Annotated in this window: 52 protein-coding genes, 1 other RNA gene and 1 pseudogene (2 of these 54 running past the window's edge); 41 read left to right on the top strand and 13 right to left on the bottom strand. The window is 68.2% G+C overall.

Annotation, left to right across the window (positions count from 1 at the left end):
• On the top strand, positions 1 to 575 hold the 3' portion of the coding sequence (locus N5K27_RS07985) for a PQQ-dependent sugar dehydrogenase (protein ID WP_279815638.1). It extends 511 nt beyond the left edge of the window; only the last 575 of its 1,086 coding nucleotides appear in the window; the start codon falls outside the window, past its left edge; its stop codon occupies positions 573 to 575.
• Positions 576 to 652: 77 nt separating this feature from the next.
• Here the strand turns inward: N5K27_RS07985 and N5K27_RS07980 are convergent, their stop codons facing one another.
• A complete protein-coding gene (locus N5K27_RS07980; protein WP_087841749.1) occupies positions 653 to 1,024 on the bottom strand; it encodes an SWIB/MDM2 domain-containing protein in 372 nt (123 codons plus the stop codon).
• Between the two features lie 254 nt (positions 1,025 to 1,278).
• On the opposite strand from N5K27_RS07980, the gene N5K27_RS07975 reads away from it, so the two are divergent.
• From N5K27_RS07975 to N5K27_RS07945, 7 genes are all read left to right on the top strand, one after another.
• Entirely contained in the window at positions 1,279 to 2,118 is an 840-nt protein-coding gene (locus N5K27_RS07975) for a DUF3047 domain-containing protein (protein ID WP_165963321.1), read from the top strand.
• A 52-nt stretch (positions 2,119 to 2,170) separates the two neighbouring features.
• Positions 2,171 to 3,364, top strand: coding sequence for a M20 aminoacylase family protein (locus tag N5K27_RS07970; RefSeq protein ID WP_279815648.1), 1,194 nt, complete (start codon positions 2,171 to 2,173; stop codon positions 3,362 to 3,364).
• 93 nt (positions 3,365 to 3,457) lie between these two features.
• Positions 3,458 to 4,966, top strand: a complete 1,509-nt coding sequence (locus N5K27_RS07965; protein WP_279815635.1) for an amidohydrolase family protein — start codon at positions 3,458 to 3,460, stop codon at positions 4,964 to 4,966.
• A gap of 134 nt (positions 4,967 to 5,100) precedes the next feature.
• A complete protein-coding gene (gene pyrC, locus N5K27_RS07960) occupies positions 5,101 to 6,156 on the top strand; it encodes a dihydroorotase (RefSeq protein WP_087841747.1) in 1,056 nt (351 codons plus the stop codon).
• A complete protein-coding gene (locus N5K27_RS07955; RefSeq protein WP_132980535.1) occupies positions 6,138 to 6,968 on the top strand; it encodes a DUF3025 domain-containing protein in 831 nt (276 codons plus the stop codon). The genes pyrC and N5K27_RS07955 overlap by 19 nt, the downstream gene beginning before the upstream one ends.
• A gap of 11 nt (positions 6,969 to 6,979) precedes the next feature.
• Positions 6,980 to 7,391: RNase P RNA component class A (rnpB, locus tag N5K27_RS07950), an RNA gene on the top strand.
• Positions 7,392 to 7,444: 53 nt separating this feature from the next.
• Positions 7,445 to 8,002, top strand: coding sequence for a LuxR C-terminal-related transcriptional regulator (locus N5K27_RS07945; RefSeq protein ID WP_279815632.1), 558 nt, complete (start codon positions 7,445 to 7,447; stop codon positions 8,000 to 8,002).
• Positions 8,003 to 8,011: 9 nt separating this feature from the next.
• Here N5K27_RS07945 and N5K27_RS07940 read toward each other — a convergent pair whose 3' ends face one another.
• Genes N5K27_RS07940 through N5K27_RS07920 form a run of 5 tightly spaced genes read right to left on the bottom strand, consistent with a single transcriptional unit; the run spans position 8,012 to position 13,764 of the window.
• The gene (locus tag N5K27_RS07940; protein WP_087841745.1) at positions 8,012 to 8,989 is read right to left on the bottom strand and encodes a fumarylacetoacetate hydrolase family protein; all 978 of its coding nucleotides are present in this window, start codon (positions 8,987 to 8,989) and stop codon (positions 8,012 to 8,014) included.
• Positions 8,989 to 9,999 carry an MBL fold metallo-hydrolase gene (locus N5K27_RS07935; protein WP_087841744.1) on the bottom strand — a complete coding sequence of 337 codons (1,011 nt, stop codon included), beginning with the start codon at positions 9,997 to 9,999 and terminating at the stop codon, positions 8,989 to 8,991. The genes N5K27_RS07940 and N5K27_RS07935 overlap by 1 nt, the downstream gene beginning before the upstream one ends.
• Positions 10,000 to 10,050: 51 nt before the next feature.
• Positions 10,051 to 11,028: a tripartite tricarboxylate transporter substrate binding protein gene (locus N5K27_RS07930; protein WP_279815629.1), complete on the bottom strand. Its 978-nt coding sequence runs from the start codon at positions 11,026 to 11,028 to the stop codon at positions 10,051 to 10,053.
• The gene (locus N5K27_RS07925; RefSeq protein ID WP_279815627.1) at positions 11,025 to 12,584 is read right to left on the bottom strand and encodes an AMP-binding protein; all 1,560 of its coding nucleotides are present in this window, start codon (positions 12,582 to 12,584) and stop codon (positions 11,025 to 11,027) included. The genes N5K27_RS07930 and N5K27_RS07925 overlap by 4 nt, the downstream gene beginning before the upstream one ends.
• Before the next feature lie 10 nt (positions 12,585 to 12,594).
• A complete protein-coding gene (locus N5K27_RS07920) occupies positions 12,595 to 13,764 on the bottom strand; it encodes an acetyl-CoA acetyltransferase (RefSeq protein ID WP_087841741.1) in 1,170 nt (389 codons plus the stop codon).
• Between the two features lie 406 nt (positions 13,765 to 14,170).
• On the opposite strand from N5K27_RS07920, the gene mraZ reads away from it, so the two are divergent.
• The 16 genes from mraZ (at position 14,171) to lpxC (ending at position 33,460) form a co-directional block, all read left to right on the top strand.
• The gene (gene mraZ, locus N5K27_RS07915) at positions 14,171 to 14,599 is read left to right on the top strand and encodes a division/cell wall cluster transcriptional repressor MraZ (RefSeq protein WP_087841740.1); all 429 of its coding nucleotides are present in this window, start codon (positions 14,171 to 14,173) and stop codon (positions 14,597 to 14,599) included.
• 4 nt (positions 14,600 to 14,603) lie between these two features.
• The gene (gene rsmH, locus N5K27_RS07910) at positions 14,604 to 15,665 is read left to right on the top strand and encodes a 16S rRNA (cytosine(1402)-N(4))-methyltransferase RsmH (protein WP_279815623.1); all 1,062 of its coding nucleotides are present in this window, start codon (positions 14,604 to 14,606) and stop codon (positions 15,663 to 15,665) included.
• Between the two features lie 9 nt (positions 15,666 to 15,674).
• Positions 15,675 to 16,025 (top strand): cell division protein FtsL, encoded by a 351-nt coding sequence (gene ftsL / locus N5K27_RS07905; protein ID WP_087841738.1) that lies wholly within the window; start codon positions 15,675 to 15,677, stop codon positions 16,023 to 16,025.
• Positions 16,022 to 17,755, top strand: a complete 1,734-nt coding sequence (locus N5K27_RS07900; RefSeq protein ID WP_087841737.1) for a penicillin-binding protein 2 — start codon at positions 16,022 to 16,024, stop codon at positions 17,753 to 17,755. Before ftsL ends, N5K27_RS07900 begins: the two co-directional genes overlap by 4 nt.
• A gap of 2 nt (positions 17,756 to 17,757) precedes the next feature.
• Positions 17,758 to 20,721 (top strand): bifunctional UDP-N-acetylmuramoyl-L-alanyl-D-glutamate--2,6-diaminopimelate ligase MurE/UDP-N-acetylmuramoyl-tripeptide--D-alanyl-D-alanine ligase MurF, encoded by a 2,964-nt coding sequence (murF, locus tag N5K27_RS07895; protein WP_279815621.1) that lies wholly within the window; start codon positions 17,758 to 17,760, stop codon positions 20,719 to 20,721.
• Positions 20,711 to 21,880 (top strand): phospho-N-acetylmuramoyl-pentapeptide-transferase, encoded by a 1,170-nt coding sequence (mraY, locus tag N5K27_RS07890; protein WP_087841735.1) that lies wholly within the window; start codon positions 20,711 to 20,713, stop codon positions 21,878 to 21,880. Before murF ends, mraY begins: the two co-directional genes overlap by 11 nt.
• 24 nt (positions 21,881 to 21,904) lie before the next feature.
• On the top strand, positions 21,905 to 23,443 hold the full coding sequence (murD, locus tag N5K27_RS07885; protein ID WP_279815619.1) for a UDP-N-acetylmuramoyl-L-alanine--D-glutamate ligase: 1,539 nt from the start codon (positions 21,905 to 21,907) through the stop codon (positions 23,441 to 23,443).
• Between the two features lie 4 nt (positions 23,444 to 23,447).
• Positions 23,448 to 24,641 carry a putative lipid II flippase FtsW gene (gene ftsW, locus N5K27_RS07880; protein ID WP_087841734.1) on the top strand — a complete coding sequence of 398 codons (1,194 nt, stop codon included), beginning with the start codon at positions 23,448 to 23,450 and terminating at the stop codon, positions 24,639 to 24,641.
• Positions 24,638 to 25,705 carry an undecaprenyldiphospho-muramoylpentapeptide beta-N-acetylglucosaminyltransferase gene (gene murG, locus N5K27_RS07875; RefSeq protein ID WP_279815617.1) on the top strand — a complete coding sequence of 356 codons (1,068 nt, stop codon included), beginning with the start codon at positions 24,638 to 24,640 and terminating at the stop codon, positions 25,703 to 25,705. The genes ftsW and murG overlap by 4 nt, the downstream gene beginning before the upstream one ends.
• 6 nt (positions 25,706 to 25,711) lie before the next feature.
• On the top strand, positions 25,712 to 27,151 hold the full coding sequence (gene murC / locus N5K27_RS07870) for a UDP-N-acetylmuramate--L-alanine ligase (RefSeq protein WP_087841732.1): 1,440 nt from the start codon (positions 25,712 to 25,714) through the stop codon (positions 27,149 to 27,151).
• Positions 27,148 to 28,092: a D-alanine--D-alanine ligase gene (locus N5K27_RS07865; protein ID WP_087841731.1), complete on the top strand. Its 945-nt coding sequence runs from the start codon at positions 27,148 to 27,150 to the stop codon at positions 28,090 to 28,092. The genes murC and N5K27_RS07865 overlap by 4 nt, the downstream gene beginning before the upstream one ends.
• A 20-nt stretch (positions 28,093 to 28,112) precedes the next feature.
• Positions 28,113 to 28,928: a cell division protein FtsQ/DivIB gene (locus N5K27_RS07860; RefSeq protein WP_087841730.1), complete on the top strand. Its 816-nt coding sequence runs from the start codon at positions 28,113 to 28,115 to the stop codon at positions 28,926 to 28,928.
• Positions 28,925 to 30,157 carry a cell division protein FtsA gene (gene ftsA / locus N5K27_RS07855; protein WP_087841729.1) on the top strand — a complete coding sequence of 411 codons (1,233 nt, stop codon included), beginning with the start codon at positions 28,925 to 28,927 and terminating at the stop codon, positions 30,155 to 30,157. Before N5K27_RS07860 ends, ftsA begins: the two co-directional genes overlap by 4 nt.
• A gap of 278 nt (positions 30,158 to 30,435) precedes the next feature.
• A complete protein-coding gene (gene ftsZ, locus N5K27_RS07850) occupies positions 30,436 to 31,614 on the top strand; it encodes a cell division protein FtsZ (protein ID WP_132980572.1) in 1,179 nt (392 codons plus the stop codon).
• A 301-nt stretch (positions 31,615 to 31,915) separates the two neighbouring features.
• Positions 31,916 to 32,419 (top strand): peroxiredoxin, encoded by a 504-nt coding sequence (locus tag N5K27_RS07845; protein ID WP_087841728.1) that lies wholly within the window; start codon positions 31,916 to 31,918, stop codon positions 32,417 to 32,419.
• Positions 32,420 to 32,536: 117 nt separating this feature from the next.
• Positions 32,537 to 33,460 carry a UDP-3-O-acyl-N-acetylglucosamine deacetylase gene (gene lpxC / locus N5K27_RS07840; RefSeq protein ID WP_132980541.1) on the top strand — a complete coding sequence of 308 codons (924 nt, stop codon included), beginning with the start codon at positions 32,537 to 32,539 and terminating at the stop codon, positions 33,458 to 33,460.
• Positions 33,461 to 33,688: 228 nt separating this feature from the next.
• Here the strand turns inward: lpxC and N5K27_RS07835 are convergent, their stop codons facing one another.
• Positions 33,689 to 34,177, bottom strand: a complete 489-nt coding sequence (locus N5K27_RS07835; RefSeq protein WP_279815612.1) for a DciA family protein — start codon at positions 34,175 to 34,177, stop codon at positions 33,689 to 33,691.
• An 82-nt stretch (positions 34,178 to 34,259) separates the two neighbouring features.
• Here N5K27_RS07835 and N5K27_RS07830 point away from each other — a divergent pair, with 82 nt between their 5' ends.
• The gene (locus N5K27_RS07830; protein WP_087841726.1) at positions 34,260 to 35,216 is read left to right on the top strand and encodes a M23 family metallopeptidase; all 957 of its coding nucleotides are present in this window, start codon (positions 34,260 to 34,262) and stop codon (positions 35,214 to 35,216) included.
• Positions 35,217 to 35,276: 60 nt separating this feature from the next.
• On the opposite strand, the gene N5K27_RS07825 is transcribed toward N5K27_RS07830, so the two are convergent.
• Entirely contained in the window at positions 35,277 to 36,365 is a 1,089-nt protein-coding gene (locus tag N5K27_RS07825) for a LysR substrate-binding domain-containing protein (protein ID WP_279815609.1), read from the bottom strand.
• A 112-nt stretch (positions 36,366 to 36,477) separates the two neighbouring features.
• Between N5K27_RS07825 and N5K27_RS07820 the strand changes: the two genes are divergently transcribed.
• The 5 genes from N5K27_RS07820 to N5K27_RS07800 all read left to right on the top strand — a co-directional run bounded on the left by N5K27_RS07820 (position 36,478) and on the right by N5K27_RS07800 (position 43,263).
• Complete coding sequence (locus tag N5K27_RS07820; protein WP_087841724.1) at positions 36,478 to 37,362, top strand: amidohydrolase family protein; 885 nt, start codon at positions 36,478 to 36,480, stop codon at positions 37,360 to 37,362.
• Positions 37,362 to 38,243 (top strand): phosphate ABC transporter substrate-binding protein, encoded by an 882-nt coding sequence (locus N5K27_RS07815; RefSeq protein ID WP_279815607.1) that lies wholly within the window; start codon positions 37,362 to 37,364, stop codon positions 38,241 to 38,243. The genes N5K27_RS07820 and N5K27_RS07815 overlap by 1 nt, the downstream gene beginning before the upstream one ends.
• A 77-nt stretch (positions 38,244 to 38,320) precedes the next feature.
• Positions 38,321 to 39,283, top strand: a complete 963-nt coding sequence (locus N5K27_RS07810) for a tripartite tricarboxylate transporter substrate binding protein (RefSeq protein WP_132980545.1) — start codon at positions 38,321 to 38,323, stop codon at positions 39,281 to 39,283.
• A 198-nt stretch (positions 39,284 to 39,481) separates the two neighbouring features.
• Complete coding sequence (gene secA / locus N5K27_RS07805) at positions 39,482 to 42,226, top strand: preprotein translocase subunit SecA (RefSeq protein WP_279815605.1); 2,745 nt, start codon at positions 39,482 to 39,484, stop codon at positions 42,224 to 42,226.
• A gap of 116 nt (positions 42,227 to 42,342) precedes the next feature.
• Positions 42,343 to 43,263: a LysR substrate-binding domain-containing protein gene (locus tag N5K27_RS07800; protein WP_279815603.1), complete on the top strand. Its 921-nt coding sequence runs from the start codon at positions 42,343 to 42,345 to the stop codon at positions 43,261 to 43,263.
• Between the two features lie 50 nt (positions 43,264 to 43,313).
• Here N5K27_RS07800 and N5K27_RS07795 read toward each other — a convergent pair whose 3' ends face one another.
• The 3 genes from N5K27_RS07795 to N5K27_RS07785 all read right to left on the bottom strand — a co-directional run bounded on the left by N5K27_RS07795 (position 43,314) and on the right by N5K27_RS07785 (position 46,437).
• Complete coding sequence (locus tag N5K27_RS07795) at positions 43,314 to 44,282, bottom strand: tripartite tricarboxylate transporter substrate-binding protein (protein WP_279815602.1); 969 nt, start codon at positions 44,280 to 44,282, stop codon at positions 43,314 to 43,316.
• Positions 44,283 to 44,311: 29 nt separating this feature from the next.
• Complete coding sequence (gene argH, locus N5K27_RS07790) at positions 44,312 to 45,811, bottom strand: argininosuccinate lyase (RefSeq protein ID WP_279815600.1); 1,500 nt, start codon at positions 45,809 to 45,811, stop codon at positions 44,312 to 44,314.
• A gap of 155 nt (positions 45,812 to 45,966) precedes the next feature.
• Positions 45,967 to 46,437, bottom strand: a complete 471-nt coding sequence (locus tag N5K27_RS07785) for a RidA family protein (RefSeq protein ID WP_087841720.1) — start codon at positions 46,435 to 46,437, stop codon at positions 45,967 to 45,969.
• Positions 46,438 to 46,604: 167 nt separating this feature from the next.
• Here N5K27_RS07785 and N5K27_RS07780 point away from each other — a divergent pair, with 167 nt between their 5' ends.
• Positions 46,605 to 46,922 (top strand): YciI family protein, encoded by a 318-nt coding sequence (locus N5K27_RS07780; RefSeq protein ID WP_087841719.1) that lies wholly within the window; start codon positions 46,605 to 46,607, stop codon positions 46,920 to 46,922.
• A 6-nt stretch (positions 46,923 to 46,928) separates the two neighbouring features.
• Here the strand turns inward: N5K27_RS07780 and N5K27_RS07775 are convergent, their stop codons facing one another.
• Entirely contained in the window at positions 46,929 to 47,891 is a 963-nt protein-coding gene (locus N5K27_RS07775; RefSeq protein ID WP_176400856.1) for a LysR substrate-binding domain-containing protein, read from the bottom strand.
• Positions 47,892 to 48,024: 133 nt separating this feature from the next.
• Here N5K27_RS07775 and N5K27_RS07770 point away from each other — a divergent pair, with 133 nt between their 5' ends.
• Entirely contained in the window at positions 48,025 to 49,095 is a 1,071-nt protein-coding gene (locus N5K27_RS07770; protein WP_279815598.1) for an enolase C-terminal domain-like protein, read from the top strand.
• A 49-nt stretch (positions 49,096 to 49,144) separates the two neighbouring features.
• A complete protein-coding gene (locus tag N5K27_RS07765) occupies positions 49,145 to 50,119 on the top strand; it encodes a tripartite tricarboxylate transporter substrate binding protein (protein WP_176400854.1) in 975 nt (324 codons plus the stop codon).
• A 40-nt stretch (positions 50,120 to 50,159) separates the two neighbouring features.
• Here the strand turns inward: N5K27_RS07765 and N5K27_RS07760 are convergent, their stop codons facing one another.
• Positions 50,160 to 50,852 carry a FadR/GntR family transcriptional regulator gene (locus N5K27_RS07760; protein WP_279815596.1) on the bottom strand — a complete coding sequence of 231 codons (693 nt, stop codon included), beginning with the start codon at positions 50,850 to 50,852 and terminating at the stop codon, positions 50,160 to 50,162.
• A 364-nt stretch (positions 50,853 to 51,216) separates the two neighbouring features.
• Between N5K27_RS07760 and N5K27_RS07755 the strand changes: the two genes are divergently transcribed.
• The 8 genes and pseudogenes from N5K27_RS07755 to N5K27_RS07725 all read left to right on the top strand — a co-directional run.
• Positions 51,217 to 52,230 (top strand): protocatechuate 3,4-dioxygenase, encoded by a 1,014-nt coding sequence (locus N5K27_RS07755; protein WP_279815594.1) that lies wholly within the window; start codon positions 51,217 to 51,219, stop codon positions 52,228 to 52,230.
• A 22-nt stretch (positions 52,231 to 52,252) separates the two neighbouring features.
• Positions 52,253 to 52,909 (top strand): Rieske 2Fe-2S domain-containing protein, encoded by a 657-nt coding sequence (locus tag N5K27_RS07750; RefSeq protein ID WP_279815592.1) that lies wholly within the window; start codon positions 52,253 to 52,255, stop codon positions 52,907 to 52,909.
• A complete protein-coding gene (locus tag N5K27_RS07745) occupies positions 52,906 to 53,532 on the top strand; it encodes a hypothetical protein (RefSeq protein ID WP_279815590.1) in 627 nt (208 codons plus the stop codon). The genes N5K27_RS07750 and N5K27_RS07745 overlap by 4 nt, the downstream gene beginning before the upstream one ends.
• Before the next feature lie 23 nt (positions 53,533 to 53,555).
• On the top strand, positions 53,556 to 53,828 hold the full coding sequence (locus N5K27_RS07740) for a hypothetical protein (protein ID WP_279815588.1): 273 nt from the start codon (positions 53,556 to 53,558) through the stop codon (positions 53,826 to 53,828).
• Entirely contained in the window at positions 53,801 to 55,093 is a 1,293-nt protein-coding gene (locus N5K27_RS07735) for an ABC transporter substrate-binding protein (protein WP_279815587.1), read from the top strand. The genes N5K27_RS07740 and N5K27_RS07735 overlap by 28 nt, the downstream gene beginning before the upstream one ends.
• A gap of 7 nt (positions 55,094 to 55,100) precedes the next feature.
• Positions 55,101 to 55,664 (top strand): annotated as a pseudogene (locus N5K27_RS29055) (ABC transporter permease); the annotation flags it as partial.
• 25 nt (positions 55,665 to 55,689) lie between these two features.
• Positions 55,690 to 56,013, top strand: coding sequence for an ABC transporter permease (locus N5K27_RS29050; RefSeq protein WP_347944461.1), 324 nt, complete (start codon positions 55,690 to 55,692; stop codon positions 56,011 to 56,013).
• A protein-coding gene (locus N5K27_RS07725; protein WP_347944460.1) for a hypothetical protein crosses the window boundary here: on the top strand, positions 56,010 to 56,448 show its 5' portion. It continues 101 nt past the right edge of the window; the window shows 439 of its 540 coding nt (coding positions 1-439); its start codon is at positions 56,010 to 56,012; its stop codon lies off the right edge, out of view. The genes N5K27_RS29050 and N5K27_RS07725 overlap by 4 nt, the downstream gene beginning before the upstream one ends.

The following is a 56,448-nucleotide window of genomic DNA, read 5'->3' as shown; positions in this document are numbered from 1 at the left end:
TCGTCCGGATCAACGATGATGGCAGCGTGCCGCGCGACAACCCCTTCGTCGGCGACAAGGGTGCCCTGCCCGAGATCTGGTCCCAGGGCCATCGCAACCCCCAGGGGGCGGCGTTGAATCCGCGCACCGGTGAACTATGGGTGGTCGAGCACGGCCCCCAGGGGGGCGATGAGCTGAATGTCGTGCGGGCTGGCAAGAACTACGGCTGGCCCTTGTACACGTATGGCGAAGAATATGGCGGCGGAAGGATCGGGCAGGAGGCTTCACCGCGGGGCTTCGAGCCGCCCTTGTACAGCTGGGTGCCGTCGGTGTCCCCGAGCGGGCTGGCATTCTATACGAGCCAAGCCATTCCCTCGTGGACCGGCAGCCTGTTCACCGGGGCGTTGAGCGGCCAGGCGCTGATACGGCTGCAACTGGACGGCGAAAAAGTCGTGCGCGAGGAACGCCTGCTAACCGATCTGGGCAGCCGGATCCGCGATGTCGTGATGGGACCGTCGGGAGAACTGTACCTGCTGACCGATGCCAGGCAGGGGAAGATACTGGTCCTGCGCGGCGCGGGCGCCGCAGGCTCGTAGGCCGGGCAAGACCTGCAGGGCGCCCGGACCGCGTTGGCCGGGCGCCGGCGGGAGCCCCGCGAGCCGGGGCGGCCTGCTTATTTCAGGTGCGCGTTGACGATCTTGGTCAGCTCGAACATGTCGACGCTGGGCTTGCCGAACAGCTCCTTGAGCTTGGCATCGCCGTTGATGTTGCGCTTGGCCTTGGGATCCTGCAGCTTGTGCTTCTTGATGTATTCCCAGATCTTGCGCGTGACTTCGGTGCGCGGCAGCGGGGCCGGGCCGATGATGGCGGCCAGCGTGGCGCTGGGGGTCATGGGCTTGAGGAAGGCGGCGTTGACCTTGCGGGGAGCCTTGGTCGCGGCCTTCTTGGCCGGAGCGGCCTTCTTGGCTGCCGGGGCTTTCTTAGCCGGAGCGGCTTTCTTGGCGGGCGCGGCTTTCTTCGCGGGCGCCTTCTTGGCTGTGGCCATGCTGTACTCCTAAAAAGGGGTTCAATCGTCAGATCGTTGGCAGGGCCACACCGCAGTGCGCGAGAGGCAGACTCCAGAACTGCGGAATAACCCCGCGAGCGCAGCATATCGCCTTGCTGGGCAAAGCCACAACAAAATTCCAACAGAAACGGCGTTTCCCCGGGGTTTTAGACGGGGATGCAACGCTTGGGGGGCCGCTATGGCCGCTAGAATGGTCACATTGCCGTCTACACCCAGTCGGGATGCGCCCGCCGATGTTTGCATTTGTTCCGTTTCGTATCCGGTCGTCCGCCTTGTCGCTGGCCTTCGCGGCGCTGCTCGCGGGCTGTGCCGGCCCCACTTCCGAGCGGGTGGACCCGGCGGAACCGATCGACGGCGCCGCGGCATTGATGCTGTCCCAATCGCCTTCGGCCGTGGGCGAGGCCCCGGCGGGATGGCGGCCCTGGATCATCCGGTCCGACAAGACCAGGACCCGCTACCAGCTCGCGCGCGCCAGCGTGGGCGGGCACGAGCGTCCGGTGTTGCATGCCGTGGCGGAGTCCGCCGCGAGCGGGATGTGGGTGCCGGTGAACCTGCCCGCCGCGCAGGCTCCGTATGTGCGCTGGTCCTGGCGCACCGATGCGATGATCGACCGGGCCGACAGTTCCCGCCCCGAGACCGAGGACGCTCCAGCCCGCCTGGTGCTGGCCTTCGACGGCGACTGGCGCAAGCTGCCCCTGCGGGACCAGATGCTGGCCGATACCGCGCGCATGCTGCTGGGGCGCGAGATGCCCTACGCCACCCTGATCTACACCTGGGACTCCGCCAAGCCGGTGGGCGCCAGCCTGGCCAATGCCCATACGTCCCGCATCCGCCTGAAGGTGGTCGAGTCCGGCCCGGAGCGAACGGGACGCTGGCTGGACTACGAGCGCAACTATGTGCAGGACTACATCGAGTTGTTCGGAGAGGAGCCCGGCACGCTGATCGGCGTCGGGGTCATGACCGATACGGACAATACCCGGAGCTACGCCGAGAGCTGGTATGGCGACATTCAGCTTTTGACACCAAGTCGTACCGCGCTGGGGGAACTCCCGGACGGACCGGTTATCGATTGACATTCGGGCCGCCGAGCGGCCGCAGGACCGGAGAGCAGGAATGGATGCTGGGGTGGCGTTGCGTTCGCCGCTGGAAGCCATACGCAAGTTTCACGATGATCTGACGCTGCTGCGGCGCGACCTGCACGCGCATCCCGAGCTAGGATTCGAAGAGGTGCGCACCTCGGGCATCGTTGCCAAGGCGCTGGAGCTGCTGGGCGTGGAGGTGCACCGGAACATAGGCAAGACCGGGCTGGTCGGGATCATCCACGGCCGGCGCTGCGACAGCGGCCGCATGATCGGCCTGCGGGCCGACATGGACGCGCTGCCGATGGCCGAGGACAACGCCTTCGCGCACCGTTCCAGCAAGCCGGGCCTGATGCATGGCTGCGGTCACGATGGCCACACCACCATCCTGCTGGGGGCGGCGCGCTATCTGTCCAGGACGCGCAACTTCGACGGCACCGCGGTGCTGATTTTCCAGCCGGCCGAGGAAGGGCTGGGCGGGGCCCGCGCGATGATGGACGACGGGTTGTTCGACACCTATCCTTGTAACGAAATCTACGCCCTCCACAACTGGCCGGGCCTGCCGGCCGGCAAGGTCGGCATCAATCCCGGGCCGATGATGGCCGCTTCCGACCGCTTCGAGATCGTCATCGAGGGCAAGGGCGGCCATGGCGCGCACCCCTACCAGACGATCGATCCGGTGGTGGTGGCGGGGCAGATCATCACCGCGACGCAGTCCATCGTCTCGCGCAACGTCAATCCGCTGGATTCCGCGGTGGTGTCCATCTGTTCGGTGCAGGCCGGCAACCCCGGCGCGATGAGCGTGATTCCGCGCGAGGTCCGCCTGGTGGGCACGGTGAGGACCTTCCGCCGCACGGTGCAGGAGATGGTCGAGACGCGGCTGCGGGACCTGTCGTCGTCGATCGCCGCCGCCTTCGGGGCGACGGCCACGCTCAAGTACGACCGCATCTATCCGGCCACCATCAACACGCCGCGGGAGGCCAATTTCGTGGCCGACGTGGCGACCGCGATGCTGGGCAAGGAAAACGTCATCCGCGACCTGACGCCGTCGATGGGCGCCGAGGATTTCTCGTTCATGCTGCAAGGGCGGCCGGGCGCCTATTTCCGGCTGGGACAGGGCGGCGCGGAACAGGGCTGCTTCCTGCACAGCAGCAACTACGATTTCAACGACGCGGTGATCCCCCTGGGCGCGGGCATCATGGCTTCGCTGGTCGAACGCAGCATGCCGGTCGTGGATTGAGCCTGCCCCAAAGGGGGCGGGTTTGCACCAGCCTTGCCACCAATTGCTTTAGGAATAAAATTTGTAGACCTAAAGTAAAAAAAGGGGGATGGCATGGCGAACGAACAGCGCGCGGCGGCGCACGCCGCAGGCGGCGGCCTGGACCGGCGGGATTTCCTGCGCGGTGCGATGGCGGCGGCGGTGGCCGGGACCGGTGCCGCCCTGTCGAGCCACGCACGGGCCCAGGCCCAGCCTGAAGGCGCGCGGACGCCGGGCCGGGAGTTCCTGATTTCCGGCGGCCATGTGCTGTCGATGGACCGGAACGTGGGCGACCTGCCCGAAGGCGACGTCCACGTACGCGACGGCACCATCGTCGCGGTGGGCCGCAAGCTGTCCGCGCCCGGCGCGCAGGTCATCGACGCGCGCGGGATGATCGTCATGCCCGGCTTCGTCGATGCCCATTCCCATCTCTGGAATGCCTTCCTGCGGGGCTCGGTGCGGGGCGACGATCCCCTGCGCGGCTATTTCCCCACGACGAATCGAGCCGCGCCGCTGTGCACGCCGGCCGATGCCTTCCATTCGGTCCGGTTCGGGCTGATGCAGGAACTGCTCTCGGGCGTGACCTGCCTGAACAATTTTTCGCACAACACGCGCTCGGTCGCGCATGCCGATGCCGAGATCCGCGCGGCGCTGGACGTGGGGGCGCGCACCCGCTTCTCGTACGGCACGCCCGGCCGGGGCGAGCGCCTGGACCTGGCCGGCGTCAAGGCGACGCTGGCGAAGTGGGGCCGGGCGGATCCGCGGCTGAGGCTGGGCGTCAACCTGCAGCTGCCGACGCCGGCCGTACTGAAGGCCGGCGGCAGCGACGAGACCTTCGTCGGCGAGGTGCGGGCGTCGAGGGAACTGGGGCTGCCGATCTCGCTGCACTATGGCGACACGGCGCACGGGCTCGTGGGGCTGATGGATCGAAGCAACCTGCTGGGGCCGGACATCCTGATGATCCACACCCAGGGGTTTACCGCCGCCGAGCGTGAACTGATGGTGAAAAAGCAGGTGCAGTTCAGCATGTCGCCGGCTATCGAGATCCCGTACTCGACGGTGCGCAACGGCTACATCCAGTTCGCGGAGCTGGAGGCGCTGGGGGCCAGCCTGAGCCTGTCGGTCGACGCGTCCAGCGCGCTGGCGACGGGGGATTTCTTCACGGTCATGCGGGCGCTGCTTTGGGCCCACAAGCAGCGCGCCGACGTCGACCGCAAGCTCGAACCGCGCCGCATCGTCGAGATCGCGACGCTGGGCGGCGCCAAGGTGCTCGGCATGGACGACATCATCGGATCGCTGTCGGCCGGCAAGCAGGCCGACATCATCCTGGTCCGCAAGCGCGACATCAACATGGCGCCGGTGATCGACCCGTATTACTCGCTGGTCTATTCGGGCATGCCCGCCAACGTCGATACGGTAATGGTCGGCGGACGCGTGTTGCTGCAGGGAGGGCGGCACGCGACGCTGGACGTCCAGGAAGTCGCGGACCTGGCCGCGCGGGCCGGGAGCAAGATGCACGAGCGGCTCGAGGGCATCATCCCGAACAGCAAGGAAAACCTGGGCGACCTGAACCGGAAAGGATGAGCGGCGGCGGGCGCGGGCGCGGAAGTTGGCGCCGGGCCGGATTCGGGCCGTAAAATGAGGGCTACCGGGCCGGCGCGGGTGCGGCGTACCTGCCCGCGCCGGCCGATCCTTCGAGACGCCCCTTGGCCGCATCCATGACCATTTCCACGCTTACCATCACCCGCCCCGACGATTGGCACCTGCACCTGCGCGACGGCGAGGCGCTCGAGGCCGTCGCCGCCCACTCCGCACGCCAGTTCGCCCGGGCCATCATCATGCCCAACCTGAAGCCGCCGGTCACCACGACGGCCCAGGCGCTGGCGTATCGGGACCGCATCCTGGCCGCGCTCGGCAAGAGCGGCATCGGGCCGGAAGCGTTCACGCCGCTGATGACGCTGTACCTGACCGACAATACGGCGCCCGAGGAAATCCGGCGCGCCCGCGAGTCGGGCGCAATCCACGCCGTCAAGCTGTATCCGGCCGGGGCGACGACCAACTCGGATGCCGGCGTGACGGACCTGCTGGGCCGTTGCGCCAAGGTGCTCGAGACCATGGAGGAGGTTGGCATGCCGCTGCTGACCCATGGCGAGGCCACCGATCCCGCCATCGACGTGTTCGACCGCGAGCAGGTCTTCATCGACCGGGTCATGATTCCCCTGCGCCGCGCCTTCCCGGCCCTGAAGGTGGTGTTCGAGCACATCACCACCGCCGATGCCGCGCAGTACGTGCGCGATGCCGAGGGGCCGATCGCGGCCACCCTCACCCCCCAGCACCTGCTGTACAACCGCAATGCCTTGTTCCAGGGCGGCATGCGTCCGCACTGGTATTGCCTGCCGGTGCTCAAGCGCGAGACGCATCGCCAGGCCCTGGTGGCAGTCGCCACCAGCGGCAACCCGCGCTTCTTCCTGGGTACCGACAGCGCGCCGCATGCGCGCGGCCTGAAGGAACACGCCTGCGGCTGCGCGGGATGCTTCACGGGGCTGCACGCCATGGAGCTGTACGCCAAGGCCTTCGACGACGCCGGCAAGCTGGACGCGCTGGAAGGTTTCGCCAGTTTCCACGGCCCCGATTTCTATGGCCTGCCGCGCAATACCGGCAAGCTCACGCTGGTGCGCGAGCCCTTCCGGATTCCCGACGAACTGTCGTTCGGCCAACAGACCATCGTGCCGCTGGCCAGCGGGGAGACCTTGCCGTGGCGGGTCTCGATCTGACCCACATCGACTGGGGCCAGCCCTGGTTCGCCGGCGTCGCCCACAAGGGCGAACTGCTGGCGTCCGCGGGCGAGGAGCCCCTGTGCGACAGCCTGAACCGGCTGCTGACGGCGGGCGAGGGTGGCCACGGCGCGCGCGGACGCATGCGGGTGGCCTCGGGCAAGCCGCTGGTCTTCGTGCCACAGGCCGACTTGCCGGAAGGCCGGGCCTACGAGGCGCACATCCACCAGACCGGCCGTGTGCCGACCCGCGACAACCTGCACGATCTCTTCAACGGGCTGGTGTGGTTCGCCTTCCCGCAGACCAAGGCACGGCTGAACGCGATGCAGGCACGCGCGCTGAAGAAAGCGCCGGCGGCCGAGGGGCGGGGCTCCTTGCGCGACGCCGTGACCATCTTCGACGAGAACGGGCTCGTGCTGGCCTGCTCCAGCGACGAGCTGGCCCAGGCCCTGCGCCGTTTCGACTGGCGTAAGCTGTTCGTCGAACGCCGCACCGCCACGCTGATGCAGACCGAACCCTGGGCGATCGGCCACGGATTGCTGGAAAAGCTGGTGCGGCCCTACAAGGCCATCACCGCCCACACGCTGATCGTGCCGGTCGACGACTCGTATTTCCGCGCTTCGCCCCAGCAGCGGCGGACCACCGTCGACCGGCTGGTGGCCGACTGGCTGGACAACTGGCCCTTCTTCACCGCGCGCGACCTCTGCCCGCTGCCGGTGCTGGGCCTGCCCGGCTGGTGGCCCGACAACACGACGCCGGGGTTCTACGACGATCCCGAGGTTTTCCGCCCCGGCCGCACCCGTCAGCGGTAAAATACACGCGCAGAGCAGATCAGGCAGTCGCGGTGCCTTCGGGCATCGAGGAAGGTCCGGACTCCACAGGACAGGATGGCGGCTAACGGCCGTCCGGCGATCGCCGGGGCGCAAGCCCGGGCGCGAAGCCGAGGAACAGGGCCACAGAGACGAGTCTGCGGCGAGGGCGGACGATGTCCGCACCGGTACGGCCACTCCGTACCGTTCGCATGGGCAACCGTGCGAGTCGCGGCAGGGTGAAACGCGGCAACCTCCATCCGGAGCAACACCAAATAGGCATGCGCGCGGCTTCGGCCGCACAGGGCGGTCCGTCCGAGCATGCGGGTAGGTGGCTAGAGCCGTCCGGCAACGGCCGGCCCAGAGGAATGACTGCCCGCGGGCGATGCCCGTGTACAGAATCCGGCCTATCGATCTGCTTTGCCTTGATTCTTTGCGCCTGGCCATCCATCCGGGGCAAGCCCATCGCCGCGAGCCCCATGACCGCAGCCCTGCCCACCCCTTTGGATCTAGCCTTCGAACTGGCCCCGGTCGGCCTCCTGGTGACGCGCGACCGCGTCATCGAGCGCTGCAACCGGGCGTTCGCCGGGATGTTCGGCTACAGCCGCCAGCAACTGGTGGGGCAGACCACCGAGATGCTGTATCCGTCGCACGCCGAGTACGAGGACATCGGCGCGCGTGGCGTGCGCAGCATGCTGGCCGAGGGCATCCACCGCGACGAGCGCATCATGGTCCATCGCAACGGCGAGCTGTTCTGGTGCGCGGTATCCGGGCAGCCGGTGGACTCGGCCCAGCCCTATGCCTGCGCCATCTGGGTGTTCGAGGACCTGCGGCCGGTGCGTCCGGTCCGCCTGGCGCTGACGCCGCGCGAGCGGGAGATCTCGGCCCAGATCCTGGCCGGGCGGACCAGCAAGCAGATCGCCAAGGACCTCGCGCTGAGTCCGCGCACGGTCGAGACCTATCGCCTGCGCCTGATGCGCAAGCTCGAGGCCCGGACCGTGGGCGAGCTCATTTCCCGCCTGCTGGGCCTGCCGTAGCCCCGACCCCTAGACCGGGATGCGGATGGGAAACGGCGGCGGCGACGGGACGTGCGGCGCCACGATGCGGTTGCGCAGCGTGCCCAGCCCGCTGACCTCCAGTTCCAGCACGTCGCCGTCCTTCAGGAAGCGGCCCAGCTCGTTGCCGCAGCCGCCCCCCACCGTTCCCGATCCCAGGACCTCGCCCGCGTACAGGGTTTCGTCGGACGAGACGTAGGCCAGGATGTCCAGGAAGGTATGGTGCATGTCCCGGGAGTTGCCGCGCGACCATTCCTCGCCGTTGACCCGGGTGACCATGGTCAGCGTCTGGGGATCGGCGATCTCGTCGGCGGTGACCAGCCAGGGGCCCATGGCGTTGCCGGTATCGAAGTCCTTGCCCTTGGCCGGGCCCAGGCCGCCCTGCATCTCGGTGTACTGGGCGTCGCGCGCCGAGAAATCGTTGAAGATGGTGTAGCCGAAGATATGGGAGGCGGCCTCGGCCACGGGGATGTTCTTGCCCCCGCGCGAGGTGACCATGCCTATCTCCAGCTCGTAGTCGATGACCTGCGAGTACGCCGGCCAGTGCACGTCGGCGCCGTCGCCCACGACGCTGAAGGGATTGCCCTTGTAATAGATGGGGCGTTCGTACCAGACGCGCGGCAGTTCGACCGAGGCCGGGTCCAGCCGCTGCGTGCCGATGCCGAACAGATGGCGGTTGGCGCGCGATTGCCGGAAATGCGTCTCGAAGCACAGGCAGTCGCGCAGGCGGCGCGGCTGGGGCAGGGGCGCCAGGCGGGCGACGGCCGACACTTCATGGGTGGCCGCGGGGCGCTCCACCAGCCGTCGCGCGTGGTCCAGCGCCGCCGGCCCGGCATCGATCAGGTCCAGCATGCTGCGGAAATAGGGCGCGGCGTCGGCCGCCGTGAAGTCCGAGATCGCGCTTTCCCCGGGCAGCAGCGCGCCGATGTGCGCCGCGCCGCCGGGGGCGAGGAAGGTGGTCAGTTTCATCAGTGGTTCCCATCGCAGTGGTCGTGTCCGCAGGCGTGCTGCTTGCGGGCGAAATGGCGTTTGCCCATCAGCGCCAGCATGTCCATGACGTTGGGCGCCGGGAGCGCGCCGCCCGAGATTTCGCGGTAGCAGGCGTAGACATTGACGCACAGCCGTTCGTCCTCGCCCCAGTTCGCCCAGCGGTCCATCGAAATGGCGTCCACCGCCTGCTCGAAGGACATGCCCGCTTCGAGGCAGCGGCGGGACTCGGCCAGCAGGTAGACCAGATAGTCGCGGAATTCCCGCACGCCATCCTTGTCCGTGATCGGGCCATGGCCGGGCACGATGGTCTCGACGTCCCACTCCAGCATCCGGTCGCAGGCGGCGATCCAGTTCGAGACCGGGCCGGTCCAGATGGCCGGATGCGCGCCGACGAACATGATGTCTCCGGTGAAGACGGTGCGGTCCTGCGGTACGTAGACCAGTACGTCGCCTCGCGTATGGGCCGGGCCGACTTCGATGAGCTGGACTTCCTTGTCACCGACCTTGAGGTCCATGCGGTGGTCGAAGGTCTCGGTGGGCAGCGTCAGGCGGATGCCGCTGAAGTCGAACCGCGAACCGATCACCTCTTGCCAGAACTTGCCGGCCATGCCCATGTTCGGCCAGTCCTTCTGCCATCCTGCGTATTGTTCGGGTGGGCGGTGCTTCATGTCCTCCACGCAGCCGTTGGAAGCGATGATGCGCGATCCCTCCAGCAATTGGTTGCCGAAGGTGTGGTCGCCGTTGCCGTGGGTGTTGACCAGGGCGCCGATCCGCTTCGCGGCGGGCACGGCGTCGCGCATGCTGGCCAGCATCTCGGACGTCATGGGCAGGTCGAACAGGGTATCGACCAGCAGCGATTCGCCACTGTCGGAAATCAGCCCGGCGTTGGACCAGCCCCAGCTTCCGTCGGGAACGAGGTAGGCGTGCAGGCCGTTGCCCAGATCGTGCAAGCCCTTGGTGAAGCGCCATTTGGCGGTCGAGGTCGTCATGTCGTCTCCTTCTGGTTGTCCCGCGCTCTATGTATATTCACAGGTGGTAGCTCAGTCGAGCCGGATGTTGGCGTTGCGGATGACGGCGCCCCATTTGTCGTAGTCGCGCCGCACGATGTCGCGCAGTTCGGCAGGGGTCGATCCTACCGGCTCCAGGCTGGCGGTGGCCAGGCGCTCGCGCACGTCGGGCATGGCCAGCACGCGGGCGACGTCGGCGCTGATCTTGTCCACGACCTCGGGCGGCGTGCCCGCGGTGGCGAACAGGCCGTGCCAGGCATCGGCCACGTAGCCGGGCACGGTCTCGCCCACGGTGGGCACGTCGGGGATGTTTTCGCTGCGCTTGGCCAGCGTCACCGCCAGCGGCCGGACCTTGCCGTCCCGCGCGGCGGCCACGCCGTTGGTGTAGGGCTCCATGGCCAGGTCGATCTGCCCGCTCAGCAGCGCCAGCACCTTGTTCGTGTTCATGGGGACGTGCAGCATGCGGGTGCCGGTCATGCTGGTCAGCAGCTCCATCACGATGTGGTTGCCCGAGCCGTTGCCGGCGGACCCGTAGGTGAGCTTGCCAGGATGCTTCTTCGCATAGGCGACCATCTCTGCGACGTTGTTGATGCCCAGGTCGCTCCGGGCCAGCAGCACGTAGCCCAGGTTGACCATGAGCGACACCGGCGCGAAGCTCTTGAAGGCGTCGTAGCCCAGTTTGCCGTACAGGTGGGGGTTGGCGCACAGCACCGAGTTGACCGTATAGAGCAAGGTGTAGCCGTCGGGCTGGGCCTGCGCGTCCGCGGTCGCGCCGATGGCGCCGCCGGCGCCCGGACGATTCTCGACGATCACGGACTGGCCCCAGATGTCCCCCAGCTTCTGGCCGACGATGCGCATGACCACGTCGGGCGAGGTGCCGGCCGCGAACGGGATGATGACCTTCACGGGCCGCGTGGGAAAGTTCTTCTCCGATCCGTGGGCGGGCCAGGAGGCGGCCAGAGCGAGGGCCAGCGCGGCGCGGCCGAACAAGCGTGCAACAGGGGTCTTCATGTCGTCTCCTTGGGAGGGGCTGGCTCGTTGCGGCCGCCGGCAAGCGCGGCCTTGAGCTCGGTTTTCAGAACCTTGCCGTAATGGTTCTTGGGCAGTGCATCGACGAAGCGGTAGCGCTTGGGGCGCTTGAATCGCGCGATCCGGTCCAGGCACAGGCCGTCGAGCGCGGCCGGGTCCGGCGGCGGGCCGCCCCGGGGCACGACGAAGGCCACGACCTCCTCGCCCCATTCCGGGTCGGGCGCGCCGACCACCGCGACCTCGGCCACGCCGGGATGGGCCAGCAGCACTTCCTCGATTTCGCGCGGGTAGATGTTGGAGCCCCCCGAGATGATGACGTCCTTGGAGCGGTCCTTCAGCGTCAGGAAGCCTTCCGCGTCCAGCACGCCGACGTCGCCGGTCCACAGCCACCCGCCGCGCAGCGCCCGGGCGGTGGCCTCGGGATCGCGCCAGTAGCCGGCCATGACCACGTCGCCGCGCACCTGGACTTCGCCGATCTCGCCGTCGGGCAGCGGTTCGCCGCGTTCGTCGGCCACGCGTATCTCCACCTGGGACTGGGCGTAGCCCACCGAGGCCAGGCGCTCGAGCCAGCGCGGATGGCCCCGGTCGGCCAGTTGCCGGCGGGACAGCGCCGTGATCGTCATGGGCGACTCGCCCTGGCCGTAGATCTGGACGAAGCGGTCGCCCATCACGGCGAGCCCGCGCCGGATGTCCTCCACGTACATGGGGCCGCCGCCGTAGACGATGGTCTTGAAGCCGGACGGATCGGCATCCGTGGCCTCGAGGTGGGCCACCAGCCGCTTGACCATGGTGGGCGCCGCGAACATCGACAGCCGGTCCACGCCGGCCGCCAGGGCGGCCAGCTCCGCGGGATCGAAGCCGCCGGACTCCGGCACCACGTGGCGTGCCGCGGCGGCCATGTGCGGCAGGCTGTACAGCCCCGCGCCATGGGACATGGGCGCGGCATACACGGCGGCGTCGTCCGCATCCACCGGATCGACGTCCGAGAAGTAGCAGGCCGTCATGGCGAGCAGCATACGGTTCGTCTGCATGACGCCCTTCGGGCGCCCGGTGGTGCCCGAGGTATAGAACAGCCAGGCGAGGTCTTCGGGCCGGCGCGGGGCGGGCGGCACCGGGGAGGCGTCCAAGAGGTTCCGGTAGCCGGCCGTGCCGGTCTCGAACACGCGACGGATCGCCGGCGCCTCGCCCAGCAGGGGCAGCAGGCCCGTGGCCAGTTCCGGGGCGGTGAAGAGCGCGCCGGCCTCGGCATGCTCCAGAATGAACAGCGCCTCGCGCGGATGCAGCTTCGCATTGATGGGCACGACCGCCAGCCCGGCCCACCAGGCACCGTACATGGCTTCCAGGTATTGCGGGCAATTGGGCATGAACAGCGCCACCCGGTCGCCGGGCTTGAGGCCGTGGCCGCGCAGGCCGCCGGCGATGGCCGCCGCGCGCGCGGCCAGCCCGCGGTAGTCGAGCAGCCGCGAGGCGCCGTGGTAGACGGCCGGGCGATCGCCGTGGGTCCGCGCCGCGCGGACCAGTAGTTGGACGACATTCATCGGGCGGGTCCTAAGCTGCGCGTTCCAGCACGCTGACGTAGTTGGCGACCACGGAACCGCCCATGTTGAAGACGCCGGCCAGTTCGGCGCCGGGCACTTGGATGTCCCCGGCCTCGCCGCACAGCTGCATGGCCGCCATGACGTGCATGGACACGCCCGTGGCGCCGACCGGATGGCCCTTGGCCTTGAGGCCGCCCGACGGATTGACGGGCAGCGCGCCGCCCGGCGCCACCGTGCCGTCGTCGACGCAGCGCGCGCCCTGGCCGGCCTCGGCCAGCCCCATGGCTTCGTAGCTGAGCAGCTCGGCAATGGTGAAGCAGTCGTGGACCTCGGCCAGGTCGAGGTCGCGGATGCCGATGCCGGCTTCGTCCAGCGCGCGCCGCCAGGCCCGCCGCGGTCCTTCGAAGGCGACCGGGTCGCGCCGGGACATGGGCAGGAAGTCGTTGACCTGGACCGTGGAGCGAAAGCGCACGGCGCGGCGGAAGTCGCGCGCCAGCGGGGCGGCGGTCAGCACCAGCGCGGCGGCGCCGTCGGCGACGGTGGAGCAATCGGTCTTGCGCAGCGGCGCGGCGATGATGGGATTGCGCTCGGACACGGTGTTGCAGAAATCGAAGCCCAGGTCGCGGCGCAGGTGGGCGAGCGGGTTGCGGGCGCCGTTGGCGTGGTTCTTGGCCGCGATCCGCGCCAGGGTCGCGCCGTGGTCGCCGTGGCGGGCGAAATACTCCCGGGCGATCAGGGCGAAGATGCCGGGAAAGGTCAGGCCGCGCGAGCCTTCCTCGCGATGGTGGCTTGCGCGGGCCAGCGCCGCGGTCACGGCCGGCCCGTCTGCGGCCGTCATCTTCTCGGCCCCCACCACCAGGGCGACGCGGACCCGGCCCGAGCCGATGGCGTCCAGTGCGGCATGGATGGCGGCCGATCCGGAAGCGCAGGCGTTCTCCAGGCGCACGGTGGGCGTGAAGCGGAAATCGTCGTCGGCGCCGAAGGGCAGGGAGGAAGGAAAGCCGTCGGGCACCATGCCGGCGTTGAAGTGGGAGACGAACACCGCGTCCACGTCCCGCGCCCGCAGGCCGGCGTCGGCCAGCGCCAGGCGCGTGGATTCGACCATCAGCCCCTCCAGGTCGAAGTGGTCCAGGCGGCCGAAGGGGGTGTGGCCCCATCCGACGATGCAGGGGGTGTCCATGGCGTCTCCTTGGTGGCGTCCGTCCCAGTGGGAAGACGCATGTCGTTATGGAGGCCATTATTTCCAGCCGCGCCTGCCGGGCCTAGTCGTAGGAATACGCTAGTAGCGCCCCCGGGCGCGTAGGCCGAGGGCCGCGGGACCCGCGTGGCGCCTGGGCAAGGGGCATTGTTTTGTTACCTTGTCGCCCCTTTTATGTCACTCCCCGGTTTTTCTTCAGACGACACCTTCACTTCAAATGCCAATGCACTGATTTCATGGAACATTTCGCAATGTGAAGGTTCGAGAAAGTGCACCTAAGTCCTTGTTACTAATGAAGAAACCGTGTCCGAGCGGCTTGACCCCGCGTAATCGCTCATTTAGAGTGGGAAATAGTAGAATTTTGTGCAAAAAAGTGGGGTGAGAAGCCGTGTTTCAGGGCAGCAGCGCGCTGACGCTCGATGCGAAGGGAAGGGTATCCATCCCTACCCGGCATCGTGACGCGCTGATGATGCAGGCCGAAGGCCGGCTGACCCTGACCCGGCACCCCGACGGTTGCCTTCTGATCTACCCCCGTCCCACCTGGGAGGTGAAGCGCGAGCAGATCGCGGCGTTCCCGATGCAGGCGCGCGCGCTGCAACGGCTGCTGCTGGGCAATGCCCAGGATGTCGAGCTCGATAGCGCGGGCCGCATCCTGATCGCTCCCGAGCTGCGCACCGCCGCCGCCCTGACGCGCGAGGTGATGCTGCTCGGCCTGGGCGCTCACTTCGAGCTGTGGGACGCTGCCGTTCTGGCCCAGCGCGAGCAGGAGATGCTGGCGCAGGGCATGCCCGAAGTCCTGAACCAGTTTTCTTTCTGACGCCGTGACGACCCCATTCCTGCATCGGCCCGTCCTGCTCGAGCCGACGATAGACGCGTTGGCCGTACCCGCCGACGGCGTTGGCGCCGGGGTATGGGTCGACGCCACTTTCGGGCGGGGCGGCCACACGCGCGAGCTGCTTGCGCGGCTGGGGCCCGAGGCCAGGCTGGTGGTGTTCGACAAGGATCCGCAGGCCATCGCGGTGGCGCGCGCGCTGGCCGGGCAGGACCGCCGGGTGACGGTGGTCCACGAGGGTTTCGGCGGACTGGCCGAGGAAATGTCCCGGCTGGGGATCGCCCGCATCCGCGGCCTGATGATGGACCTGGGTATTTCGTCTCCGCAGATCGACGATGCCGAGCGTGGATTTTCCTTCATGCGCGACGGCCCGCTCGACATGCGGATGGATACGACACGCGGCGAAACCGCCGCGCAATGGCTCGCCCATGCGAGCATCGATGACATGCGGGAGGTCATAGCACGCTATGGTGAAGAACGGTTTGCTTTCCAGATTGCAAAGGCGATTGCAGCTGGCCGCGAGAAACGGCCTGTCACGACCACAGGCGAGCTTGCCGACATCGTGGCTGGTGCAGTCCGCACGAGGGAGAAGGGCCAGCATCCAGCGACCCGCACCTTTCAGGCTCTACGGATTCACCTCAATCAGGAGCTTGAAGAGCTCCCGCGTGCGCTAGCCGCGGCGCTCGACCTGTTGGAGCCCGGCGGCCGGCTGGCGGTGATCAGCTTCCATTCGCTGGAAGACCGCATCGTCAAGCAGTTCATCGCCGCCGCGGCCCGGCCCGGCGCGGAAACCGCGCGCCTGCCGCTGCGCGAGAGCGAGCGGCCGCAGCCCGTGCTGGCCTCGATCGGCCGCATCCTGCCCACCGAGACCGAGGTCGCCGCCAATCCCCGCGCCCGCTCGGCGGTGCTGCGGGTGGCCGAACGTACCCATACGGCCCTGCCGGCCGAGGGCGGCAGGGCTTTCGTCAAGACGCCCGAGGCGGCCGCAGCCAAGCGGCGCCCGCCGGCCCGGACGCGCACCCCGCGCGCCCATTCTTTCGCCAGCGCATAGGAGGCCGGCATGGGGCGCCTGCTCTTCGTCCTGACGGTGGCCCTGATAGGGTGCGCGCTGTCCCTGGTCAGCAGCCAGTACAAGGCGCGCAGCCTGTTCGTCGAACTGGAGCGCGCCCAGGCCGTGGCGCGCGACCTGGACGTGGACTGGCGCCGGCTGCAGCTCGAGCAGACCGACCACGCCAAGCATGCGCTGATCGATAGCGTGGCCCGCACCACGCTCAAGATGGAACCGGTCACGCCCGCGCGCACCATCTACCTCGCGCAGTCGCGCGACGCGCAGAGCGGTCCGGCCCTGCTGCCCTATGGTCCGCCGGGCGTGCCCCTGCCGACCAAGCCGAAAGCGGGAGGTGCGCGATGAAACGCGTCCGTTTCTCGTCCGAGAATCCTGTCCTGAACCTGAAGCTGCCCGCGTGGCGGTCGCGCTTCGTGCTGTTCCTGCTGTTCGCCGGTTTCACCGCGCTGGTCGTCCGCGCGCTGTACCTGCAGGGGCTGTCGAACGAGTTCCTGCAGAAGCAGGGCGAGTCCCGCTATGCCCGCACGCTGGTGCTGCCGGCCTCCCGCGGCAAGATCACCGACCGCAACGGGGTCGTGGTGGCGTCCAGCGTGCCTGCCCGCGCCGTCTGGGCCATCCCCGAGGACGTGAAGGCGCCCCCCGGCGCGCTGGCCGAACTGGCCAAGCTGCTGGAAATCCCGCTGCGCGACCTGCAGCGCAAGCTGGCCAACGAAGACAAGACCTTCGTCTACCTGAAGCGGCAGGTGCCGGTGGACGTGGCCGAGAAGGTGGCGGCGCTGGGCCTGGACGGCATCCACCAGCAGCGCGAGACGCTGCGCTACTACCCCGAGGGCGAGGTGCTCGGCCATGTGCTGGGTTTCACCAACGTCGAGGACCGCGGCCAGGAAGGCATCGAGCTGGCCTACAATTCCCAGTTGGCTGGCCGTGCGGGCAGCCGCCGGGTCATCAAGGACCGCCTGGGCAGGGTGGTCGAGGACGTGCAGGCGGTGCGTGCGCCCGCCAATGGTCACGACCTGACCCTGTCCATCGATACCCGGGTGCAGTACCTAGTGTTTTCGCAGTTGCAAGAAGCCGTCGAGCGCCACAAGGCCAAGGGTGGCGCCGCCATCGTGGTGGATACCCGCACCGGGGAGATCCTCGCCCTGGCGAACATGCCCACCTACAACCCCAATCACCGCGAGACCCTGACCGGGGCGCGCCTGCGCAACCGCGCGCTGACCGACACCTTCGAGCCGGGCTCGACCATCAAGCCGTTCTCGATCGCGCTGGCGCTGGACCTGGGCCGGGTGCAGCCCACCACCGTGGTCGACACCGGCGGCGGCCGCATGAACTTCTACGGGCGCACCATTTCGGACACCCACGGCTATGGCAAGCTGGATGTGGCCGGCGTGGTCCAGAAGTCCAGCAACATCGGCACCACCCTGATCTCCCAGCGCCTCGAGAACAAGGAGATGTGGGAGAAATACACGGAACTCGGCCTGGGCCAGGCGCCCAAGCTGGATTTCCCCGGCGCGGTGGCGGGCCGCCTGCGCCCCTATGACAAGTGGAAGCCGATCGAGAAGGCCACCATGTCCTATGGCTACGGCCTGTCGGTGTCGCTGGTGCAGATGGCCCATGCCTACACCGCCTTCGCGCGCGACGGCGACACCGTGCCCCTTACCTTCCTGAAGACCGAGCGCCCGCCCGCTGGCACCCGCATCTATTCCTCGAAGACCGCGCGCACGATGCGCCAGATGCTCGAGGCGGTGGTGGGGCCGGGCGGCACGGCCTCGCAGGCGCAGGTCATGGGCTATCGCGTGGCCGGCAAGACCGGCACCGCGCGCAAGATCATCAACGGGGCCTACGCCACCAAGTATGTCGCCTCGTTCTCGGGTTTCGCGCCGGTGTCGAATCCGCGCATCGTCGTGGCGGTCATGATCGACGAACCCACGGCGGGCAGCATCTATGGCGGCGCGGTGGCCGGTCCGGTGTTCTCCAAGATCACCGGCGGGACGCTGCGCATGCTGGGCGTCGAACCCGATGCGCCGTTCAAGTCGCTCGTCATTCCCGAGCATCCGCTGGAGGACAGCCTGTGACGATGGCGACGTCTCCCGCCTCCATCCTGGAGTGGCTGCGCAAGCATGCCTCTCCAGGTTCGCATTTGCGCCTGGACTCCAGGGCAGTGCAGGTGGGCGACATCTTCCTGGCCTACGCGGGCGCCCGCAGCGACGGCCGCGACTTCATCGGCCAGGCGCTCGAGCGTGGCGCGAGCGCGGTGGTGTTCGAGGACACCGCGGCCGACCGCACGGCCGCGCTCAAGCGGGACCTGGCCGAACGCGGTATTCCGGCGCTGCCGGCGGCGGGCCTGAAGGCCGCGCTGGGTGTCGTCGCGTCCGGCTGGTACGGCGATCCTTCGCGCGACATGAAGGTGATCGCCGTCACCGGGACCAACGGCAAGACCTCGTGCACGCAGTGGATCGCGCGCGCGCTGACCGTCGGCGGCATGCCCTGCGGCGTGATCGGCACGCTGGGCATCCAGATCCCCGGACCGGACGGCGGCTCGCGCGCGCTGGCCACCGGCCTGACCACGCCCGACGCCGTGGCCCTGCACCGCGCCCTGGCCGACATGCGGCGCGATGGCGTCGCGGCGGTCGCGATCGAGGCGTCGTCCATCGGCATCGCCGAAGGACGGCTGGACGGGCTGCACGTGGACATCGCCGCCTTCACCAACCTGACCCGCGACCATCTGGACTACCACCCGGACATGGCCGCCTACGAGGCCGAAAAGGCGAGGCTGTTCTCGTGGCCGGGCGTGGCCGCGGCGGTCGTGAACCAGGACGACGAGGCCGGCCGGCGGCTGTTAGCCTCGCTCCAGGCCAGCGGCCGGTCCGTGGCGCTGACCGCCTATACGCTGGAACCGGCGCAAGCCGGTGATGCGGCGCCCCGGGTGCTGCGCGCCTCCGACCTGCATGCCACCGGCAGCGGAATGGTCTTCACCTTGAACTGGCAAGCCCACGCGGTGCAGATCGCCACGCCGCTGCTGGGCGAGCACAACGTCTCGAACCTGCTGGCGATGGCGGGCGTGCTGCTCGAGCTCGGATGGAGCGTGCAGCGCGTGTCGTCCGCGCTGGCGTCCGCCCAGGCGGCGGCCGGCCGGCTGCAGGCGGTGTCGGCGCCGGGCCGCGCCCCGGGCGAGGGCGGGCCGCTGGTCGTGGTGGACTACGCGCACACGCCGGACGCCCTGGCGCGTGCGCTCGACGCTCTCGTGCCGGTGGCCCGGACGCGCGGCGGCCGGCGGATATGTGTATTCGGTTGCGGCGGCGACCGCGATCCCGGCAAGCGGCCGCAGATGGCCCAGGTGGCGTGCGCCCATGCCGATCTGGTGGTGGTGACCAGCGACAATCCCCGCAGCGAGCGGCCCCAGGCCATCATCGAGCAAATCCTGGCCGGCGTGCCCGCGGGCAGCGCCGTGCGGGTCCAGCCCGACCGCGCCCTTGCCATCCGGGAAGCCGTCTTCCAGGCCGGGCCCGACGACGTCGTCCTGCTGGCGGGCAAGGGCCACGAGGCCTATCAGGAGATCGACGGCGTTCGCCATCCGTTCTCGGACGTCGAGCAGGCCGAGGCCGTCCTGGCGGCCTATCGCGCCGCGCCCACCGCCCGCGGGCTGATGACGGTGGCCGACGCGGCGCAGGCCATGCGCGGGGTCGTGCATGGCGAGGCCGGCGCCGACCGCGTGGCTTTCTCCCATGCCGGCAGCGACTCGCGCAACGTGGCCGCCGGCGAATTGTTCTTCGCCTTGAGCGGCGAGCGTTTCGATGGCCATGCCTATGTGTGCGCGGCGCACGAGGCGGGCGCGGTGGCGGCCGTGGTACAGCGTCCGGTCGATGGTGCCGGGATGCCGCAGGTCGTGGTGGCCGATACCCGCCGCGCCCTGGGCGACCTGGCGGCCGCCTGGCGCGGGCGATTCGCGATTCCGGTGGTGGGCGTGACCGGCAGCAACGGCAAGACCACCACCAAGGAAATGATCGCCGCCATCTTCGCCGCGCGCCATGGCGCCGACGGCCGGCTGGCGACTCAGGGCAACCTGAACAACGAGATCGGCGTGCCGCTCACGCTGATGCGGCTGCGCGGCACGCATCGCTGCGCCGTCATCGAGCTGGGCATGAACCATCCCGGCGAGATCGCCGAACTGTCGCGCATCGCCGCTCCCACCGTGGCGCTGGTCAACAACGCCCAGCGCGAGCACCAGGAATTCATGCACACGGTCGAGGCGGTGGCGCGCGAGAACGGCGCCGTCATCTCGGCCCTGGCTGCCGACGGTATCGCCGTGTTTCCCGGCGACGATCCCTATACCCCCGTGTGGGCCGAGCTGGCCGGCACGCGCCGCTGCCTGCGCTTCGGCCTGTCGGGCGAGGTCGAGGTCTCTGCCGCGAACCTGCGGCTGGATGCCTTCGAGACCCGCTTCCAGCTGCGCACGCCCGGCGGCCAGGCCGAGGTCGCGCTGGCCGCGGCCGGCCTGCACAACGTGCGCAACGCGCTGGCCGCCGCCGCGTGCGCGCTGGCGGCGGGCATGGAACTGGACGTCATCGCCCGCGGCCTGGCCGAGTTCGCGCCGGTCAAGGGCCGCATGCAGCGGCACCGCCTGCAAAGCGGGGCACTGCTGATCGACGACACCTACAACGCCAACCCCGACTCGGTGCGCGCCGCGATCGACGTGCTGGCCACGTTGCCTCAGCCGCGGGTGCTGGTGCTGGGCGACATGGGCGAGGTGGGCGACCAGGGGCCGGCCATGCACGCCGAGGTCGGCGCCTATGCCCGGGAGCGCGGCATCGACGCACTGTTCGCGCTGGGCGAGGCGACGCGCGACTCGGTGCAGGCCTTCGGTGCCGGCGGCATGCATGCCGACGCGGTCGAGCAGGTGGCGCCCGCCGTGATGGCGGCCGGCCCCGCGTCGGTGTTGGTGAAGGGCTCGCGTTTCATGCGCATGGAGCGGGTGGTGCAGGCGTTGCAGGCCGGCCCCCCGTCGGATCATTCTTCTATTGGTAATAAGCATGCTGCTTGAACTGGCCCAGTGGTTGTCCGAGGATTACCGGGCTTTCTCGGTGTTCAGCTACATCACGTTGCGCGCGGTGCTCGCGTGCGCGACGTCGCTGCTCATCGGCCTGATGGCGGGCCCCTGGGTGATACGCAAGCTCACCGCGCTCAAGATCGGCCAGGCCGTCCGCACCTACGGCCCCGAAACCCACCTGATCAAGAGCGGCACGCCCACCATGGGCGGCGCGCTGATCCTGATCTCCATCGGCGTCTCGACGCTGCTGTGGGCCGACTGGAGCAACCGCTTCGTCTGGGTCGTGCTGCTGGTCACCTTCGGCTTCGGCTGGATCGGCTGGTCGGACGACTACCGCAAGGTCGTGCGCCGGGATCCGGAAGGCATGCCGGCGCGCGAGAAGTTCTTCTGGCAGACGCTGATCGGTCTGGTCGCGTCGGTGTACCTGGCCTTCGCCATTTCGGCGCCGGATGCCGGCGGCACCTGGTCGCTGTTCGTCGACTGGATCTCGGGCGGATTCGGCTACCACCTGCCGCCGCGCGCCGACCTGATCGTGCCGTTCTTCAAGAGCGTGAGCTATCCGCTGGGCGTGATCGGCTTCATCGCGCTGACCTGGGCGGTGATCGTGGGCAGCAGCAACGCGGTCAACCTGACCGACGGACTGGACGGCCTGGCCATCATGCCCACGGTGCTGGTGGGCACCGCGCTGGGCGTGTTCGCCTACGTCGTGGGCCGCGTCGACTATTCCCGCTACCTGCTGTTTCCGTACATCCCTGGCGCATCCGAACTGATGGTGATCTGCGCCGCGCTGGGGGGCGCGGGGCTGGCCTTCCTGTGGTTCAACGCCTATCCGGCCCAGGTCTTCATGGGTGACGTCGGCGCGCTGGCGCTGGGCGGCGCGCTGGGCACCATGGCCGTGATCGTGCGGCAGGAGATCGTGCTCTTCATCATGGGCGGGGTGTTCGTGGTCGAGACGCTGTCGGTCATCCTGCAGGTGAGCTGGTTCAAGTACACCAAGAAACGCTACGGCCAGGGCCGGCGGATATTCAAGATGGCGCCGCTGCACCATCACTTCGAGGTCAGCGGCTGGAAGGAAACCCAGGTCGTCGTCCGGTTCTGGATCATCACCATGATGCTGGTGCTGATCGGACTGGCGACGTTGAAGTTGCGTTGAACCGTGTCGGACGAATCGCTGAACATGCAAACCCCCGTTGAAACCGCCGCGCAAGCGCCGTTCACCCTGGTCCTGGGCCTGGGCGAATCGGGCGCGGCCGCCGTGCGCTGGTGCGCGCGGGCGGGCGGGGGCCTGCGCGTGGCCGACTCGCGCGCCGAGCCGGCGGGTTTGCAGGCCCTGCGGGAAGCCGCGCCGCACGCCGAGTTCCGGCTGGGCGCGGGCGCCATGCGGGACAACGGCGGCGTGAGCGTCTTCGATCCCGCCCTGCTCGAAGGCGTCGAGCGCGTCGTCATCAGCCCGGGCCTGCCGCCGCACGCGGCGCCCGCGGGCGACCTGGTCGGCGCCGCCCGCGAACGCGGGATCCCGGTCATCGGCGAGATCGAGCTGTTCGCGCTGGCCCTGGCCGAGCTGGCCGTCTCCAGGTCGTACGCGCCGCGCGTGCTGGCGGTGACCGGCACCAACGGCAAGACGACCGTCTGCGCACTGACGGGCCATCTGGTCGAGGCCGCCGGCCGTACCGTGGCGGTGGCCGGCAACATCAGCCCGGCCGCGCTGACCGCGCTGATGGCCGCGCTGGACGAGGACCGCCTGCCAGACGTCTGGGTGCTGGAACTGTCGAGCTTCCAGCTGGAAACCACGCACAGCCTGCGGCCCGACGCGGGCGCGGTGCTGAACCTGACCCAGGACCACCTGGACTGGCACGGCGACATGCGCGCCTATGGCGCCGCCAAGGCCCGGCTGCTCGCGGCCTCGTCGGTAGCCGTGGTCAATCGCGACGATGCCCAGGTGGCGGCCATGGTCGAGCGGCTGGACGCGGAGCACGTGCGCAGTTTCGGACGCGAGGCACCGGTGGCCACGGGCGACCTGGGGCTGGACCACAGCCATGGCGTGGCCTGGCTGGCCGAGGCGGCGGCCGAGGATTTCGACGCGCCGCCGCCCAAGCGCAAGAAGGGCGAGGTCGTGACCCGTCCCGATGGACGGGTGAACCGGCTGATGCCGGTCGACGCGCTGCTGATCCGGGGCCTGCACAACGCCCTGAACGTCCAGGCGGCGCTCCTGCTGGCGCGCAGCCTGGGGCTGCCGTGGGCGCCGCTGCTGCGCGCGGTGCGCGAATACCGGGGCGAGCCGCATCGCGTCGAGTTCGTGCGCGGCATCGCCGGCGTCGATTTCATCGACGACAGCAAGGGCACCAACGTGGGCGCGACCGTCGCCGCGCTGGAGGGACTGGGCCAGCGCAGCGTGCTGATCGCCGGCGGCGTCGGCAAGGGCCAGGATTTCTCGCCGCTGGCCCGCGCCGTGGCCTTGCATGCGCGCGCCGTGGTCCTGATCGGCCGCGACGGGCCGCTGATCGCCGAGGCGCTGAAGGACACCGGCGTGCCGCTGGCCACCGGCCAGGACCTGGACGCCGCCGTGCGCACCGCCCTGGACCTCGCGCAACCGGGCGATGCCGTGCTGCTGTCGCCGGCCTGCGCCAGCTTCGACATGTTCCGCGACTACAAGCACCGCGCCGACCGGTTCGTCGATGCCGTGCAGACGTTAGCTGCCGACCGGGGGGAGGTGTAGCCCGATGAGCCTGTTCGCCGAACTCACCGGTAGCGTCAACGCCGTGCGGCCCAGCCGCACGCGGATGCTGAACTACGACGCCGCGCTGGTCACCTCGGCCCTGGCGCTGCTGCTGCTCGGGCTGGTCATGGTGTATTCCGCGTCGGTCACGCTGTCCGACTCGCCCAAGTTCGCCAATTACGGCAACTACTATTTCCTGGTCCGCCACGCGCTGTACCTGACGCTGGGCGTGGTGGTGGCCGCCGCCACGTTCACGATCCGCATGGACGTGTGGCAGAAATTCTCGATGCCGGTGTTCGGCGTGGCCCTGTTCCTGCTCGTGGCGGTGCTGATTCCCGGCATCGGCAAGGAAGTGAACGGCTCGCACCGCTGGCTGCCGCTGGGCTTCGTCAACTTCCAGCCCTCCGAGCTGATGAAGCTGGCCGTGCTGATCTACGCCGCCGACTACACCGTGCGCAAGCAGGCCTACATGCAGAACTTCGTGCGCGGCTTCCTGCCCATGGCCTGCGCGATGGCGGCCACGGGTCTCTTGCTGCTGCTCGAACCCGACCTGGGCGCCTTCGTGGTCATCGTCGCGATCTCGATGGGCATCCTATTCCTGGGCGGCATCAACGGCAAGCTGTTCGGCGGCCTAACCGCCGTGCTGGTGTCGACCTTCCTGCTGCTGATCTGGGCCGCGCCCTGGCGGCGCGAGCGGCTGTTCGCCTACCTGGATCCCTGGACCGAGGCCAACGCGCTGGGCAAGGCCTACCAGTTGTCGCATTCGCTGATCGCCTTCGGCCGCGGCGAATGGTTCGGCGTGGGCCTGGGCGCCAGCGTGGAAAAACTGCACTACCTGCCGGAGGCGCACACCGACTTCCTGCTGGCCGTGATCGGCGAAGAACTCGGGTTCGTCGGGGTGCTGGTCGTGATCACGCTGTTCTTCGTGATCGTGCGCCGGGGCTTCGAGATCGGCCGCCAGGCCATCGCCATGGACCGCGTGTTCAGCGGTCTCGTCGCCAAAGGCGTGGTCCTGTGGATAGGCGTGCAGGCGCTGATCAACATGGGCGTGAACCTGGGCCTCTTGCCAACCAAGGGGCTGACGCTGCCCTTCATGAGTTTCGGCGGCTCGGGCATCATCGCCAACATGGCGGCGCTGGCCGTGCTGATGCGGGTGGACTACGAGAACCGCATCCTGATGCGCGGAGGGCGGCTATGAACGCGCCGCGCACGCTGATGGTCATGGCCGGCGGCACCGGCGGCCACATCATGCCGGGACTGGCGGTGGCCGGCGCGCTGCGCGCGCGCGGCTGGAACGTGGTGTGGATGGGCAATCCGGACGCCATGGAAGGCCGGCTCGTGCCGCCCCAGGGCATCCCGATGGCGCCCGTGCGTTTTTCCGGCGTGCGGGGCAAGGGCCTGGCCACGCTGCTCAAGCTGCCGTTCACGCTGGCCCGCGCCGCGGCGCAGGCCCTGTCGGCGTTGCGCCGCTACCGTCCCGATGTGGTGCTCGGCATGGGCGGCTACGTGGCGCTGCCGGGTGGATTGATGGCGAGGCTGCGGGGCACGCCGCTGGTCGTGCACGAACAGAATTCGGTGGCCGGCATGACCAACCGGGTGCTGGCGCGCTGGGCCAGCAAGGTGCTGACCGCTTTTCCCGGAGCCTTGCCCGGCGAGCTGACCGGCAATCCCGTGCGGCCCGAGGTGGCCGCCGTGGCTCCGCCGGCCGAGCGCTTCGCCGGCCACGCCGGTCCGCTGCGCCTGCTGGTCGTGGGCGGCAGCCTGGGGGCGCAGGCGCTCAACGGCACCGTGCCCGCCGCCCTGGCGATGCTGCCGGCGGACGCGCGTCCGCAGGTGGTGCACCAGGCGGGCGAAAAGCACATCGAGGAATTGCGCACGGCGTATGCCCGGGCGGGAGTGGACGCCGACTGCCGCGCGTTCATCGCCGACATGGCATCCGCCTATGCCGAGGCCGACCTGGTCATCTGCCGCTCCGGCGCGATGACGGTGGCCGAGGTATGCGCGGCGGGCGTGGCGGCCCTGTTCGTGCCGTTCCCGCACGCGGTGGACGACCACCAGACCACCAATGCCAGGTATCTGAGCGATGCGCAGGCCGGATGGCTGCAGCCGCAATCGGCCCTGACGGCCGAGTGGCTGGCCGACTGGCTGCGCCAACGCACACGGGCCGAACTGGCCGAAACCGCGACCCGCGCGCGAGCGCTGGCGCATCCGCTCGCCACCGAGCGGATCGCCGACATCTGCGAGGCGGCGGCGCGACGCTGACACATCATGAGACATCGAATCCGACACATCCATTTCGTTGGCATAGGCGGCTCCGGCATGAGCGGGATCGCCGAGGTGCTGTTGAACCTCGGCTACCGCATCAGCGGATCCGACCTGGCCGACAACGCGACCACTCGCCGGCTGGCGGAGCTGGGCGCGCACATCACGCAGGGCCACAGCGCCGGCAACGTCGAGGGGGTGGACGCCATCGTCACCTCCACCGCGGTCGCGGGCAACAACCCGGAAGTGATCGCCGCGCGCAACAAGCGCATCCCGGTCGTGCCGCGAGCGGTCATGCTGGCCGAGCTGATGCGCCTGAAGCGCGGCATCGCGGTGGCGGGCACGCACGGCAAGACCACCACCACCAGCCTGATCGCCAGCGTCCTGGCGGCGGGCGGGCTGGATCCGACCTTCGTCATCGGCGGGCGCCTGAATTCGGCGGGAGCCAACGCCAAGCTGGGGCAGGGCGAGTTCATCGTGGTCGAGGCCGACGAATCGGATGCCTCGTTCCTGAACCTGCTGCCGGTCATGTCGGTGATCACCAACATCGACGCCGACCACATGGATACCTACGGCCACGATTTCGCGCGGCTCAAGAGCGCATTCGTGGAATTCACGCAGCGGATGCCGTTCTACGGCACCGCGGTGCTGTGCATCGACGACGCCAACGTGCGCGAAATCCTGCCTTTCGTCTCGCGGCCGGTCACGACCTACGGCTTCGCCGCCGATGCGCAGGTGCGCGCGACCGACGTCCGCACCGACGGTCCGCGCATGTGCTTCACCGTCAGGCGGCGCGACCGGCAGGTCGAACTGCCGCCGCTGGACATCACCTTGAACCTGCCCGGCGAGCACAACGTGCGCAACGCGCTGGCGACCATCGCGGTGGCGACCGAGCTGGGCGTGCCGGACGACGCCATCCGCGAGGCCCTGGCGGCGTTCAAGGGCGTCAATCGCCGCTTCACGCAGGCGGGCGTATTCCCGGTGAAGGCCGAACACGGCGGCGGCAGCTTCACGCTGATCGACGACTACGGCCACCACCCGGTGGAAATGGCCGCCACGCTGGCGGCGGCGCGCGGCGCCTACCCGCACCAGCGCATCGTGCTGGCGTTCCAGCCCCATCGTTACACACGCACACGGGATTGCTTCGAGGATTTCGTCAAAGTGCTGGGTACGGCCGATGCCCTGCTGCTGGCCGAGGTCTACGCCGCGGGCGAACCGCCCATCGTGGCGGCGGATGGCCGCTCGCTGGCCCGCGCCGTGCGCGTGGCCGGCAAGGTCGAGCCGGTGTTCGTCGAGGACATCGCCGACATGCCGCAGACCATCGCGGATTTCGCGCGCGACGGCGACATCGTCATCGCGATGGGCGCCGGCTCCATCGGAAGCATGCCGGCAAGAATGGGAGCGCTGTTCGCTCCGGCATCGGATCAGGAAGGGATACCGCAATGAGCGCGCAATTCGGCAAGGTCGGAGTGCTGTACGGAGGGAAGTCCGCCGAGCGCGACGTGTCCATCATGTCCGGCACCGGCGTGCACAAGGCCCTGCGCAGCGCGGGCATCGAGGCGCACCTGTTCGACACCGGCGTGCGCTCGCTGGCCGAGCTGGCCGAGGAGCGCTTCGACCGCGTCTTCATCGCCCTGCATGGACGCTATGGCGAGGACGGCACGATCCAGGGCGCGCTGGAACTGTTGCGGGTGCCCTATACCGGCAGCGGGCCGCTGGCTTCCGCGCTGGCCATGGACAAGACCATGACCAAGCGCATCTGGGTCCACGAAGGGCTGCCCACGCCGCGCTTCGAGACACTAGACCGCCGGTCCGACCTGGCCGCGGTGGCCGCCCGCCTGGGCCTGCCGCTGATCGTCAAGCCGCCGCACGAAGGCTCCACCATAGGCGTGACCAAGGTCACGGACCTGGCCGGCATGCGCGCGGCCTACGACCTGGCGGCCGAGTACGACGAGCAGGTCCTGGCCGAGGCCTTCATCCAGGGCCGCGAGCTGACCGTGGCCATCCTGGGTACCGGCGCCTCGGCGCGGGCCTTGCCGGTGGTCGAGATCGTGGCGCCCGAGGGGAACTACGACTACGAGCACAAGTATTTCACCGACGACACCCGCTACCTGTGCCCCGCGCAGCTGCCGCCCGCGGTCACCCAGCGTGTCCAGGAAATCAGCGAGGCCGCGTATCGCGTCCTGGGCTGCGAAGGCTGGGGCCGGGTGGACGTGATGCTGGATGCCGACAACCAACCCTATCTGCTGGAGGTCAATACCTCGCCCGGCATGACCGGCCATTCCCTGGTGCCCATGGCGGCCGCCGCCGAAGGCATGAACTACGAATCCCTGTGCGTGGAGATCCTGAAGGATGCCCGCTGCAAGGTTTCAGGCCGGTCTTCGTAAGAGATTGAATCGGACACTCTGTGTGGAACGACTCCCGTACCCTGAATCTCATCGCCAATACCCTGTACCTCGCCGCGGCGCTGGTGCTGGCGGCGTGCGCGCTGCTGTGGCTGGCGCAGCGACCGGTGTTCGCGTTGCAGACGATCTGGATCGAGGCCGAGGACGGCACGCTCCAGCATGTGACGCCAGCCAGCGTGCATCCGGCCATCTCCGGCCGGCTGACGGGCAACTTTTTCACCGCCGACCTGGAGCAGATGCGCCAGGTGTTCGAGACGGTGCCCTGGGTGCGGCAGGCGTCGCTGCGCAGGCAATGGCCCAATTCGCTGGTGGTGACCATACAGGAGCACCAGCCGCTGGGACTGTGGAACGAGAACCGCTTGCTCAACACCTACGGCGAATCGTTCACCGCCAACCTGGGCGAGGCCGAGGACGACCGGCAATTGCCGATCTTCGCCGGCCCGGAGGGCTCCGAAAAGCTGGTGGCGCAGCGCTACGCCGAGCTGACGCGCTGGTTCGCGCCGGTCAAGCTCGACCCGCTGCGGGTGGTGCTGACGCCCCGCTATGCCTGGCAGGTGGAGTTGTCCAATGGCGCGATCATCGACCTGGGACGCGAGCCGACCACCGCGCCCGGCACGGACACCGCGTCGCTGGAGTCGCGTGTCCAGCGCTTCGTGCAGGCGATTCCGGTGATCGAATCGCGCATCGGCAAGCTGGAACATGCGGACCTGCGCTATCCGAACGGCTTCGCGGTCACCACCGCCCGGCCGCCGGCCAGTGCCAAACCGAATCCAAGGAAACCTGCATCAACCATGCAACCTAACCAGAAAAGACCATGACTCGTGAAACCAAGGATCTGATCGTTGCCCTCGACATCGGCACCAGCAAGGTGGTGGCGGTCGTGGCCGAGATGCTGCCTGAAGGGCGCTTCGAAGTGCTCGGTCTCGGGCAGCATGAGTCGCGCGGCATGCGCAAGGGCGTGGTCGTCAACATCGAAACCACGGTCAACTCCATCCAGCGCGCGCTGGAGGAGGCCGAGCTCATGGCCGACTGCAAGATCCGGGACGTCTTCACGGGTATCGCCGGCAGCCACATCCGCAGCTTCAATTCCAGCGGCATGGTGGCGATCAAGGACAAGGAAGTCACCGCCACGGACGTCGCGCGCGTCATCGAGACCGCCAAGGCCATCAACATCCCGACCGACCAGCAGGTGCTGCACGTGCTGACGCAGGAGTTCATCGTCGACGGCCAGGAGGACATCCGCGAGCCCATCGGCATGAGCGGGATCCGCCTGGAAGTCCGGGTGCACATCGTGACTGGCGCGGTCAGTGCCGCCCAGAACATCGTCAAGTGCGTGCGCCGCTGCGGCCTGGAGGTGCAGGACCTGATCCTGCAGCCGCTGGCCTCGAGCCTGGCCTGCCTGACGCCCGACGAAAAGGAACTGGGCGTGGCCCTGGTGGACATCGGCGGCGGCACCACCGACATCGCCATCTTCACCGGCGGCGCGATCCGGCACACCGCGGTCATTCCCATCGCCGGCGACCAGATCACCGGCGACGTCGCCGCGGCGCTGCGCACGCCCACGCCCGATGCCGAGGAAATCAAGCTGCGCTACGGCGTGGCCAAGCAGGTGCTGGCCAGCCCCGACGAGCGCATCGAAGTGCCCGGGCTGGGCGACCGCGGGCCGCGCCAGCTGTCGCGCCAGGCGCTGGGCGCCGTGATCGAGCCGCGCGTCGAGGAGCTGTTCACCTTCGTGCAGCAGGTGATCCGCGAGTCGGGCTACGACGAGCTGCTGTCGTCCGGCATCGTGCTGACCGGCGGCACCTCGCAGATGCCCGGCGTGGTCGAACTGGCGGAGGACATCTTCCTGAAGCCCGTGCGGCTGGGCGTGCCCGAGTACACCGGCAGCCTGGCGGACGTGGTCCGCAGCCCGCGCTTCTCGACGGTGATGGGGCTGCTGGCCGAGGCCCGCTTGCAGCGCGTGCGCGGCCGCAAGGTGGCGCAGCAGACCGGAAATGTCACACAGGTTTTCTCTCGTATGAAAGAGTGGTTCCTGGGGAATTTTTGAAGCGATCCCCCGTCGCATACGTTGCCCGAATCGTGCAGTCCTTCGCAGTCCGATGAAGCAGTGCCCGTTCTTTGAGTCTGTGCAGTTGCAGGTCCAGAGTATCCAGTAGTTCGTTCAAATCAGTTTTTTACATGAGTCGAGGAGGTGCGTGACCGGGGAAGGTGAAACGTGAAGCGCGATCCCAAGGCGGGGTCAGTCAGATGGTCGATTCCGGCCCGATCACATTTCACATTTCACATTTCCCAGCCGCCACTTATCCGCCAGAACCCCCGGAGGTCATTATGAAATTCGAAATGCTAGACACCGATACCCGTGGAACGGTCATCAAGGTGGTGGGCGTGGGCGGCGCCGGCGGCAACGCCGTTGCCCACATGATCCGTCGCGGCGTGCAGGGCGTGGACTTCATCTGCGCCAACACCGACGTGCAGGCGCTGTCGCATACCAATGCGCCGGTGCAGATCCGCCTGGGCCGCAGCGGCCTGGGCGCCGGCGCCAAGCCCGAGCAGGGCCGCGCCGCCGCCGAGACCGCCCGCGAAGAGATCCGTGACGCGCTGCAGGGCGCCAACATGGTGTTCATCACCGCCGGCATGGGCGGCGGCACCGGTACCGGTGCCGGCCCCGTGGTGGCCGAAGTCGCCAAGGAGCTCGGCATCCTGACCGTGGCCGTGGTGACCAAGCCCTTCAACTTCGAGGGCAGCAAGCGCATGCGCATGGCCGAGGAAGGCATCGAGGCCCTGACGCAGCACGTGCATTCGCTGATCGTCGTGCTGAACGAGAACCTGTACGAACTGCTGGGCGAGGACGCCACGCAGGAAGACTGCTTCAAGTCGGCCGACGACATCCTGCACAATGCCTGCGCCGGCATCGCCGAGATCATCAACGTGGACGGCAACGTCAACGTCGACTTCGAAGACGTCAAGACCATCATGAGCGAGCAGGGCAAGGCCATGATGGGCACCGGCATCGCGAGCGGCGTGGACCGCGCCCGCGTGGCGTCCGAGCAGGCCATCGCGTGCCCGCTGCTGGAAGGCATCGACCTGAACGGCGCCCGCGGCGTGCTGGTCAACATCACCGCCAGCCGTTCGCTGAAGATGCGCGAGACCCGCGAGATCATGGACACCATCCGCAGCTATGCCGCGGAAGATGCCACCGTGATCTTCGGCGTGTCGTACGACGATGCGATGGGCGAAGACCTGCGCGTGACCGTCGTGGCGACCGGCCTGGGCCGCAACAAGGCCAAGCCGCAGCTGGTGCAGAACACCATGCAGCAGCTGCGTACCGGCACGGACAACGTGCCGGCCTACAACGCCCAGGCGGGTGGCACCAACTACCACGACTACGACACGCCCACGGTCTTCCGCAACCCGCGGGATGCGTCGATGCGCGTGCAGGCGCTGGAAAGCTCGGGCATGGAGCACCTGGACATCCCCGCCTTCCTGCGCAAGCAAGCGGATTGAGCCAAGGCTCAATCCGCTTGCTGGGTGGGTGAGCCCCCCGTACGCGCTGACGCGCGCCCCCCAGGGGGCGATGCGAGTGGACCGGCAAAGCCGGATCCACCGCATCCTGGGTCTAGTTCCTGTATCGTGAGGTCCTGGCGCTGTTGCTTCGCAGGCTGCCTGCGCTAGCACCGGTGGTACAACCCAACCAGTCCCCACTAGACCCAGGAAACCGCGGATCTGGCTTTGCCAGTCCGCCGGTTTCGCCCCCTGGGGGGCGCGCGTCAGCGCGTAGGGGGGGACATTTTTTTAGGAGTCTTCCATGACCATCAAAGTAGGTGATCGCGTCCCCGACGGTACCCTGACCGAATTCATCGCCGTGGAGACCGAGGGCTGCTCGCTCGGCCCCAACGCGTTCCAGGTCGCGGATCTGGTCAAGGGCAAGAAGATTGCCGTGTTCGCCGTGCCGGGCGCCTTCACGCCCACCTGCTCGGCCAAGCACGTGCCCAGCTACCTGCAGAACCATGATGCCCTGAAGGCCAAGGGCGTGGACGAGATCTGGTGCGTGGCCACCAACGACGCGTTCGTGATGGGTGCCTGGGCCAAGGACCAGGGCAGCCAGGGCAAGATCCGCATGCTGGCCGACGGCTCGGCCAAGTGGACCAAGGCGCTGGGCCTGGAATTCGACCTGACCGAGCGCGGCATGGGCGTACGTTCGCAGCGTTATTCCATGCTGCTGGACGACGGCGCCGTCAAGGTGCTGAACGTCGAAGCTCCCGGCAAGTACGAAGTCAGCGACGCGGAAACCCTGCTCAAGCAGCTGTAATTCCGTTTCCGGGATGGCCGCGGCAGGGCGTGCGCGGCCGTCCCGGAACCTGTGGCGGGCCACCCGCTCTAACACGGAAACGTTACAATATAGTATTAACCCGGATTCCTAGCCGCCATGCTTTGCCAGCGCACAATAAAAAGCGTCACTCGAACCACCGGAGTCGGTCTGCATTCCGGGCGGCGCGTCGAGATCACGCTGCGTCCGGCGGCGCCCAATACCGGCATCGTCTTCCACCGCATCGATCTGCCCGAGCCCGTGGACCTGCCCGCCTCCGCGATGTCCGTCGGCGATACGCGCATGGCGTCGGTCCTGCAGAAGGGCGATGTGCGGGTGTCTACCGTTGAACACCTGATGTCCGCCTGCGCAGGCCTGGGCATCGACAACCTGCACGTGGACCTGACGGCTGAGGAAGTACCCATCATGGATGGCAGCGCGGGTACCTTCGTGTTCCTGCTGCAGTCGGCGGGCATCGAGGAACAGAGCGCCGCCAAGGAATTCATCCGGGTGCTGGAGCCGGTCGAGGTTCGCGAGGGCGAAGGCGCATCGGCCAAGTGGGCCCGGCTCGAACCCTATGATGGCTTCGCCCTGGCCTTCTCCATCGATTTCCACCATCCGGCCATCGATGCCACGTCGAATTTCGCCGAGATCGACTTCGCCAAGCATTCCTACATCAAGGAAATCGCGCGCGCCCGCACCTTCGGGTTCATGCAGGACGTGGAAAACCTCCGCGCCGCGGGCCTGGCGCGCGGCGGCAGCCTGGACAATGCCATCGTGATGGACGAATTCCGCGTCCTGAACAGCGACGGACTCCGCTACGACGACGAGTTCGTCAAGCACAAGATCCTGGACGCCATCGGCGACCTCTACCTGGTGGGCAAGCCCCTGATCGCCCGCTACGTGGCCCACAAGTCGGGCCACGGCATGAACAACCAGCTCGTGCGCGCCCTGCTGGAGCGCCGCTCGGCCTGGGAATTGGCCACCTTCGAATCGAAGTCGGTCGCCCCCCAAGCCTTCCGCGAAGACTGGGTGACCGTGTGACCCCCCCTACGCCCTTACGGGCGCCCCCCAGGGGGCGAAACCGGCGGACTGGCAAAGCCAGATCCGCGGTTTCCTGGGTCTAGTACCCGTTTTTTGACACGCCACACCGTTGCTACCGCTGGCAGCCAGCGAAGCCTCCTGCCACAACCCAAGATGACCGTACTAGACCCAGGATGCGGTGGATCCGGCTTTGCCGGTCCACCCGCATCGCCCCCTGGGGGGCGCGCGTCAGCGCGTAGGGGGGGGTAACCTCCTTTTCAGTTCGGCCAGGGCCTGGGTGCCCAGCTCGGTAGCCTGGCGCGCCGGGGCGCGGGGGGCGGGGCGGGACAATTCGGTCTCTTCCAGGCGGGTAAGCGTTGCTTGAACGCGGACGGCGATTCCGTTAACCTGCCACCCTTGCTTTTCCAAGGCCGCCACCAGCCGGGGTGCCAACTGGCGCAGTTTGGCCGAATGGGCCGCGGCCGGTACCCCCAGTGTCAATTGGCCATCCTCGAAGCGCAGCACGCGGCAGGACGGGCCCAGGGGCGCGGGCAGGGCGTCGCAGACCTGGCGTTCCAGGTCCAGCAGACGGCGGGCGGTGCCCAGCAGGCTGGCGCCCTTGCCGTCACGGCCCAGGCACGCCAGCGTGGCGGTGTACTGCGCGGGGTCGGCATGGGTCTGCGGCTTGCGCCGCTTCCGGAGGGTCGCGGCGGGCCGGGTACGAAAAGTTTCGATCACGAACTCCCTGGAGTCTCGGGAACATTCAAGAGGATACGGGGCGCCGAGCAAGGCGCGTCTCTCACGCCAGGAGGCACGTTCCGTGCAGATCATCATAGTGCATCCGCGCCTGTCCGAGGCGAGGACGCTGACCATAACCCCCCGTTTCGCCGCGGGGATGATCGCCGCAATCGGTGCCGCCCTGATTCTTGGCGCCGTACTGTTGAATTACGCCGCTTCCGGCATCGCATGGCCATGGAGCGGCTCCGGCCTGTCCGAGCGTACGCGCGAGGAAGCCCGCCAGCAGGCGGTGCTGCGCGAGAACATCAATCTGCTGGCCAAGCGCGTGGGTGAAATGCAGGCCAAGCTGATGCAGCTCGACGCGCTGGGCGAGCGCGTCGCCGGCCTGGCGGGCGTGGCTCCGGCGTTTTCCGCCAAGGGCGTGCCGGGCCGCGGCGGGCTGCTGGTATCGCCGCAGCCCATGTCGCCCCAGGACGTCAGCTCCGAGCTCGATCATCTCGAAGCCCAATTGGCCGAGCGCTCCGACTACCTCAGCGTCCTGGACGCGCAGCTGACAACCCTGTCCGTGCGCAAGGCCATGACGCCCACCGTCATGCCCGTCACGCAGGGGTACAACGGTTCCTCGTTCGGCTGGCGCGTCGATCCCTTCACCGGTACGCGTTCCCTGCACGAAGGGGTGGATTTCTCCGCGCCGTCGGGCACGCCCATCGTGGCCGCGGCCGGCGGCGTCGTGCAGGTGGCCGAATTCCACGCCGGCTACGGCTACATGATAGACATCGACCACGGCAACGATCTCGTCACCCGCTACGCCCACGCCTCGCGGCTGCTGGTCAAGCCGGGCGACCTGGTCAAGCGAGGCCAGCGCATCGCCGCCGTCGGCAGCACCGGCCGCTCCACCGGTTCGCACCTGCACTTCGAGGTGCGGCTGGGCGGCGTGGCGGTCAACCCCAACAACTTCCTGACCCACGGCCCCGGCAAACAGCCGGTCGAACCGTTCTCCAAGGTCGTCACGCTGCCCGCCCCCGGTCCGCTGGACTAGAAAGAGGCCCCCCTACGCGCTGACGCGCGCCCTGGATGATGAGCCCCCAGCCCCCAGCCGCTACGCGGCAGCCCCAATAGACCCAGGATGCGGTGGATCCGGCTCCGCCGGTCCACCCGCATCGCCCCCTGGGGGGCGCCCGAAGGGCGTGGGGGTGGGCTTCCCTTCCGGTCCACCCGCATCGCCCCCTGGGGGGCGCCCGAAGGGCGTAGGGGGGGGACCATAATCAACAGAGACCTCCCGCAGGCAGCGCATCAGGCGTTCGCTGGCGGGGGACAGCGCGCGCTGCTTGCTCCAGGTCAGGCCGATGGGGCGCAGCAGGCCGGGGAGTTCCAGGGGCAGAATGGCCAGCATGCCCAGGTCGCTGTAGTAGCGGGCCGCGACGCGGGACAGGAGGCCGACGGCCCGGGTGGACTGGAGATAGTTGGCGATGACCGGAACCGACAGGGTTTCGATGTAGTCGCTGGGCATGGCAATGTCGTGTTCCTGGAAGACGGCCTCCAGGGGTTCCCTGGGCAGGGACGCCACCGGCGGCAGGATCCAGGGGAACGGGGCGAGGTCGCGCCAGTGCAGCGACGAGACCCCGGCCAAGGGGTGCTGGCGGCCCACCACGACCATGCTCGATCCCTCGAACAGGGGCGCTTCCTCGAAGTCGGCCGACGGCCAACTGGACAGCCGGCCCACCAGGACGTCCAGGTGGCCTCGCCGCAATTGCGGCAGCAGCGTATCCATCGACCCTTCCTGCACGTGCACCGTGGTCGTGGGCGAGACCCGCTTGAGGGCGGCCAGCGCCTGGGGGACCAGGGCCGAGGTCATGGCGGGCATCGCGCCCAGCGCCGTCCGCCCGGACGCGCCCGACAGCAGCGCACGCAGTTCGTCGCGAGTCTGGGCCAGGGTGTTCAGCATCACGCGGGCCTGGCGGATCAGGCATTCGCCGTAGGCATTGGGCTGGACGCCCCTGGCCGTCCGGTCGAACAGCTTGAAGCCCAGGCCTTTCTCCAGTTCGGACAGCGCCAGCGACACCGCCGGCTGGGTGATGTTGAGGCTGGCCGCGACCTTGCCCAGGTTGCGCAGCTCGTCCAGGGCCACCAGCAATTGCAGGTGGCGCGGCTTGAGGTTGGCGCGGATGTACCAGTCGAGTCTCGCCATGGCGGATCTCTCCGGATGTGTCATAAGTAGATGCTTATGATAAACGCCATATTTTTAAGTGGTTTGCTTATGTTGATGCGGGCATGATGGGCGCCTTCGATCAGGAGTCCCCGTGTCCCATCCCAAGCCGACATCGATCATCGATCTACATACCCACGTCATCGCCGCGGACCAGCGGGCCTATCCGCTAGCGCCGCTGTCCGGCCGGCAATCGGACTGGTCGCGCGAGCGGCCGGTCACGCGCGAAGACATGCTGGCCGCAATGGACGAGGCCGGCATCGCGCAGGTCGCGCTCGTGCAGGCCTCCACCTGCTATGGCCATGACAGCAGCTACGTCGCGGACTCGGTCGCCGCTCGGCCGGACCGTTTCATCGGCGTCTATTCGATCGGCTTGTCCGAGCCTGACGCCGCCGATCGCATCGCATACTGGCACGGCCGCGGGTTGCAGGGCATGCGGGTGTTCATCGCCGGGCACACCGCCGCCGACCACGCGGCGCGGCTGGACGACCCGCTGGGCTTTCCCGCCTGGGAGCGGGCGCAGGCACTGGACATCCCCGTGTGCGTGCAACTGCGGGCCGATGGCTTGCCTCAACTGGAAAACATCCTGCGGCGCTTCCCGCGCGTGCGGGTGCTGCTGGACCACTTCGCCCGGCCCCGGCTGGACGACGGTCCTCCCTATGCGGCGGCGGCTAGCCTGTTCGCGCTGGCGGAGCATCCCAACCTGTTCCTCAAGTTCACCACCCACAACGTCCGGGAGTCCCGCGAGGGGGCGGCCACGCAGGCCAGCTTCCTGCGGCGCGCGATCGACGTGTTCGGCGTTCGCCGCATCGCCTGGGGATCGAACTTCCCGGCGTCGGCGGGCAGCCTGGCCAGCCTGCTGGGCGAAGCCCTGGAGGCCACCGCCTCGCTGTCGGGCGAAGAGCGGGAATGGATTTTCCATCGCACGGCCCGGGCACTGTATCCCGAGCTGGACGCCGCATCGGCAAGGGGCGCGTGATGGGTCCGACGACGCTGCGCACCCTGCTGGGCGATTATCCCAACACGCTGGCCCTGAAGCGGGGCGAGATCGCTTCGCCGCTGGTCGGTTTCGAGTTCGACCCGGTCAAGACCGCCAACCGGGCGTTCAAGCGCGTGGTGCGCGAAGGCGCCTTCGACGTGGCGGAGCTGGCGCTGGTGACCTTCCTGCAGGCCAAGGCCTACGGCAAGCCCCTGGTGCTGATGCCGGCCGTGGTGGGGGCGGGCCGCTACCAGCACCACTGCCTGGTCCACAACGTCGAGCGCGGCCGCCTGCGGGTGGCGGAGCTGGCCGGCAAGCGCATCGGGATCCGGGCCTACGCCCAGACCACGGTCGCCTGGGTGCGGGGCATCCTGGCCGACGACTACGGGGTGGATCTGAATGGAATACGTTGGGTGACGTTCGAGGACGGGCACCTGGCCGAGTTTCCGGATCCGCCGGGAGTGACGCGGGCCGAAGGCCGGAACATGGTGGAGATGCTGCTGGCGGGGGAACTGGATGCCGCCATCATCGGCACCGACCTGCCCGACGATCCTCGCCTGGCGCCGGTGCTGCCCGACCCCCATGCGGCCGCCGCTGCGTGGGGCGCCCGGCACGCCATGGTGCCCATCAACCATATGGTGGCCGTGGACCGGAAATTGTGCGAGACGCGTCCGGATGTGGTCCGCGAAGTCTACCGCCTGCTGCAGGAAAGCAAGGCCGCGGCCCGGCGGGACGCCGGCGCGCCGGATCTGACGCCGTTCGGTGTGGAACCCAACCGCCATGCGCTGGAGCTGATCATCCATTACGCCTACGACCAGAAGCTGATACCGCGCCGCTATGCCGTCGACGAGCTGTTCGACGACGTGACCCGCGTGCTGTGACCGGCGCCGGCCATGGGGCCGGCCCGTAAAGACTATCGCGGCGGCGGGGACCGCCGCCCTCATTCCCAGGAGACAACATGAAATGGTTCGCAATCCTGGCCGCCTGCGTGGCGGCCGCCGTTCCCACGCTTCCCGCGCAGGCCCAGGTGGGCGGCCAGGTCTCGCGCATCGTCGTGCCGTTCGCGGCCGGCGGGGCCCGGGAACTGCTGGCACGCACCTTCTACCAGGAACTGGGCCAGCAGCTGGGCCAGACCATCATCATCGAAAGCCGGCCCGGCGCGGGCGGGGCCATCGGCACGTCCAACGTCGGGCGCGCCGACCCGGACGGGCGTACGCTGCTCATGGCCGCGTCCAGCCATTTCGTCACGGCGGAACTGGGCGCCAAGCCCCACTATGACCCGGTCAAGGATTTCACGCCGGTGGCCAACATCGGCACCCAGAGCTACGTGCTGATGATCAGCAGCGCGCTGCCGGCCAGGAACGTGGCCGAATTCATCGCTTATGCCAAAAAGCGCCCGGGCGAGCTGAACTACGGCTCGGCCGGCATCGGCAGCTCCACCCACCTGGCCATGGCCTATTTCCTGAGCACGGCCGGGCTGGACATGCTGCACATCCCCTACAAATCCACCCAGGAAGCGGCCAACGACGTGGCCGGTGGGCGGGCGCACGCCGTGATCGTGCCCAATGCCGGCGTCGGCGCCTACCTGCAGGACCCACGGCTGCGCATCATCGGGGTGACGTCGCGCCAGGCCTCGCCGCTGCTGCCCAACGTGCCGCCCATCGCCCAGGCGGGCCTGCCTTCCTACGTGTTCGAGTCCTGGTTCGGCCTGCTGGCGCCCGCCGCCACGCCCGCGCCGGTGGTCCAGCGCATCAACGCCGCGGTGGCGAAGGTGCTGGAGATGCCGGTCATCAAGGAGCGCCTGGCCACCCAGGGCGTGGCGCCGGACGCCATGAGCGTCGATGAATTTGCGAAACTGTTCGCCCAGGACAGGCAGTTGATGGCCCGCATCGTCAAGGAGGCCAGACTCACCCGGGATTGACCCGGACCGGTCCCGGCGGGGGCGGGCGCCGCTCCCGGGCCGGGCCAGCCGCCGGGGGCGGCGGCCGGGCGGGGATGTCCATGCGGACGGAGCGCGCGATTCAAGGTCCTCCCACGGTGCTAAACTGGCTGGCTTATCCCCTATCCCGGCTGGGATGCCAGGCCACGGCCCGGCCCCGGTTGCTTGCAAATATCGCGCATGGTTTCCTCTCTGCTCAAGAAAATTTTCGGCAGCCGCAATGACCGGCTGCTGAAGCAGTACGGCAAGTTGGTCGCTCGCATCAACGCGCTGGAGTCCCAGACCGCCGCACTCAGCGACGAGCAACTCGCGGCCCGCACGCAAGAGTTCAAGCAACGCTACCAGAACGGCGAATCGCTGGACGACCTGCTGCCCGAGGCCTTCGCCGTCGTGCGCGAAGGCGGCAAGCGGGTGCTGGGCATGCGCCACTTCGACGTCCAGCTGCTGGGCGGGATCGTGCTGCATACCGGCCGGATCGCCGAAATGCGCACGGGCGAAGGCAAGACGCTGGTGGCCACGCTGCCGGTCTACCTGAACGCGCTGGCCGGCAAGGGCGTGCACGTGGTCACCGTCAACGACTACCTGGCCCAGCGCGACGCCGGCTGGATGGGCCGGCTGTACCGCTTCCTGGGCCTGACGGTGGGCGTGGTCGTGTCCCAGCAGCCCAACGAGGAAAAGAAAGAGGCCTACCAGGCCGACATCACCTACGGCACCAACAACGAATTCGGCTTCGACTACCTGCGCGACAACATGGAATACCGCGTGGAGGACCGCCGCCAGCGCGCGCTGTTCTACGCGGTGGTCGACGAGGTCGACTCCATCCTGATCGACGAGGCGCGTACGCCGCTGATCATCTCGGGCCAGGCCGAAGACCATACCGAGATGTACATCCGGATGAACGCGGTGCCGCCGCTGCTGACCCGGATGGCGTCCGAGCCCAAGTCCAACGAGCCCGAGCCCGAGGGCGACTTCTGGGTGGACGAGAAAAGCCACCAGGTCTACCTGTCCGAGGCCGGCCACGAGAAGGCCGAGCAGATCCTGGAGCGCCAGGGCCTGCTGCCCGAGGGCGAGTCGCTGTACGAGCCGCGCCACATCAGCCTGATGCACCACCTGATGGCGGCGCTGCGGGCGCACAACCTGTTCTTCCGCGACCAGCACTACGTTGTGCAGAACAACGAAGTGGTCATCGTCGACGAGTTCACCGGCCGCCTGATGGTGGGCCGCCGCTGGTCCGACGGCCTGCACCAGGCGGTCGAGGCCAAGGAAGGCGTGAAGATCCAGAACGAGAACCAGACGCTGGCCTCGATCACCTTCCAGAACTACTTCCGGATGTACGAGAAGCTGGCCGGCATGACCGGCACGGCCGACACCGAAGCCTACGAGTTCCAGGAAATCTATCGCCTGGAGACCGTGATCATGCCGACCAACCGGCCCATGATCCGCGTCGACCAGAACGACCAGGTTTTCAAGACCGACCAGGAAAAGTACAACGCCATCCTGGAAGACATCCGGGACTGCCAGAAGCGCGGCCAGCCGGTGCTGGTGGGTACCACCAGCATCGAGAACTCCGAGCTGCTGTCGGCCATGCTGGTGAAGGCGGGCCTCAAGCACGAGGTGCTCAACGCCAAGCAGCACGCGCGCGAAGCCGAGATCGTGGCCGAGGCCGGCAAGCCCGGTCATATCACCATCGCCACCAACATGGCGGGCCGCGGCACCGACATCGTGCTCGGCGGCAGCGTCGACAAGCAGGTCGACCTGATCCGCGCCGACGACTCGCTGTCCGAGGCCGAGAAGGAAATCCGCATCGCCCGCGTGCGCGATGAATGGAAGCCGCTGAACGAGCAGGTCAAGGCCGCCGGCGGCCTGCGCATCATCGGCACCGAGCGCCACGAGTCGCGCCGTATCGACAATCAGCTGCGCGGCCGCGCCGGCCGCCAGGGCGATCCGGGTTCGTCGCGTTTCTACCTGTCGCTGGAAGACTCGCTGATGCGCATCTTCGCGGGCGACCGCGTGCGCGCCATCATGGAGCGCCTCAAGCTGCCCGAGGGCGAGCCCATCGAGGCCGGCATGGTCACCCGCTCCATCGAGTCGGCCCAGCGCAAGGTCGAGGCCCGCAACTTCGACATCCGCAAGCAGCTGCTGGAGTACGACGACGTCGCCAACGACCAGCGCAAGGTCATCTACACCCAGCGCAATGAGGTCCTGGAGGCCGAATCCATCGCCGACGTGGTCGCCGGCCTGCGCGAGGCCACCTTCACCGAGGTGTTCCGCGGCTACGTGCCGGAAGACTCCGTCGAGGAACAATGGGACGTGCCGGGCCTGCAGAAGACGCTCGAACTCGAGTGGCAGGTCGAGCTGCCGCTGGCCGGCATGCTGGAAGCCGAGCCCAACCTGACCGACGACGACCTGCTCGAGCGCGTGCTGAAGGCCGCGGCCGATGCCTACGACGCCAAGGTGACCCTGGTGGGCACCGAGATGTGGGGCCAGTTCGAGCGCTCCATCCTGCTGCAGTCCATCGACACGCACTGGCGCGAACACCTGGCCATGCTGGACCACCTGCGCCAGGGCATCCATCTGCGCGGCTACGCCCAGAAGAACCCCAAGCAGGAATACAAGCGCGAAGCCTTCGAGCTGTTCTCCAACATGCTGGACCGCATCCGCAACGACGTCGTCAAGGTGCTGATGACCGTGCGCGTGCAGTCGGCCGAGCAGGTGGAACAGGTCGAGCAGGAGGCCGCCCAGCCGCACGTGCAGAACGTGCAGTACCATCACTCCGACTACGACGAGGCCCTGGCCGCCGCCAACGCGGCCGCGGGATCCGGCCAGGAGCCGGTGCGCAACGTGCTGCCCAAGGTCGGGCGCAACGATCCCTGCCCCTGCGGCAGCGGCAAGAAGTACAAGCAGTGCCACGGCCGGCTCGCCTGACGGGGCGTTCCGCGACATGACGTGAAAAGACCGGCGCTTGCCGGTCTTTTCATTGGTGGTGGGGTAGTATTCCGTCGGCGTGCCTCCAGCAGGCTGATCATTCCGGAGCTTCATCCATGTTCTCCGTGCGCCACATCGAGGCCTTCCAGGCCGTCATGGTCACTCGAAGCATGACGTCGGCCGCCGACGTGCTGTTCGTGACACAGTCCGCCGTCAGCAAATTGATCAAGGAGTTCGAGGAGCAGGTGGGATTCGAGCTGTTCACCCGCAAGCGCGGTGGACTGGTTCCTTCCCCCGAGGCGCACTCGCTGCTGGCCGAGGTCGACCGGCTGTTCCTGGGGCTGGAAAAGATCGCTCTGGCCGCCGAGCGTATCCGCTCCAAGCGCCACGGGCAGCTGCGCATCGTGGCCATGCCGTCGCTGACCACGGGCTTCCTGCAAGGCGTCGTCGCGGCATTCAGCCGCGAGCATCCCGATGTGAGTGTCTCCCTGCTGACCTACAACTCGCCCGAGGTGGTTGAGCTGGTGGCCTCCGGACAGTTCGATCTGGGTTACGCGATGACGCCGATTTCGCGGGATCGAGGGCTGGTGGCGCACGTGTCGCTGGTCGATTGCGTGTGCATTCTTCCCCCCCGGCATCCGAAGCGGCGCAGGCGGGAGCTCGATCCGGGTGACCTGGCCGGCGAACCGTTCGTGTCCCTGGCGGCGGACAATCCCACGCGCATGAAGGTCGACGCGTTGTTCAAGAACGAGAACATCCACCGGCACCTGGCGTTCGAGGCGGGGTGGTCGGCGGCCGTGGTCGGCTTCGTCGCCCAGGGCATGGGGGCTTCCATCCTCGACCCATTCTCGACCGACATGGCGCTGGCCCTGGGGTGCTCGGTGCATCGCATGACCCAGCCGATTCCTTTCTCGTTCGCCGAGATCAAGGCCAGTTCGACGACCCGGAACGACCTGGCGGATCTTTTTTCCGCGCAGCTCGAAGAACGGCTGCGCGGACTGCACGGCTACGCCCGCCCGCGGCGTGCCGCCAGCTAGGGCCCATTCCCGGCCTGTGCGAGCCTCCTTCTAGCGGGCACAGGTCCTGGCTATTCCAGCCTGGCTCCAGTACTTTTCACGAGCTTGCCCGTTTCCGCATAGTCGGCGGCCAGAAAGGCGGCGAATTCGTCCGGACCCATGAGTGCCGGCTCTATCCCGGCCTTCTGCAGCGCGTCCCGGACACTGTCCTGCCGCATGGCTTTCTCGGCGGCGGCATGCAACTGCTCGATGCGGACCCGGGGTGTGCCTGCCGGCGCAAGCAGACCGTACCACGCGTCGTAGTTGAAGCCCTGGACGCCCGCGTCGGCCACGAGCGGAAAGTTCGCGAACATCCCCGTATGGCCGACCTTGGAGGTCATGCCCAGTATCCTGGCGCGTTTGTCCGACACGGCCGGTACAGCGCCTATGGTCGCGGGCATGATGAGGTGCGAGCGGCCCGCCAGCACGTCGGTCATGGCTTCGCCGGTGGACTTGAACGGGATGTGCTGCAACTGGATGCCGGCCATCTGCGCGAACAGCGCCATGCCGAGATGGCCGTTGCTGCCGTTGCCGGCGGACGCGTAGTTGAGCTGATTGGGATGACGCTTGGCGTAATCGACCAGCTCGGCCACCGTATGGACGGGAAGGGCGCTGGACACCACGAGGGCGAAGCCCGTCTTGCCTATCATCGCCACCGGCGCGAAGCTCGCCAGCGCGTCGTACGGCATCTTGGGGTAGAGCCAGGGGTTGCTGGTGTGGTTCGAGGCCACCAGCGCCAGCGTCTTGCCGTTGGGCGCGCTGGCCGCGACCGTGGCCGTGCCCACGGTGCCACCCGCCCCCGCGCGGTTCTCGATGATGATCGGCTCCCCCAGTGCCTGTCCCAGCGCATTCTGGATGACCCTGGCCATCAGGTCCTGCGTGCCGCCCGCGGCAAAGGGGACGACCAGCCGGACGGGATCGGCGGCATGCGCCGCGAAGGCGCACAGGCCTGTCGCCAGTGCGAGGATGAAACGGGTGCTGCGCAAGAAATTCGCCATCATTTTCTGTCTCCTCATTGTCGCCTGCACGGCTACAGCGCGGCCGTTTCCGCCTGTAGCTGCGTGTCGGCATTGCTTACCATTGCCTGGAACGTCTCCAATTCCCGCCGTGTGTCCGCCAACTCGCGCAGCGCGCGGGCATGCAGGGCTGCGGTATCCTCGGCCGCCGGCCCACCCGAACCCCGGCGCCGTTCGATGGATTGGCTGCTGTCGAAGGCCGCGCGGATTTCCTCGTCGCTCAGTCGCAGTTCGCGGCCCAGAATCTCTCGTGCCGCCCGCGCGACCAGAGGTGCTTGGATGTTCGTCGGGGAAATGCCGTCGTGCAGGGCCAGGCGGACCACGCGTCCGGTGACGTGATGGGCCTCCTTGAAGGCCAGCCCGTGCCGTATGACCAGGTAGTCGGCGAAGTCGGTGGCCGTGGCGTAGTTCGCATCGGCCAGTTCCCGCATGCGTTGCCGCCGGGGGCGAACCCCGGCGACCACCGAACCGGCCACCTGCAGCAGGCCGGCCATGCCGAGCAAGGCATCCCACAGGAATTGCAGGCTGTCTGCGTTCCCGTCCAGCACGTGGCTGAAGGGCTTGGCGTGGAAGGCGCTGAAGGCGGTCGTCATCGCGCCGATCAGATGGCTTTGCCGCCCCTTCAGGAATTCGAGCACGGCCTGATTCTTCTTCTGGGGCATGAGGCTGGACGTGATGGCCAGGTTGTCCGGCAGGTCCAGCATGCCGAACTCATAGGTTGTCATGGTGTAGAAGTCTTGCGCCAGGCGGCCGACCGTCGTGGCGGTGAACAGCGTGGCGGTCAGCAGCTCCATGATCGCGTCCTTGGAGGCAACAGCATCCAGGGCATGGGGTACCGGCGCGGCAAAGCCCAGCAGCGAGGCGGTATGCGCCCGGTCGATCGGGTAGGGCGTGCCGGCCAAGGCACCGGCGCCCAGCGGGCACTGGTTGATGCGATCCAGAGCCGCCAGCGTGCGGCGGGTGTCTCGTTCCAGCGACCTTTCTATGCCTAGCAGGTAGAAGCCGAAGGTGATCGGCTGCGCATGCTGCATGTGGGTGTAGCCGGGCATCACGCAATCGAGGTTGCGTACGACCTGCTCGAGCAGCACTCCGCGCAGGTCCAGCAGCGCGGACGCGAGTTCCAGGCCCAGGGCACGGGCGCGCATCCGGTCCAGCGTGGATTGCAGGTCGTTCCGGCTGCGGGCGACGTGTAGCCGCGATCCTGTGTCCTTGCCGGCGATCGACAGCAATCGGGCTTCATAGTTGAAATAGACGTCTTCGAGCGAGCCGTCGATGACCAGCTTCGCCGGTCCTTCCGCTTCGATCTGGAGAATGGCGCGGTCCAGGGTGGCCGCGTCATGCGCGCTGACCAGCCCCGCGCGTCGGATCGCGACCAGGTGCGCGCGGTTGAGCCGGGTCAGGAACGGAATGGACGCGGCCAGCGATGCCTGGATCCAGGGAATGAAGATGGCTTGCTGGGCCTGTTGGGACAGCGGTTCGTGCAAAAAGCCGCTGACGGGGGATTGCGCTTCCATGGGGGGCGGAGACTGGAGTTGGGACAGCCCCCACTTTGACTCAGCCCATTACATGAGATCAAGGCACTTTTTCTACTGTTCAGATTCCAAAATCTCATTCTATGAATGAGCGGCAGTCATGCCTTGACCGGTGCACGGCGCGCTGCAGAACCCGCTTAGACCACCTCGAACATCGCCTCGATCTCGACCACCACGCCGTGCGGCATGCTGCTCACGCCCACGGCCGTGCGCGTATGGGCGCCGGCTTCCCCGAATACCTCCACCATCAGGTCCGAGGCGCCGTTGACCACCTCGGCGATGCGGACGAAGTCGGGCGTGGCGGCAACGAAGCCGCGCAGGTTCACTACCGACACGATGTCGTCCAGGCCGTTGGGCAGGGCGGCGCGGGCCTGGGCCAATACGTTCAGCGCGCTGGCGCGCGCGGCCTGCTGGGCCTGGGCCAGGTCCAGGGTGTCGCCCACGCGGCCGACGTGGCGCAGTTCGCCGTTCACGCTGGGCAACTGGCCCGAGACGAACAGCAGGTTGCCCAGCTTGCGCGCCATGCGGATGCGCGCGGCGCGGGCCGCGGGCGCGGGCGGCAGGATGATGCCCAGGGCCGACAGGCGGGCGTCGATGGAACTTGGCATGGGTGGCTCCCGGTGATGGCGAAGGCCGCCATTGTCCCGTCCCGGCCCATGGGGCGGGCTGATTTTTCGCGCCGCGGCCATAACCATGCGGTTGGAACCGCGGGCGAAACTGGAATGCGGCAGCGGCCGGCGGCTCCGTATCATGGCCGTTTCGACAAGGAGCGCGCATGCTGTACATCATCTACCAGGAAGACCGGGACGACGGCGCGGCGGAGATCCGCAAGCGGGTCAAGCCCGCGCATCTGGAGTACCTGGCCAGGTTCGAATCCAGGCTGGTGCTGGGCGGCGCCATGCTGGCCGAGGACGGCGTGGGGCGCACCGGCAGCGTATTGATCCTGAACGTGGGCAGCCTGGCCGAGGCGGAGGCGTTCTCGCGCGACGAGCCGTTCCGCAAGGCCGGCCTGTTCAAGAGCGTGAAGATCTCGCGCATGCGGCGCGGGCAATGGAACCCGGCGGCCGCGCCCGCCACCGCCGAGGGCAACTGACCGGCATCAGGCCGCGGGCGGGCGGTGGTAGAGCTCGCCGGCCGCCTGCTTGAGGCTGTCCACCATGCGCAGCGCGGCGGCCGACAGATTGTTGTGGGCGTGGGTGATGATGCCCACGGGCAGGGCGGGATAGCCGATGTCCACCGGCAGCTTGGCCAGGACACCCTGTTCGATGTCGGCCTGGACGATCTGCCACGGCAGCGCGGCCACGATGTCCCGCTGCAGCAGCAGGGCGCGTATCAGCGGGAACGACAGGGTCTCGACGATGCGGGCGGGCAGGTCCAGCCCCTCGCGGGCGAAGAACAGGTGGATGGGCGTGCGCGCCACGCTGCTTGCGTGCGGCATGACCCATTCCTGCGCAGCCAGGTCGGCGGGCGTGGGCGCGGCCTTGCCCGCCAGCGGGTTCTGGCGTCCCGCCACCAGCACGATGGGTTCGAAGTACAGGGGGATCTGCCGGATCTGCCCATGGCCGTCCTGCTCGGACATGCGGCCCACGACGATGTCGATCTCGCCGGCCTGCAGTCCGCTCAGCAGCCTTTCCTTGCTGCCGTCCACCACCGACACGCGCGTGGCGTCGCCGCCGGCGAAGAACAGCGACAGCGCGCGCGGCAGCAGCGTGGGCAGCGCCACCATGTAGCTGCCTATCGCCAGCTTGCCGGCCGAGCCCTGGCGCAGGGCGGTCAGTTCATCGGCCGCGCGCTTGAGCTCGGCGTGCAGCGAATGGGCATAGCGCAGCACGTGGCTGCCGAACACGGTGGGCACGACACCCTTGGCGGTGCGGTCCAGCAGCCGCTCGCCCAGCAGCGTCTCCAGTTCGTGGATGGTCTTGGATACCGCGGGCTGCGACATGTGCAGCGTTTCCGCCGCGCGCGACAGGGCGCCGCATTCGGCCACGGTCTTGAACATTAGCAGGTGGCGCAGCTTGACCTGGGTGGTCAGCACGCGCTCGATCGATCGCTCGGCTTCCATGTGAACCCCGATGGCGGGAAGAAGAGGACGGCCGGCCCATAACCATTTGGTTTGCCCGGCCGCCTGAATGCGAATGATCGCACGCTCGGGCCGCTGATAGAGTGGCCGCATCCCTGCCATGCCGGAGAAGCCGTTGAAGATCACCGCATTTTCCCTCGAACACCTGAGCCTGCCCGACGAAGATCCCAACTGGAAGTTCGCGGGCCAGGCCTATCCGACCAACGATGCCGTCGTCCTGACGCTGACGGCCGAGGACGGCACGCGAGGCTGGGGCTATGCGGCGGCCTTTCCGCACCTGGCCGCGACCGCGCTGGGGGTGGAGGGCGCCTTGCAGCGCATCTGTCCGGCGCTGGTCGGCCAGGACGCGATGGCGATCGAGGCCAATCTGGTGCGCGTACAGGCGGCGCTGGTGGGCAACAACCCCGCCAAGGCCGCCATCGATTGCGCGCTGCACGACCTGAAGGCGCGCCTCTTGGGCGTGCCGCTGTACGAGCTGCTGGGCGGCAAGACCACCGGCCGTATCGCGATCTGCCGCATGCTGGGCCTGAAGACGCCGCCCGAGATGGCCGAGCGCGCGCAGCGCCTGGTGGACCAGGGCTACCGCCACCTGAAGCTCAAGGTGGGCGGCTCCGTGCGCGAGGACATCGAGCGGTTGCGCGCCGTGCGGCGCCAGGTGGGCGACGCCGTGCGGCTGGTGGCCGACCCCAACCAGTCCTATCGCGCCAAGGATGCCGTCGTGTTCGCGCAGCGGGCCGTCGAGTTCGACGTGGACATCATCGAGCAGCCGGTGCGGGCCGACGACCTGGACGGCCTGCAGGAAGTCACGCGCGCCTCCAGTATCGCCATCGAGGCCGACGAGAGCGCCTACGACGCCTCGTCGACCTACCGCCTGGCCGCGAGCCGCTCGATCAACGCGGTCAGCCTCAAGGTGCCCAAGATGGGCGGGCTGCGGGCCGTGCAGACGGCCGCGCGCATCTGCGAGGTGGCGCACCTGGGGTGCCGGATGGGCGCCAACGTCGGCAGCCAGCTGCTGGCTGCCCATGCCCTGCACCTGGCCGTGGCGCTGCCCAACATCACCTATGCCTGCGAACTGGCCGAGTTCCAGAAGCTGCTGAACGATCCGTTCGAGGGCCTGAAGGTGGTGGACGGCCATCTCCATGTCCCGGAAGGCCCGGGCGTGGGCGTCGTCCGCCGCGCGTCCTGAGCGCGTCCGTCCGCACATTTTTCTTCAAGGAACGTCCATGGAATTCCCCATGCTTGCCCGTCGCCCCGTCCTGCGGTCCGCGCTGTTCCTGCTGGCCGCGACATTGGCCGGCAACACCGCCGCCCAGCCCCTGCCGCGCCAGATCCGCATGGTCGTGCCGTTCTCGCCCGGCGGTCCGGCCGACCTGATCGCGCGCAAGCTCTCCGAGCGCCTGGGCCCGCAATTGGAAGCGACCGTGATCGTCGACAACCGTCCCGGCGCCAATGGCGCGATCGGCGTGCAGGCGGTGGCCAAGGCCGTGCCCGACGGCGGCACGCTGCTGTTCGCGACCTCGGGCATGCTGACCATCAGCCCCGTCTTGTACAAGGACCTGAACTACGATCCGCTGAAGGACCTCAGCCCGATCGGCCGGGTGGTGGCCAATGGCACCGCATTGCTGGTGGGCAAGCAGCTTCCGGCCAGCGACATGAAGGAATTCGTCGCCTACGCCCGCCAGTCCGCGAATCCCGTTCCCATCGGTTCGGCCGGAACGGGCAACATCACGCACCTGTACATGGAGCTGATGAAGGACGCCACGCGTGGCAACTTCGTCCACGTGCCCTACAAGGGCGTGGCTCCCGCGCTGACCGACGTCATGGGGGGCCAGATCGCCGGCGTGTTCGTCGACCTGCCGGCGGCGCTTCCGCTGCTCAAGGGGGGAAAGGTGAAGGCCCTGGGGCTGGTGGGCACGGAGCGCAGTCCGTCGGCGCCCGAGATTCCCACCATTGCCGAGCAGGGCTATCCGGGGGTGGACGGCGTGAGCTGGTTCGGCGTGCTGGCGCCCGCCGGCATGGCCGCCGACAAGGTGCAGGCCATCCACGCGGGCATCGCGCGGGTGTTGGCCGATCCGGCCATGATCGAGAACCTGAAGGAGATCGGTTCGGTTCCCGCCTTGAACCAGCCTGCGCAGATGACCACGCTGATGCGCGACGAACAGGCGCGCTGGGCGCGGCTGATCAAGGCGCGCAACATCCAGGTGGACTAGGGCCGAGGCCGGTGGCCCGCGCGGGCCACCCGGGACGCGGTCAGTTGCCGGCCGCGTTCTTGTCCGCGGCGCCGTGCTTGGCGCGGACCTTGGCCACGTGGTCGGTCAGCAGTTGCCTGGCCAGTTCGCCGTCGCGCGCCACGATGGCCGCCAGCATCTTGCGGTGCCGCTGCACCAGCCGCTTGCCCACCGCCGGTGTCGTGTATGGATTGACCGAGCGGTACAGCACGTACGAGATCGCCTTCATGATCGACGACAGGAACTGGTTGTGCGAGGCGTCGACGATGGACTGGTGGAAGGCCAGCGAGGCGGTGGTCAGTTTCTCCGGCGTGAAGTCCTCCGGCGAGGACACCAGTTCCTCGACCCGCGCCAGGCACGCTTCCATCTTGGCGATGTCGTCGGCGTTCGCCAGCTTGGCCGCGAGTTCGGCGGCGCTGGCCTCGATGATGAGTTGAGCGTCGAAGACCTCATCCGAACCGACGCCGATCAGCTTGAGCTGGATGGCCAGGGCTTCGACCACCGGCGCATCGTTGCCGTTGGCGATGCGGGTGCCGCCGCCGGCGCCCGTGCGCACGTCCACCACGCCGAGCGCTTGCAGCCGCCCCATGGCTTCGCGGATGGGCAGGCGGCTGACCTGGAACTGCTCGGCCAGATCGTTCTCGGAACCCAGAAAATCGCCGGGTTGCAGCTTGCCGTCCAGCACGGCTTCCTTGATCTGTTTTTCAACGCGCATGGCCGTGGATTCGGTGCGTCCGGCGCGCCATACTGGTAGATCGGCTCTGGTACGTGCCATTTTTTCTGTTCCACCGTTCAGAAGTCGCAGACTGTATGAGCAATTATATCCGCTCTCATGACCTCGGGCCCCTGCCGCGATCCGGCGACCCGAGCTCAGTATAAACACTAAAAAACCCGCTCTGCCCATCAAAAAACTATACGGAATCAATGCGTTAACGCGGCCCGTGCGGGCCGCGCGCGCGCAGGTTCGCCAGGGGCGCGCCTTGACACTCCCGATAATCACTCATACAGTATGACTATTAAAATAACTTACCAGAAAACAGGCAAATGGAGACACACCGATTCGGCTCGAGGGGCGCGGCATGGCGCGCATAGTCCTCGGACTGGGAACCTCGCACGGACCACAGCTTTCCACTCCTGCGGACAAGTGGAGCCTGAGGGTGCAGGCGGACCGGGCCGAGACGGCGCACCCTTATCGCGGCGCCACCTACGGCTTTGACGAGCTGGTCGCGATGCGCGCGGCAGAAGGCCTGGAAGAGCGCGTCACGGCCGAGGCCATGGCTGGCCATGCGCGGCGTTGCGAACAGGCGGTCGAGGCGCTGGCGGCCAGCCTGCGGCAAGCCAGCGTGGACGTGGCCATCATCGTCGGGAACGACCAGCGCGAGGTGTTCGGCGCGCGCCTGACGCCCGCGCTGTGGATGTACGCGGGGGCCGAGGTCGCCGACGAACCGGTCCATCCCGAGCGCCTGGCGAAATTGTCGCCGGCCATCGCCATTTCGGCAACGGCGATCAAGCCCGCCGTGTCGTCGCGCTATCCCGGCCATCCGCAACTGGCGGCCCACCTGGGCGCCGCGCTGGCCGACGCCGGCTTCGACCTGGCGCAGTCCGACGAGATGCCGCAGCGCGGCCCGGGACCGGCCACGGGCATGCCGCATGCCTTCGGCTTCGTCTACCAGCGGCTGATGAAAGGCAAGGTGCTGCCGCACGTGCCGTTCATGCTCAATACCTTCTATCCGCCCAACCAGCCGCGCGCCGGCCGCTGCCTGGACTTCGGCCGCGCGCTGGCGCGGGCCGTGGCCGCGTGGCCGCAGGCGCTGCGCGTGGCGCTGATCGCCTCCGGCGGACTGAGCCACTTCGTCATCGACGAAAGCTTCGACCGCGCCCTGCTGGATGCCATGCGGCGGCGTGACGAGGAATGGCTGCGCGGCATCGACGAGGCGACCCTGCAATCGGGCACGTCCGAGTGCAAGAACTGGCTGCCCGTGGCCGCGGCATGCGCCGAGGCCGGGCTGGAGATGGAGCTGGTGGACTACGTGCCGTGCTATCGCTCGCACGCGGGCACCGGCACGGCCATGGCATTCGCCGCCTGGCGATAGGGCCGCGGCAAAGGAGCGAGAAGTGCTGTCCAGGAAAGACTACGACATGCTGACACAGGTGGGGCCGGGAACGCCCATGGGCGAGCCGTTCCGCCGGTTCTGGCTGCCGGCCCTGCTGGAAGAGGAAGTGCCCGAGCCCGACGGCGCGCCTGTCAGGCTGCGGCTGCTGGGCGAGGACCTGGTGGCGTTCCGCGACACCAGCGGCCGGGTCGGGCTGGTGGAGGCCTACTGTGCGCACCGCCGCGCCGGGCTCTACTACGGCCGCAACGAAGAGAACGGCCTGCGCTGCGTCTACCACGGCTGGAAGTTCGACGTCGAGGGCCGCTGCGTGGACATGCCGTCCGAGCCGCACGAGACCAACTACAAGGACCGCGTGCGGATCGCGGCCTATCCCACGGCGATCCGCGGCGGCGTGGTGTGGGCCTACATGGGACCCAAGGGCACCGAGGGGCCGCTGCCGGAGTTCGAGTGGTCGGAGCTGCCCGCCGCGCAGCGTACGGCCACCAAGCGCCTGCAGCGCTGCAACTGGGCGCAGGCGGTGGAGGGCGGCATCGATTCCAGCCACATTTCCTTCCTGCACAGCCGCAAGGAAGGCACGGACTCCGGACCACGCAATCCCTATCACCAGAGCGACCGGCATCCGGTGCTCGAAGTGACCGAGAGCGAGGCGGCCTGGTGATCGCCGCCCGCCGCAACGCCGAGCCCGGCTACTACTACTGGCGCGTCACGCAGTTCCTGCTGCCGTTCTACACGATGATTCCGCCGGTGGGCGCGTTCAAGGAATCCAGCCGCGAGCCGTACGACGGCCATGCATGGGTGCCGATCGACGACCACACGACCTGGACCTGGTCATTCAGCGCCAGCCCCTCGCGCCCGTACTCCGACGAGGAGCGCGAGACGCGGGGCGGGCGCAACGGCTTCTGGGGACCGGTCGACGAAGCCTACCTGCCGCTGCTGAGCGCCGACAACGACTACGGCATCGACCGCGAGAAGCAGCGCAACGACAACTTCACGGGCATCACCGGCATTCCCAACCAGGACGCCGCCGTGCAGGAGAGCATGGGGCCCGTGGTCGATCGCTCCAAGGAGAACCTCGGCCATTCCGACCGCGGCATCGTGAACTTCCGCCGGCTCATGCTGCGCCTGGCCAAGGCGCTGGCGGCCGGCGAGGTGCCCGAGGCCGCGCGGCGCGGCGACCTGTACCGCGTCCGCTCGGCCTCGGTGGTGCTGCCGGCCGACGTGCCGGTCGAGACCGGCGCCGCCGGATTGCTGAAGGCGGCGCCCGCTCCGGCGGGCCGCTGACACGCCAACAAGGAGGAGACACTATGCAAGGCAAGAGACTCGCCACGATGCTGGCCACCTGTATGCTGGCCTGCGCCGCCGGCGCGGCCTATGCGCAGAAAGCCAAGAACACGCTGCGCATCGGACTGGTCGAACCCATTTCCAGCATGATCCTGTACGACGGCCCCAACCCCGAGGTGGGCATGTTCTCGCGCGGGTTGTTCGATCCGCTGCTGTGCTTCGACAACCGCACCGGCAAGTTCGCGCCGAATCTCGCGAGTTCGTGGAAATGGCTGGACGACCAGAGCTGGAGCTGAAGCTGCATACCGGCGTGAAGTTCCACGACGGCTCGGCCTTCGACGCCGACGACGTCATCTATACCTTCGGCTGGCTGACCGATCCCAACAACGGTCTGCGCTTCGCCGAGAACTACGCGCCGTTCAAGCGCGCCGAGAAGATCGACCAGTACACCGTGCGCATCCACACCAACGGCCCCGCGCCCACGGCGATGCTGCGGCTGGCCTATTCCACGCCCATCGTGCCGTCCGACCTGCACGGCAAGTACCAGAACAAGGGCGACTTCGGCCGCAAGACGCCGATCGGCACCGGTCCCTTCAAGGTCGAGACCTTCAATACCGACAGGATCGTGCTCGTGCGCAACCCCGACTACACGCACGGCACGCCGTGCAAGCCGGCGGCGCGCGTGGCGCGGGTCGAGGCCGTGCCCATGCCGGACACGCAGACCCAGATCGCCAACCTGGCGACCGGCAACATCGATTTCATCAAGGTGTCGGACAAGGCACAGGCCGACATGCTGGCCAAGCAGCCCACCCTGAAGATGAGCGCCAACGAGGGCCTGACCTTCCAGTTCATGGCCATCGACTCGGCCGGCCGCTCGGGCAACGCCGCGCTGTCGAACCTGAAGGTCAGGCAGGCGATGGCGATGGCGGTGAACCGCACGCTGGTGGCGCGCAGCGTCACGCCGGGCGGCGATGCCGTGGTGGCGCCGGATGCGCTGTGCCTGCCCATCCATCGCGCCTGCGCCTATTCGACCAAGCCCCCGGCCCATGATCCGGCGGCTGCCAAGAAGCTGCTGGCCGAGGCCGGCTACCCCAACGGCTTCGACGTCGAACTGACCGCCACGCCCGGGTCCACCGGGCTGGCCGAGGCGGTGGCGGGCGAGCTGCGCAAGGTCGGCATCCGCGCCAAGGTCGATCGCATCACCTTCGCCGGATATCGCGAGAAGCAGCGCCAGGGCAAGCAGCAAGTGCTGATCAGCCTGTGGACCTCGGGCGGGCTGCCGGATGCCTCGTCGCCGATCCAGTTCCTGTTCGCGCCGGGCGCGCGCGACTACTGGCACGACAAGCAGATCCAGGCCTGGATGAAGGAGGGCATGGCCACCACCGACGAAGAGCGCCGCGAGGCCATCTACAAGAAGGCCTATGACCGGGCCAACGAACAGGTGTACGTGGTGCCGCTGTCGACCAAGCCGGACGTGTTCATCCACAACCGCGACCTGGTACTGGACAAGACCTCGGGCGGCGTCTACGGGCTCGATTTCTACGAAGTCCACTGGAAGTGAGGACGGCATGCTCCAGTTCTTCATCCGCAGGCTGGGCGTCTCGCTGCTGGTGGCCATCACCGTCTCGGTGATCGGCTTCGCCCTGCTGCGGCTGTCCGGCGACCTGGCCTCGGCGCTGGCGGGCGAAACCGCCACGCCCGAGGAGATCGCCCGCGTGGCCGCCATGTACGGTCTCGACCGGCCGCTGTACGTGCAGTATTTCGACTGGGTGTGGGGGGCGCTGCATGGCGACCTGGGCACCTCGCTGTTCTCGCGCGTGCCCGTGCTGGAACTGATCGTCGATCACCTGGGCGTGACCATCGCGCTGGCGCTGTCCTCGTTGCTGTTGTCGCTGCTCGTCGCCATCCCGCTGGGCGTGGTGGCGGCCATGCGGCCCAACACCTGGGTGGACCGGACGGCGCTCGCGCTGGCCGTGTTCGGCCAGGCCATCCCCAACTTCTGGTTCGCCCTGATCCTGATCTTCGTGTTCGCCGTGAAGCTGCAATGGGCGCCCGTCTCGGGATCGGACACCTGGGTGCACTTCATCCTGCCCACCGTCACGCTGGGGCTGGGCACCATGCCGGCCAAGATGCGGCTCACGCGCACCGGCATGATCGATGCGCTGTCCTCGGACTTCGTCCGCACGGCGCGCCAAGGGGCTGTCGGCCCGCTCGGTGCTGTTCAAGCACGCGCTGCGCACGGCCATCCTGCCGGTGGTGTCGGTGTCGGCCGTGTCGCTGGGTTTCCTGCTGGGCGGCTCGGTCATCGTCGAATCGGTGTTCGGCCTGAACGGCATCGGCCAACTGGCCTTCCACTCCATCAGCCAGATCGACTTTCCCGTGGTGCAGTCCATCCTGGTCTTCCTGGCATTCTGCTACATCTTCCTGACGATGCTGGCGGACCTGATCAACGCGCGCCTGGATCCGAGGATCAAGCTATGAGCACAGTCATGGACGCAAACCTGGCGGACGCGCGGGCGGCGCGCAGGGATCCGGCTTCGCCCCGCGCCATCATGCGGCGGCGAGCCCGCTCGCACGTCGGCTTCCTGATCGGCGCGGGCATCGTGCTGGCGGCGGTGCTGGTTGCCGTGTGCGCGCCGTGGCTGGCGCCGTACGACCCCTATGCGCAGGATCTTTCCAAGACGCTGGTCGATCCGGTCTGGACCACGGGCTCGTGGGAACACGTGCTGGGCACCGACGGGCTGGGCCGCGACTACCTCAGCCGCCTGATCTACGGCGCCAGGGTGTCGCTGACGGTGGGGTTCGGCGCCGCCGCCATCGCCGGCGTCATCGGCTCGCTGCTGGACCTGGTGGGCGGATACTTCGGCGGCCGGATATCTGCACCCCGCTGCCGCCCCCGGCCTGGGCATGCGCCTG

Origin of the sequence: Pigmentiphaga sp. GD03639, from assembly GCF_029845405.1 — a bacterium.
In the GTDB taxonomy this organism is placed as follows: Bacteria; Pseudomonadota; Gammaproteobacteria; order Burkholderiales; family Burkholderiaceae_B; genus Pigmentiphaga; species Pigmentiphaga daeguensis.
The sequence above is the reverse complement of the archived record's forward strand: the minus strand, read 5'-3'. Positions and strand labels throughout refer to the sequence as shown.

Bases quoted from the DNA above. Each gene is read 5' to 3' on its own strand.
- N5K27_RS07980 (WP_087841749.1), bottom strand. From the start codon at position 1,024: ATGGCCACAGCCAAGAAGGCGCCCGCGAAGAAAGCCGCGCCCGCCAAG.
- N5K27_RS07975 (WP_165963321.1), top strand. From the start codon at position 1,279: ATGTTTGCATTTGTTCCGTTTCGTATCCGGTCGTCCGCCTTGTCGCTG.
- N5K27_RS07965 (WP_279815635.1), top strand. From the start codon at position 3,458: ATGGCGAACGAACAGCGCGCGGCGGCGCACGCCGCAGGCGGCGGCCTG.
- pyrC (WP_087841747.1), top strand. From the start codon at position 5,101: ATGACCATTTCCACGCTTACCATCACCCGCCCCGACGATTGGCACCTG.
- N5K27_RS07945 (WP_279815632.1), top strand. From the start codon at position 7,445: ATGACCGCAGCCCTGCCCACCCCTTTGGATCTAGCCTTCGAACTGGCC.
- N5K27_RS07940 (WP_087841745.1), bottom strand. From the start codon at position 8,989: ATGAAACTGACCACCTTCCTCGCCCCCGGCGGCGCGGCGCACATCGGC.
- N5K27_RS07935 (WP_087841744.1), bottom strand. From the start codon at position 9,999: ATGACGACCTCGACCGCCAAATGGCGCTTCACCAAGGGCTTGCACGAT.
- N5K27_RS07930 (WP_279815629.1), bottom strand. From the start codon at position 11,028: ATGAAGACCCCTGTTGCACGCTTGTTCGGCCGCGCCGCGCTGGCCCTC.
- N5K27_RS07925 (WP_279815627.1), bottom strand. From the start codon at position 12,584: ATGAATGTCGTCCAACTACTGGTCCGCGCGGCGCGGACCCACGGCGAT.
- N5K27_RS07920 (WP_087841741.1), bottom strand. From the start codon at position 13,764: ATGGACACCCCCTGCATCGTCGGATGGGGCCACACCCCCTTCGGCCGC.
- ftsL (WP_087841738.1), top strand. From the start codon at position 15,675: ATGGGGCGCCTGCTCTTCGTCCTGACGGTGGCCCTGATAGGGTGCGCG.
- N5K27_RS07900 (WP_087841737.1), top strand. From the start codon at position 16,022: ATGAAACGCGTCCGTTTCTCGTCCGAGAATCCTGTCCTGAACCTGAAG.
- murF (WP_279815621.1), top strand. From the start codon at position 17,758: ATGGCGACGTCTCCCGCCTCCATCCTGGAGTGGCTGCGCAAGCATGCC.
- mraY (WP_087841735.1), top strand. From the start codon at position 20,711: ATGCTGCTTGAACTGGCCCAGTGGTTGTCCGAGGATTACCGGGCTTTC.
- murD (WP_279815619.1), top strand. From the start codon at position 21,905: ATGCAAACCCCCGTTGAAACCGCCGCGCAAGCGCCGTTCACCCTGGTC.
- ftsW (WP_087841734.1), top strand. From the start codon at position 23,448: ATGAGCCTGTTCGCCGAACTCACCGGTAGCGTCAACGCCGTGCGGCCC.
- murG (WP_279815617.1), top strand. From the start codon at position 24,638: ATGAACGCGCCGCGCACGCTGATGGTCATGGCCGGCGGCACCGGCGGC.
- murC (WP_087841732.1), top strand. From the start codon at position 25,712: ATGAGACATCGAATCCGACACATCCATTTCGTTGGCATAGGCGGCTCC.
- N5K27_RS07865 (WP_087841731.1), top strand. From the start codon at position 27,148: ATGAGCGCGCAATTCGGCAAGGTCGGAGTGCTGTACGGAGGGAAGTCC.
- ftsA (WP_087841729.1), top strand. From the start codon at position 28,925: ATGACTCGTGAAACCAAGGATCTGATCGTTGCCCTCGACATCGGCACC.
- N5K27_RS07845 (WP_087841728.1), top strand. From the start codon at position 31,916: ATGACCATCAAAGTAGGTGATCGCGTCCCCGACGGTACCCTGACCGAA.
- lpxC (WP_132980541.1), top strand. From the start codon at position 32,537: ATGCTTTGCCAGCGCACAATAAAAAGCGTCACTCGAACCACCGGAGTC.
- N5K27_RS07825 (WP_279815609.1), bottom strand. From the start codon at position 36,365: ATGGCGAGACTCGACTGGTACATCCGCGCCAACCTCAAGCCGCGCCAC.
- N5K27_RS07815 (WP_279815607.1), top strand. From the start codon at position 37,362: ATGGGTCCGACGACGCTGCGCACCCTGCTGGGCGATTATCCCAACACG.
- N5K27_RS07810 (WP_132980545.1), top strand. From the start codon at position 38,321: ATGAAATGGTTCGCAATCCTGGCCGCCTGCGTGGCGGCCGCCGTTCCC.
- secA (WP_279815605.1), top strand. From the start codon at position 39,482: ATGGTTTCCTCTCTGCTCAAGAAAATTTTCGGCAGCCGCAATGACCGG.
- N5K27_RS07800 (WP_279815603.1), top strand. From the start codon at position 42,343: ATGTTCTCCGTGCGCCACATCGAGGCCTTCCAGGCCGTCATGGTCACT.
- N5K27_RS07795 (WP_279815602.1), bottom strand. From the start codon at position 44,282: ATGATGGCGAATTTCTTGCGCAGCACCCGTTTCATCCTCGCACTGGCG.
- argH (WP_279815600.1), bottom strand. From the start codon at position 45,811: ATGGAAGCGCAATCCCCCGTCAGCGGCTTTTTGCACGAACCGCTGTCC.
- N5K27_RS07785 (WP_087841720.1), bottom strand. From the start codon at position 46,437: ATGCCAAGTTCCATCGACGCCCGCCTGTCGGCCCTGGGCATCATCCTG.
- N5K27_RS07780 (WP_087841719.1), top strand. From the start codon at position 46,605: ATGCTGTACATCATCTACCAGGAAGACCGGGACGACGGCGCGGCGGAG.
- N5K27_RS07775 (WP_176400856.1), bottom strand. From the start codon at position 47,891: ATGGAAGCCGAGCGATCGATCGAGCGCGTGCTGACCACCCAGGTCAAG.
- N5K27_RS07765 (WP_176400854.1), top strand. From the start codon at position 49,145: ATGCTTGCCCGTCGCCCCGTCCTGCGGTCCGCGCTGTTCCTGCTGGCC.
- N5K27_RS07760 (WP_279815596.1), bottom strand. From the start codon at position 50,852: ATGCGCGTTGAAAAACAGATCAAGGAAGCCGTGCTGGACGGCAAGCTG.
- N5K27_RS07755 (WP_279815594.1), top strand. From the start codon at position 51,217: ATGGCGCGCATAGTCCTCGGACTGGGAACCTCGCACGGACCACAGCTT.
- N5K27_RS07740 (WP_279815588.1), top strand. From the start codon at position 53,556: ATGCAAGGCAAGAGACTCGCCACGATGCTGGCCACCTGTATGCTGGCC.
- N5K27_RS07735 (WP_279815587.1), top strand. From the start codon at position 53,801: ATGGCTGGACGACCAGAGCTGGAGCTGAAGCTGCATACCGGCGTGAAG.
- N5K27_RS29050 (WP_347944461.1), top strand. From the start codon at position 55,690: ATGCGCTGTCCTCGGACTTCGTCCGCACGGCGCGCCAAGGGGCTGTCG.